A 57,671-nucleotide genomic window follows, 5' to 3' on the forward strand; every position below is an offset into this window, starting at 1 on the left:
CCTGGTTCAACGAACTGGAGCGCCTGACGACGACCCCGCGTAACGCCGCGCGCATCATGCGCGTCTTCAACGACATCGACGTGGTCGATCTGCTGCCCCAAGTGCAGTGCCCCACGCTCGTGCTGCATGCGAGCGGCGATGCACGCGTGCCGTTCGAGGAAAGCCGGCTGCTCGCCAGCCTGATCCCAGGCGCGCGCTTCGTGCCGCTCGAGAGCGAAAATCACCTGTTGCTCGAATCGGAGCCGGCGTGGCTGCACTTTCGCGACGAGTTGCGCGCATTCCTGCCGACTACGGAGCCCGCCGATCCGGCGTTCGCCACATTGACGCCACGCGAGCGCGACATCGTCGGCCTGATCGCGGGCGGCCGCGACAACGCACAGATCGCCGCGCGTCTCGGTCTGAGCGAAAAGACCGTGCGCAATCACATCACCAGCATTTTCTCGAAGCTCGAAGTCGAGAACCGCTCGCAGGCCATCGTACTGGCCCGCAAGGCCGGCTTCGACGCACCGACCGGCTGACGTCCGCGCGACGCGTGCCCGGCGCGTGTAATCGGGACACCTGTCCCACACAAACGCTACGAACCATGCCTGTCCCGGTGACGACCCGGGACTGGCGCCTCATGTCTGCGACGCGGTCGCCCCGGAGAATTCATTCTCGAACGGCGACGCAGCAAACCTTCCCGTGCCGCTCGATATCGGCGCCGCCCGGGCGCATGACAACCCAAACGCCTCCGCTCCCGGGAGGCAATCCGGAGACTCAACATGAATGCCGTCGTCAACGAAAACCCGTCTGTCCGTTACGCAAAATGTATCGAATTGTCGCGCCGTATCCGGTGGGATATCGACCGTGATGTGATTCGCGGCCGCCATCTCGATCCCGCGCACAAGTTCCTGCCGGACGGACTCACGCAAGTCGACCGTCTGCCCTTCCTGAACCCGGCGCAACGACTGCTGATGTCCCAGGTACAGGGACGCACGTACGCGAACATGTTCCGGCTGGTGGAGCGTTTCGTCGGCGCCAAGATGCTCGACGTGGGACGCGATCATGCCCTCGGCGATCAGACCGCGTTGGAAGCGGTGGTGCGCTTCACGGATGAAGAACTGAAGCATCAGGAACTATTCCGCCGTATCGAACTGCTGGCTGCGGATGCCATGCCCGCGGGTTATCGCTTCATGCCCGAGGCCGATCATGTTGCGTCGTTCGTGCTCGGAAAATCGACGTGGTCCGTGCTGGCGCTGACCTGTTGCATCGAGATCGTCACGCAGGTTCATTACCGGCAGAGTATCGAGCCCGACGCGGGCCTGTCGCCGCTCTTCAAGGATGTATTCCTGTTCCACTGGAAAGAGGAGTCGCAGCACGCAATCATCGACGAACTCGAATGGCTGCGGGACGACGCGCAACTAAGCGATGCTGCTCGCAATGCGGCAATCGGCGACCTGATCGAACTGGTAGGCGCAGTGGATGGGCTGCTGCAAATGCAGGCCGCGGCGGACGCCGAATACTTCGTCGCGCATGCGGGTCGCGACCTGAGCATGGCCGAACAGGCTGCGGTGGCTGCGGGTCTGCTCGATGCATACCGCTGGCAGTACATTGTGTCGGGCGTCACGCAGCCGCGCTTCTCGAAGCTGCTGGAGAGCCTGATTGTGCCTGCGCAGATGGAGCGCATCGGCCATGCGGTGGCACCGGTCATGCAGCGCGGCCAATGACGAAACGGCCATGTCTGCCTGATCTCACACGGATAGCCGGGACGTGATGTCCCGGTCTGCTCGAACTATCGCGAGGAAACCGATGGACGAAACACAGCCGTCGAACACGTTGATAACGCGCTGGAAGGACAGCGCGTCAGTGCAGTCAGGAAGCTATCCCTGATCGCCGCCACCAACCGGCAGCACAGTCCCCGTGATGTACGACGCGTCATCGGACGCGAGGAACAGGATCGCGCCGACCTGTTCGTCGATCGTGCCGTACCGATGCATCAGGCTCGATGCCATCGTCTGATCGACGATCCCCTGATACCACTGCGCTTCCTGCTCGCTTTGCGGCGCAGCGTTGCGGGGAACGCGGCGCGGCGGCGCTTCGGTGCCGCCGGTCGCAACCGCGTTCACGCGAATGCCGTCCTGCGCATGTTCGAACGCGAGACTTGCCGTCAGCGCATTCACTCCGCCCTTCGACGCGGCATACGGCACACGATAGATGCTACGTGTCGCAATCGACGACACGTTGACGATCGCGCCGCTTTTGCGGCTCAGCATCTCAGGCAAAACAGCGCGGCAACACCAGAGCGTCGGGAACAGCGAGCGCCGCACTTCGGCTTCGATCTGCTCCTGCGCATACTCCTGGAACGGTTTCGCCCAGATCGTGCCGCCGACGTTGTTGATGAGCACGTCGATCCGGCCGAACGCGTCGATTGCGAACTGCGTCATCGCACACGCGCCCGCATACGTTTCCAGATCTGCGATAAACGCACGCGCGTCGCCGCCGCTCAGCGCGATCTCTTCGGCTACCTCGTGCACGATCGGCGAACGGTCGACCAGCACCAGCAATGCGCCTTCGCGTGCCGCGCGCATCGCGACGCCACGCCCGATGCCCTGACCCGCGCCCGTGACGACGATCGCCTTGCCTTTGAATCGGTCAGTGTCAGTCATGCCACGTTACTCGCCGAGAATTTCTCATAGTAGAAATGCGCCGGTTCAATGCGAGTCTCGCGCAGCCAGCCTTGCACTGCTTCGACCATCGCCACCGGACCGCACAGGTAGACATCGACATTGCCGTCGTTCAGCCACTCCGCTTCAACGTGCCCGGTCACATAGCCTTTGCGCGGATGACCGCTAGCGGCATCGACCACGCAGGTCCGGTAGCTGAAGTCAGGCAGCACGCGCTGCGCTTCTTCGAGTTGCTCGATGGCGACCAGATCGATGTCGCTCGTCACGCCATACACGAGGCGCACGGGCTGGGTATTGCCGCTCGCCTTGAGCACGTCGAGCATCGAGAGAAACGGCGCGATGCCGGTTCCGCCCGCGAGGAACAACACAGGACGCTGCGGGTCGCGCAAATAGAAACTGCCATAAGGACCGGTAAAGCCAATGCGCTGACCCGGCTGCGCCTGCTCGCTCAGAAAGCCGCTCATCTTGCCGCTCGGCACGTTACGCACGACAAACGATGCGCGCGAAGCGCCCGGCGCCGAGCTGAACGAATACGAGCGCGTTTCGCCGCTGCCGGGAATCTCGACGTTCACATACTGCCCCGCGAGGAAGCCGGGCTTGTCCGAGCCTTCGATATCGATGGAAAAGTGAATGGTGGAGTCCGACAAACGTTCGATCGACGCCAGCGTACCCTCGTATCGCGACACCCCTGTCCGGCATGCGGCCGACGACGCCGGCACGCGAATCACACAATCCGAGCGCGGCCGCGTCTGGCATGCGAGAACATAGCCCTGTTTGGCTTCGTCCGCGGTCAGCGCGTCTTCGATATAACTCGACTCCGACAAATCGTAGTCACCCGACTCGCACAGTCCGCGACATGTGCCGCAAGCGCCGTCACGGCAATCGAGAGGAATGTTGATCTTCTGGCGATACGCCGCATCCGACAGCGTTTCGTTTTCGCGGCACGTAATAAAACGCGTCACGCCATCTTCGAACTGAAGTGCAATATTGTGTTCCATGACCTGCTCCTCAACCGCTGCGGCTAGATATGGTAGATATCGATGACCTGATTGATGTAGTCGTTCTTCAACACGACGTACTTGCTCAGGATCTGCGGACGCTCGCCGTTAAAGTCGATTACGTACCGCGACATGCCGAAGTAGCTGTAATTCGTCTTGTAGCGATGACTCAGCGTGTGCCAGTTGAAACGCACCGTGTACACGCCGTCCGCCGCGCTCTCCACTTCCACATTGCTGAGTTGTGACTCGTGCGGGTATCGGGCATCGTCGCGCTCGAACGCTCGGTCTTGATGCGGAATACGCGGTCTTCGAGTCCCTGGCGGTTCGGATAATAGATCAGAGATATCTCGCGTTGCGGATCGGTAATGAGCTTGTCCTCGTCATCCCACGACGGCATCCAGAACGGCGCGTCGGGGTGATAGCAGGTGAGCCATTCGTCCCATTGCTCATCGTCGAGCAGCCGGCATTCGCGATACAGGAACGCCTCGACATCGGTCAATGAAATCGTGCTCATGCGTGGCTCCCTTGCGCGGTGAGCGCCTTCTTCATCGTGTCGATCCAGTAACGGTGCTGCACGGGGTTGAGACCGATGCGGCGGGCGGCGTCGTCCGCGCCGTCGATCCAGTGCGTGGAACCGCGGCACATGTCGTTCCATTCGAGCGCCCGGCCGGCATAGCCCTGCTGACACGCGCGGAATTCTTCGAGGTCGTCCGGCGTCGCCATGCCGCTCACGTTGAAGAAGTCCTCGTACTGGCGGATGCGGCGTGCGCGCGCTTCATCGGATTCGCCTTTAGGCGCGATGCAGTAGATCGTCACTTCCGTCTTGTTGACCGACAGCGGACGCAGCACACGGATCTGCGAGCCGAACTGATCCATCAGATACACGTTGGGATAGAGGCACAGGTTGCGCGAGTTCTGGATCATCCAGTCCGCGCGCTCGGCGCCGCAACGCTCGGCGAACTCGTCGCGGCGGCTGAAGTTGGGACGGTCTTCGGGGTTCGCCCAGCGCGACCACAGCAGCATATGGCCGTGCTCGAATGCATAGAAGCCGCCGCCTTGACGTCCCCAACCACCCGCATCCATCGCGCGGATGTTGTCCTCACGGGCGTTTTCCTGCTGGCGATGACTGGTAGTCGCCGCGTAGTTCCAGTGCACCGCCGACACGTGATAACCGTCCGCGCCGTTCTCCGCCGTGAGCTTCCAGTTGCCTTCGTACGTATAGGTGGAAGAACCTCGCAACACTTCGAGGCCGTCTTCCGACTGATCGACGATCATGTCGATGATCCGGGCGGCTTCGCCGAGAAACTCTTCCAGCGACGGCACATCCGCATTCAGGCTGCCAAACAGGAAGCCGCGATAGCTGCCGAAGCGCGCGATCTTCTTCAGATCGTGCGAACCTTCCTTGTTGAAGCAGTCCGGATATCCCGCTCCTTCAGGGTCCTTCACCTTCAGCAGCTTGCCGCTGTTGTTGAAGGTCCAGCCGTGAAACGGGCACGTGTAGGTCGCTTTGTTGCCGCGCTTGTGCCGGCACAATACCGCGCCGCGATGGGTGCACGCGTTGACGAACGCGTTCAGTTCACCCTGCCGGTTGCGGGCGATCACGACCGGTTGCCGTCCCATGGTCGTGGTGTAGTAGTCGTTGTTATTCGGAATCTGGCTCTCGTGCGCGAGGTAGATCCAGTTGCCTTCGAAGATATGCTGCATTTCGAGTTCGAACAGGCGCTCGTCGGTAAACGCGCTGCGATGCAAGCGATAATCGCCGCGCTCGCGATCCTCGACGAGGAAATCGTCGATGTGCTTGAGTTGCGGCGTGTGATCCGGATAGATCGGAATCATGGTTGTCTCCTGATTCGGGCAGTCGTGCACGTGCGATGCACGCGCGCGTAGAACCGGCCCGCGGGCGGCGGGGCCAATATCTGTTGATGACGCTGGATGGTTGTGGACGCGGCGCGCGTCCCGAGCCGCGTTATGCCGCGGCGCGCAGGCGGTCGACGTCGACGTCGGGTGCGGCCGCGCTTTCGGCGTTCAGCCGGAAGTCGAAATCGATCGACGCAAACGGCTGATCGACGCCATGCTGTTTCAACTGCCCGGCCGATGTGATTCGCTCGACCTTAGGCACGAGTCCCTCGCGGCTGGCGAATGCGAAGTCGTCCCACAAGTACTCGTCGCCATCAATGTTGATTTGCGTCGTAAGCTTGCGATGAGCGGGCGCCGAGATGAAGAAGTGGATATGCGCCGGCCGTTGACCGTGACGACCGAGCTTGTCGAGCAGACGCTGCGTCGTGCCTTCCGGCGGACAGCCGTAGCCGACCGGCACGATGCTGCGGAACTGGTAGCGGCCGCTGCTATCGGTGATGATCGTGCGCCGCAGATTGAACGCCGACTGCGTCTTGTCGAAGAACGAATAGTTGCCGAGCACGTTCGCATGCCAGACTTCGACCTGCGCGCCAGGCAGCGGCCTGCCGTCGACATCGAACACGGTGCCCTGCATGAACAGCAGTTCGCCCTTGCCTTCGTCGCTGCCGTCGTCGAGCCGCGCGAACCCTTCGCTCTCCGGCGCGCCCGCCACGTACAACGGCCCTTCGATCGTGCGCGGCGTCGCGCCCGTCAGACCGGCTTTCGCGTCGGCCTCGTCCATTCGGATGTCGAGAAAGCGTTCGAGGCCGATGCCTGCTGCGAGCAGACCCAGTTCCTGGGTGGCGCCTGCCTCGGACAGGTATTCGATCCCTTTCCACACTTCGGACGGGCTCAGGTCGAGATCTTCGATTGCCTTGAACAGGTCGGTGGCGAGCCGCAGCACAACCTGCTGCACGCGGGGATCGGCTTCGCGTTTTGCGGTGTCGACGACGAACCCTTTCACGAGGGCTTCAATTTCTGCATGCTTCATTGTCTGCTCCTGAACTCTTCTTGATCTGGATCTCGTGCGCCCGTGCGGTCCGCGCAGTCTCCATGGGGAACGACGACGATTTGTTTTGCCGGGGCAGTCAATGCCTCGGAGGTATAATTTTTGTTGCCGTCTGCCGTAACTGAAGAATAGTTGGGGCCCGTTTGCGCCGTCCAACACTGATTTGGTATCGCGAGAATACTCAAAAGGTATTGCCATGGAGCTGCGCCACTTGCGCTATTTCGTCGCGGTGGCGGAGGAATGCAATTTCAGCAAGGCGGCAAAGCGGCTGCACATCGCCCAGCCGCCCCTCAGCCGCCAGATTCAGCAGCTTGAAGAGACGTTGGGGGTGCAGCTGTTCGAGCGCAATTCGCGGCCGTTGAAGTTGACCGAGACCGGTCGCTTTTTCTACTCGCACGCGGTTCAGTTGCTGGCGCAGACGGCCGAAGTCGAAGCGATGACGCGCCGGGTCGGCAAGATAGACCGCAGCCTGTCAGTCGGGTTCGTCGGCTCCACGCTGTACGGCATGCTGCCGAAAATCATCCGGCGCTTTCGCGATGAGAACAGCACGGTCGAACTGAGTCTGGTCGAGCTGTCGACCATGGATCAGATCAAGGCATTGAAGGAAGGCCGCATCGATGTCGGCTTCGGAAGGATTCGACTTGAAGACCCCAGCATCCGGCGCGTGGTGCTGCGCGAGGAGCGGATGATCGTTGCGCTGCCGCTCGGCCATCCGCTCATTGATGCGAAGCCCTGCTTTCTCTGCACGATCTGACGAGCGAAACGCTCATCATCTTCCCGAAGGCGCCGCGGCCAAGCTACGCGGACCAGGTGCTCGCGGCATTTCACGACCGTGCGCTCAAGCCGCATCGTCTGTATGAAACGCGCGAGCTGCAAATCGCGCTTGGGCTCGTCGCCGCGGGCGAAGGCATTTCCATCGTGCCGGCCAGCGTGTACGGACTTCAGCGCAGCGATATCGCGTACAAGGATCTCGACGATCAGAATCTCGTGCCGCCGATCATCATGAGCATGCGTATGCTCGACGAATCCGCGGACATCAAGCGGATGCTCGACCTGATCTATGCGCTCTACGAAGAAGAGCAGATGGAATTCCGTCCGCCGTCCCACGAGTAGCAAGTTGCAAACGGGTGTCGAACCACCACGTCGCCGTTGTTCATGGCTCGGTCGAGCGTGGCGCCTGCGTGCACTCAATGCGGTCAGCATAAGGCGCGCGCGTCGACGGCGCGTGACTTGTAACGGACGGTAAGAGCGTCTTTCAGAACTATCCGAGCAACGCGGCCGTGTGAACCCGCCAGCGCATGATGACGCGGGCCGCTGCGCGCCGAACCGCCGGACGTAGACCACCGAAGACTCGCCCGCGCAACACAACTCGTTACAAATCGACACTGCACGCGGTGGATTGGCGACCGACACTCCACCACGCGCCCGACCATGCCGTGGCGCTATCAATCAGAAGCTCGATCCGCAGAGCCTTTCAGAAGCTCGATCCGCAGAGCCTTTCGTCGTTCCTACGCTAACTTCCTGGCGGTAACACATGCAGCAGACCTTCTCACCTGTCCGGCGCTTCAAAAAGAACACCTACGGCCGTGACTTCGTCGTAGGCGACCTGCACGGCTGTTTCGCTCAACTGCGCAAAGAACTGGCGCTGCGCCAATACGACCCGGCGCGCGACCGACTCTTCGCCGTCGGCGATCTGGTGGACCGGGGCTTCGAATCGCCGGCCGTACTCGACGTAGTGCGGCAATTTCAGATTCACTCGGTACGCGGAAATCACGAGGACGTGATCGTGCGTTGGCATCGGCATGGCGGCAAGGCGTCGGCGGTTCGTTGCAACGGCGGCGAATGGCTGCTCGATATGACGGACGACGCGCAGGCAGTCGACGACATCGTGAACTACATGGCGGCGCTGCCCTTTGCGATCGAAATCGAAACAGACGATGGCCTCGTCGGCATTGTGCACGCCAACGTGCCGTTGCCATCCTGGTCGCAGATGGTCCGCGCGCTCGAACAGGAGAACCGTGACGGACCGATACGCCGCAAAGTGATCTGGGACCGCTCGCGCTGGAAAACGCGTCGAGCGACGGGATTGGCTTCTCTACGACGCTTCGCCGCGCAACTGTTCCCGCGCGTCGCGTCGGCGTGGCGTGAACCCGGCGGCCACGTCGACGGCGTGGCGGCTGTCGTCGTGGGACACACGCCCACCCGCGAACCCAGGGCTCGCGCCAACGTCATCAACGTCGATACCGGGCTGGTCTACGGCGGCAACCTGACGTTGCTGCGTCTCGACGAGATTCCCATGCTGCTCAACCGCAGCGCGCGAAAAGAGCCGGCGTTGGGCCGCTCGAAGCGATATCCCGCGGGCTCCGGGGTGTGAGCAAGCGCCGCTCGCAGTTCGGGCATGTCACGTGCTAACGAATCTCCTGCAAAGCGACAACTATTCGACCGTCAATCCGACAGTCAACCAGGAGCCCGATGATGAAAGCCAAAGCACTGATTTGCGCGAGCGCTCTCGCTGCCATCTGCGCGTCGCCAGGCGCGTTCGCCCAGGTCGCCGGACTGCAGCCGCTCGGCGGTACGGTCGAGCAGACCAATGCGCTGCTGAAGGGTTGGAGCGTGCGCCGCGCACTCGTCGACCAGCCGGTCTACAACGACCTCAACGACAAGGTCGGCAGCATCTATGACGTGATTATTTCGCCGGACCGCAAGGCGACGTATGCGGTGGTGTCGGTCGGCGGCTTCCTCGGCATGGGCAAGCACTATGTGTGCGATCCCGGTCGACCACTTCGAGATTCGTGACGGCAATCTGTTCCTCGCGGGCGCAACGAAGGAAGCGTTGAAGTCGGCGCCTGAATTCGAGTACAACAAACTCGAAAAGGCGACCAAGCCGCATAAGGTGAAGGCGGAGTAGACCCTCTCCGGCGACGGCTGCCTGTTTGCTGGAGCCGCCGCCGCTCGCAGCGGCACCATCAACGGCGGCATTCAACGATTCGTAGCCGTGACCAGTTGCAGCGGCGTTTCAATCACCTTCGACAACTCTCTCTGCTTTCTGTGTTCGGTCACCGCCTTCAACGCCACGTCGATTCCGAATACCGCTTGCCTGTCGGCGAACTGATTGATCGTCGCGAGCACGCGGCCGTCGGCGAGCAACGGCTTGATGGCTTCGATCGCGTTATATCCGGTGACATACACCTCGCCGCTGCGGCCCGCGTCGCGAATCGCATCGACTGCGCCCATCGCCATGTTGTCGTTGCCGCATAGCAGCGCGCGTATCTGCGGATGTTCGCTGAGCATCTTCGATGCAACGTCGCGCCCTTTGCCGTAATCCCAGTTGCCGGGCTCGATCGCGACGACCTTCACGCTGGCGGCGTCCATCGCATCTTCGCTGCCGGCCGTGCGTTGCCTTGCATTGCGATCCACCGGAATGCCTTCGATGACCCCCACCTCATCGCCCGGCTTGAGCTTCGCCGCAAGATAATTGCCGACCAGGGTCGCGCCCTTGCGATTGTCCGGTCCGACGAACGGCACGGAAATGCCGGCCGCTGCCTGGGCTGCATCGTCTAGCGGATTATCAATGGCGATCGTGATGATGCCGGCCTTGATCGCGCGCGCCACCACGGCAGTCAGCGCCTTCGAGTCGGTCGGCGCGATGACGATCGCATTCATCTGCCCCTCGATCATCTGCTCGACCATCTGGATTTGCGCGGCCGTGTCGGTCTCCCTGGCCGTTCCCCGAATCGTCAAGCCGAACTGCGACGCGTAGTGCTGCTGATAATTGCGCGCGGCGTTGACCATCGCCACCGTGAACGGATCGGCGAGCGACTTCAGCACCAGAGCGATCTTCAGCTTGCCGCTTTGCGCGTCGACGCGCGACGCACCGGCCAGGCCGGCCGCGGCCAGCGCGCCGGCAAACAGCATGCGGCGTCGCGGGTTCTGCGTCATCGGTTACCTCCTTTCCGGCCGGGCTCGTGAGAGGCCGCTCCACGATCGAATGAATGCGGATCGAGCCGCCGACCCCGCCAAGGTCCACGCGTCCCGTTCACCCATCGTCCTTCAGCGCGAGCAAACGGGCCGCGATTTCATCGAACAGCGGCCGGCTGTCGATATCTTCGTTCAGGCAATGGTCCTTCAACGCGATCAGGGTCGCCGCGATGGGCGCGCGTGCGTCGAGCACATCGCATCGCTCGATCAACTCTTCGAGCAGACAACCATACGCCCTGACTTCGAGGCGCTGCAGCGCGACGCCGGTATCGGGATCGTCGGCGGCATAGAACGATGCTGCGCCGAAATCACCCAACAGAGCATGTCCCTCGCCGCCATGCAGGATATTGTGCGCATACAGATCGCCATGCATGACGCCTCGCTGATGCAGATGGCTTGCCGCCGCTGCAATGCCGTGCGCGATACCCAATACTGAGCTTAGCTCGAAGCGCGTGCCGGCGTCGTAGATGTCGCGCGTGCACGATTCGAGGCTCGGCGGACCGGCGAGGTTCCTGAATTGCGGATCGATCAGTTCCATCACGAGACCGTGCGCGCCCGCCGGATGATCCTGCACTTTTCCCGTCACCGGGATCAGGTTCGCATGGTCGCCGCCCCGAATGCAAGCGGCCATTTCGCAGTCGGGCAAGCCGTCGCTGGTGACGGCGCCCTTGAACAGCTTGACGGCGACCGCGCGCGCCGCGCGCTCATGGCGCCCTATGAGTTGCGCACGATAGATGACGCCGGAAGCGCCTTCGCCCAATGCCTGTTCGAGCGTCAACTCATCCCAGCGAATGCCGTCAATCGGCGTATCGGTCAACGCGGCCGTCTCCAGCGCCTCGCTGAACGGGTTGCCGGCATACGCGAGCCATGAGAGCCGCGGCAGACGCAGCAGCCACGCCGGCAGTCCACTGAGGCGGTTCGCCGCGAGACGCAGCAGTTCGAGCCGCGAGCAGGCGGCCAGTTCGTCGGGCAGCGCACGCAGCCGGTTGCCCGCCAGCATCAGCTTCTGCAGTTGCGAGCAGCCGCCGATCTGCGCGGGCAGCGTCTCGATCTCGTTGTCGGTGAGGATCAGCCAACGCAGTTGCGGTGCGAGCGCGTGGCCGGACACCTTACGGATACGGTTCGCCTTGAAGCCGACCATACTCAATTGCGAACACTCGCCCAGCACGTCCGGCAACTCGGTGAACGGGTTGTTGGAAGCGAAGAGGGTCCGCAGTTTGCCCAGTCGCGGCAAATCGTCGGGGAGTGCCGTAAGCGCATTGGCCGAGAGGTCGAGTACTTCCAGCGTGTCGGCGAGATCGAAAATCTCGCGCGGAAATTCGCGCAGGCCGCAGGCCAGTTTGAGATGGCGCGAGCCCGTCAGTTGTCCGGCCCGCAGTTGTTCTATTGTCGTGGTCACAGTGGTGGAGAAGATGTCCGGCTAGCGGCGCGCGTCGTATCGAAGTCATCGATTCTACTGAGTCGCGGGCGAGATGCGAGCGCGCGGTTGTGCACGAAAGGAGCGATTTGGCTGCGGCGCTGTCCAATCACGCGCAACGCCGCCAACATCCTATGAATGGAATCGAAAAGGGCGGTACAGTGACAGCCCGGCTGCTATCCAGCCAGGATGCTTGAACACGAATGAAATAGCAAGAACTGGAGCGTCTTCAGAGAGAACGGGTCTTACGCTGTCGAATATGGGCGCGCTTTCAGCGCGCATTCGCAGACCGGCCTCGCCCGCCTCTGTGCCTCCAACCAGTCAGGAGCAAGCAAAGTGAGCTACGCATACAAGTTGATGGATTCACCTGTCGGTCAGTTGAAGCTCGTCGCCAACGGCGAGCGCCTCGCTGCGATCCTGTGGGAAAACGACAAGCCGAACCGGGTACGGCTCGGGGAGTCGATCGAAGAGAACGAGCGTCCCGTGCTGGTCGAAACCGAGCGGCAATTGAAGGAGTATTTCGCCGGCACACGGCAGGCATTCGATCTCGCGCTCGATTTTCAGGGCACGGAGTTCCAGAAGAAAGTCTGGCACGCGTTGTTGACGATTCCGTTCGGGCAGACACGCAGCTACGCGGAAATCGCGCGGCAGATCGGCAATGTCAACGCAGTGCGAGCGGTCGGCGCGGCGAACGGCAGGAATCCGATTTCCATCGTCGCGCCTTGCCATCGCGTGATCGGCGCGTCGGGCGAGCTGACCGGTTTTGCGGGTGGCCTCGCCAACAAGATGCTGCTGTTGTCGCTCGAAGCTGGACAGACTTCGCTGCAAGCGGCGGCCGGTACCCAGACGCAAACGCAAACTCAAACTCAAGCGCGGCCCGTCGCGACCAAAGCCGATGCAAAGCCCGTTCGCCATGCGCCGAGCCGTGGGACGCAGGCTTCGCTGTTCGGCAACTAGGCACGAACGCGCCGGCAATGGACCACGAACCGGCCGGGATGGACTCCGATAGCAGCGCATAAAGCACCTATCCTTAAGAGGCCCTTTGGGCATCAACCAGGAGGATGACATGCGCATGCTTCTCAACATACGAATCCCGCACGAACCGTTCAACACGATGGTGCGCGACGGCAGCATCGGCGAGGTGGTGGCGAAGATACTGGAAGAGACGAAACCGGAGACCGTCTACTTCACCGAGCAGAGCGGACAGCGTGGCGCAGTGCTCGCGGTGAACGTCGACGACGCATCGGCTATTCCGTCGCTCGCGGAGCCATGGTTTCTGAAGTTCAACGCGGACTGCGAACTGCGCATTGCGATGTCGCCGGAAGACCTGATGAAAGCCGGGCTGGACAAGCTTGGCTCGAAATGGAAATAGCGCACAGGCAGCGAGGCACGTGACGCGCGTTGGCGATTCAGCGAACGCGCCGTCACCGCCAACGCCAACGCCAACGCAATGCATCATGACCGTGCCGCGCATTGCTCCTGAAGAATCGCAGCCGCAGCCATGGCCGCGACCTGGCAGCCGAGGACGATATGCTCTTCGGCCGTATCTTCGATGAAGTCGTGACTCACGCCGCCGATGCTCGGCACGAACATCATGCATGCCGGCATGCAACGCGCGATGACCTGCGCGTCGTGCGCGGCCCCGCTCTGCATACGCAGCCATTGCCCCGGCGCAACTGCCTCGGCGGCTCTGGCGAGATGTTCCGCGAGCGCCGCGTGCATACTCACCGGTTTCATCGGCGAGTCGAAGGTCGTCAGTTCCACGCTCACACGATTGCGCACATTGAAGTCACGCACCAGTTCCGCGAGCTTGCTCTCCATCGCATGCAAGCGTTCGGCATTCGCGTCGCGGAATTGCAGGTACATGTCGGCCGCGCCGGGCACGACGCTCAGCGAACCCGGATCGAGATCGATGCGGCCCACGGTCCACACGGTGTCGGCATCCGCGAGCTGCGCGAACGCGTCGTTCATCGTGGCGATAAAGGCGACCAGCGCCGCGCCGGCATCGCGCCGGATCGCCATGGGCGTGGTGCCGGCGTGATTGCGCTGCCCCGTGAAGCGCAAGCGCAACTCGCGCAGCCCGACGATCGTCGTGACGACGCCGATCGTTTTGCCAGCCGCCTCCAGCCGGCCGCCCTGCTCGATATGCGGCTCCAGATAGGCCACGTGCCGCCCGGCTTCGAAGCGCACGCGCCGCCGTCCAGCCAGACCTGCGGCTTCGAGCGTGTCTTCGAGGCGCTGGCCCTCGCGATTCGTGGCGCCACGAATCGATTCGTCGATCGGATCGCCCACGAAGCTGCGGCTGCCAAGCAAGCCGGAAAAGGTGCCCTCTTCGTCGATCCACGATGCCACGTCCACCGCCAGATGCTTCGTCGCGTCGTCTTCCGCCAGCGCGCGAGCGATTTCCAGTCCGTAGATCACGCCCATCGCTCCGTCCAGCCAGCCGCCGGTCGGCTGCGTGTCGGTATGCGAGCCGATCACGAGCGCCGGACCGCTGTTGCGCGAACGTCCGAACACGGTCCCCACTCCGTCGACGCCCGCGTCGAGCCCCGCCTCCTTCATCCTCGCGACGAGCCATTCGCGCGAGGCCAGATCCACCGGCGAGAGGGCAAGCCGGACCACGCCCGGCCCGGTAGCACCGAAACTGCGCAGCCGTTTGAGGTCGGTCAGCAAACGGTCCGGATTGATCGTCACCACGTTTCCATCTCCTTTGGCTGAATGCTCGCGCTGTATGGCCGCTGTGCAATATGGCGGTAAGCATGCCATAAGCTTGGCCCGCTAACATGGGTCACCGCGAATTCAGCGGCGCGCATTGCCTCACCTCACCGACCCACGTCCGAAAAGAAAACCACGGCATGAACACACTCGAAGCGGTCAATCAGGCGCTCTTTCTAATGCTCAACGCAACGCCGTCGACCCCGGCATCGCAAATCGACCTCGCGCGTTTTATCGCCGATTACGTGATCTATCTCGTGCCGCTCTCGTTGGTCGCGATGTGGCTGTCCGGCGACGAACGCCGACGCGAAACCGCGCTCCGTGCGTGCTGCGTGGCCTGGTTCGCACTCGGCATCAATCAGCTCATCGCTCTGGTGTGGCCGCATCCACGGCCGTTCGTGCTCGGCATCGGTCATACGTTTCTCGACCACGCGCCGGACTCGTCGTTCCCCAGCGACCACGGGACGATCTTCGCGTGCATCGCGTTGACCTTGCTGCTTGGCGGCGTGCGCCGCTATGGTGTCGTTATTCTGCTGTCCGGTCTCGCCGTGGCTTGGGCGCGCATTTTCGTCGGCGTGCATTTTCCGCTCGACATGGTGGGCGCTGTCGTCGTGGCAGGCGTGGCCTTCCTGCTGATCGCACCGCTATGGCAGTGGCTCGGCGCGAGCCTGACGCGTGCGCTGATCGCGGTGTACCGCAAGCTGCTGGCCTGGCCGATCCAACGTGGCTGGCTATCGCTATAGCGCCGCGTTGCGCGTCACGCCGCCGCTAACGGCAGCCTGTGCCTGGCGCGCCAGCGCGCGGAAGTCGCTGGGCGACATGTCATACGCGCGGCGAAACGCGCGGGTGAAATCCGATGCGCTATTGAACCCCAACCCATACGCGACCTCGACAATCGCCTTGTGCGGGTAGCGGTGCAGTTCATCGGCCGCTTCGCGCAGCCGGCGGTTGCGGATATAGGCGGCCAGCCCGCCCTCGGGTTCGAACAGTCGATACAGCGTGGGCCGCGAAAGTTGCGACACGGCGAGCACGCTTTCGATCGTGACATCCATCTGCCCGAGATTCGCGTCGATGAAGCGCCGCGCCGTCGCGAACATCGCGGTGCGAGCGGCCGCGCGCGCATTGCCGGTCAACCCCGTCTCCTTGCCGAAGGCCGCCGCGATCAGCATTGCGCAGGTATGCATGGCTTCGTAGGCGTCGGGCGCGCTCATCGTCGGCAATCGCTTGCACAGGTCGGCGAGATGCGCCGGAATCATCCGCGCGAGTGGCGAGTGATACTCGATCACGCGGCCATGAACCGATTCCGCTTCCGGCAGCACGGATTCCACCAGTTCACGCGGCAGAAAAAACGCCAGCACGCGACAGGCGCTGCGCGCCATTTGCATCGGCTGGTTCATGTCGAGCGCGAGGATGCCCGGCTCGGACTGCAGCGCCTTGCGTTTGGGGTGCAGACCCGCACCGGTTTCGATCGTGCCTTCGACGGCCACATGAAACACGAACTGGCGAACCGAGTCCGTGGAAATGCGCGCAACCGATCGCGATTGCGAAACGGGATCGGTCTGGCAGTCCATGAAGGTCAGATCGCCGACGCGGTAGCTGTCGATCCTGCCGTTGAAGCCGTCGGCCAGTTGCCAGCGTGAGATCGGCACGTCGAGGAAATGACCCAGACGGTCCCGCCAGGCGATCGCCTGCGCGCGCGGTGCTTCGTGATATGTATCGAAGTGGCTATGGACGCATGCCGTGGCCGCGGCATGCTTCGCTACGGAGTCGGTCGTCAAGGTATTCCCCGCCAGTTTCGTCAACTGCTAATCATAGCCGCAGGCGGGGACAACATCACGACCTGAGCGATGCGGCGGCGCCACAGTCGTACGCGAAGCCGCATGTGTGGGCGGCCTGGTTGACTCAGCGCGGTTCGGATCTGACTTGCGCGCCCAGTTCGTCGGGCCTAGAGAGAAAAAGCTTTAGCACCGACGACGTATTCGATTGGCTATGGCCGATGACCAGATCGACAGTCGGCGCATCGCGAGCTTCGCGAAGACCGACGCGGGACGCGCTCTCACATTGAGCATGCAGGCGTTCAAGCGCTTGGCGCAGCCCGGCGACATCGGCGGCGCCGTGGCCTTTCTCGCGTCGGACGCCGCGCGCTGGATCACCGGGGAGACGCTGCATGTGGACGGCGGCTCGAAGCTCTGAGCTTGACGCCTGTCTTTGCGGTTGGATTTCGCCGCAAAGGCTTTACGGTGTGCCGCGCCAACGTGCGGACACATCGCAAGCCTTTGCGGACGCGATTCAATGCATCGCCGCCTGGCCATGAGAGCCATGACCGGCGAACTCGCGCCGCTCTTACGTCGAGCCGCTCACTTCCACAACGTGCGGCCGAAGAACGTCAGCGTGCGGTCCCAGGCGAGCTGCGACCAGACGGGGTCGAACTGGGTCTTCGCGATGCGGCCCGGCCCGACCGCGGTTTCATTCGCGAACGCGTGATGCGCGAGATAGCGATGGAACTCGACATCGACGCTGGCTTCGGTCAGCTTCTTCTCCAACGCATCGACCGTTTCAGCGGGGAAGAACTCGTCCTGCAACGCCCAATGCCCGAGCACCGGCACCGTGATTTTCGATGCATCGATATACTCCAGCGGCGGGAAGCCGTACCAAGCCACCCCGGCCGCCAGGTCGGGAATGTTGCACAGCGAAAGCCAGGTGAGCGCGCCGCCCATGCAATAGCCGGTCACGGCAACTTTCGCCGCGTGCTGCTTCAGATAGTCGGCGGCGCCTCGCACGTCCTGGGTGGCGGCGTCGCCGAAATCGAGCCCGCTCATCAGGTGGTGCGCTTCTTCCTCCTCCAGTGTCGATTTGCCGCGGTAGAGATCGGGCACGAGCGCCAGATAGCCCGCCTGCGCGAGCCGGTCCGCGACGCCGCGAATCTGCTCGTTCAAGCCCCACCATTCCTGAATCACGACGATGGCGGGCGCGCCTTCCAGCTTCTGCGGTTTGGCCAGGTAGCCCTGAACCTGCTGGCCGTCGGGGCGGCTAAAGGTGATCATCGATCCTGCTGGCTGTTTCATGGGTAGCTCCTTGGGTGGACGGAGCCGCTAGCATAGCGTCAGTGCAGTTTTCGCGCGCAGGCCCCTTGCGCGTCGATCGCCGGCGGCCGGGCTGTGCGGGCAGATGGTTCGCTTCCTGATTGCATTGCAAGTTATCGCTGTATCATTTTTGAAAGGGCGGCAATCGACGTCGCAAGACGCGCCGTGCGCTGCGATGCGATCAGCCCAACAGTCGCGTCCATTAAAACCGCTCAACCACCCCAAGCTGCACGCCCGCGACCGGCGCGCCCGGATAAGCGACCGGCAGCCCGACCACATTGACGCCGCGCAGCGTGAAGCGGGCGTCGTCGTGATTCCGAAGATAGGCCGCGCTGAAATAGAACAGCAGCGTGCGCGAGAAGTCGTATTCGAAAGCCGCGCTGAACTGGTCGGCACTCGCGCCGTCAGTGGAATAGTCGCGCACGTGCGCATAGCCCACCGATGCCCGCGCATGCGGCGACAAGCTGTATTGCGCCGACAGCGACCCACCCGCGCCGTGATAGAACGGCGTCCCGCCGTCGCCGTTGAAAAAAGCGAGCCACACGCGCACATTCTCGAACCCGTAGCTCGCGCCGCCGAGATTCGCCCGCAACGCGCCGGCACCGTGCGTCTGCTGCCGCCCGTATGACACCTTGAAGCCATCGATCTGATATGCGGCAGTCAGGTAATAACCGTCGATCCCGTTGCCATCGTTTTCCGACGGATCGCGCGTCGCCATCATGACGGTCGCGCTAAAGCCGCCCACCAGCGGTGACAGATACGTGAGAGCGTTATTCGTGTACGGCGTGATCTTCGACAGGTTGTTGAGCCCGGATGCGATCGTGCCGGCGCCGAACGCATCGAGGTCGCCTTTGAACGGGATATAGATGGGCGAGTACTGACGGCCGAATCGCACTTCGCCCCACGTGCCGCGTGCGCCGATCCACGCTTGTCGGTTGAACAGCACACCCGGGGTTTGCAAAGTGCCGTCGACCGAACTGAAGCCGTTTTCCAGCGTGAACACGATCGCCAGGTCCGCGCCGATCGGCTCCGAGCCGTGCAGTCCGAATCGCGAGCCGCGATAAGCGCCCGAGTCCAGGCGTGGCGTCCAGCCAGAGCCTGGATCGGTGACTTCGAGACTGGTGTCGAGCACGCCGTACAGCGAAACGAAGCCGGCGCCGGCATTGGATGCCGCGATGCCATGCATGCAAAACAGCAGCGCCGCGCCGCCGACGCCCGCGCGCAGAACCACGCGCACGCGCCGGTTTGCGGCGGCCCGTGTCAGCACAACGCGTCTTGATCGGGTGGTCGTAAGCGGAAGCGGCGGTGTGCGGTACAGATGAGATCCTCCACAGACACATCAATCGTGCATACCGGGGATGAAAATTACCACGTTCGTCACGCCGGGGCGGCACACCACAATTAACCGACGCACGTCGGGCTTCGCGGTGCGATGCCGCTCACAGAGCTTGCGCGCCGCCGCGAATCGCGCCGTGAGCGCTCGTCAGCGCCCGTCTTCAAACAGGCCGATAATCGCAAGTCCGGCAGGAAGAGTACCCCACGGTCATGTCGCGATCCAGGCCTTGCGCCGCACGGCGCCCGCATGACCGCGCCGTGTCCACGCACCTTCACTTTACGAATTCACTCTCATGGAAAAACGAGCACTCATCATTGGCGCAAGCGGCATCGTCGGCAGCAACCTTGCGGACCGCCTGCTATCGAGCGGCTGGCATGTGGCAGGAGTTTCGCGCGGCCGCACGCCGGTCTCATCGGCGCTCGAAGCAATTACCGCCGACCTCGGTTCACCCGACTCCATCAACGACGCGCTAACCGGCAAACCTTTCAGTCATGTGTTTTTCACCGCGTGGTCGCGCCAGGCCACCGAGAAAGAAAACATTCGCGTGAACGGCGCGATGGTCCGTCATGTGATGGACGCCGTGGGTCCTGCAGGCACGCTCGTGCATGCCGCGCTCGTGACGGGCCTGAAGCATTATCTCGGCCCCTTCGAAGCCTATGCGACCGGCGCGGTGCCGATCACGCCGTTCCGCGAGGAACAGGGGCGGCAACCCGTCGACAACTTTTACTACGAGCAGGAAGACCGCCTGTTCGAAGCCGCGCAGCGCTATGGGTTCAGCTGGAGCGTGCATCGTCCGCACACGATCATCGGCTACGCCCTCGGCAACGCGATGAACATGGGCGTGACGCTTGCGGTCTATGCATCGCTGTGCAAGCAGACCGGCCAGCCGTTCATCTTCCCTGGGTCGGCGGCGCAGTGGAACAGCCTCACCGACATGACCGACGCCAGGCTGCTCGCGCGACACCTCGAATGGGCGGCCATGTCCGCGAACGCGCGCAACGAAGACTTCAACGTGGTCAATGGGGACGTGTTCCGCTGGAAGTGGATGTGGTCGCGCCTCGCCGACTACTTCGGCATCGAAGCAGCGCCGTTCGACGGCGAGGTGCGTCCGCTGGAAGGCCGCATGCAGGACGCCGCCAAACCGTGGTCCGAGATCGCGGCGCGCTTCGGTCTGAAGGAGCCGGACATCGGCAGGCTCGCTTCGTGGTGGCACACGGACGCCGATCTCGGCCGTCCGATGGAGGTGCTGACGGATATGACGAAGAGCCGCAACGCAGGCTTCCTCGATTATCAAAGCACGCCCGACGCGTTCTTCGCGCTGTTCGACCGTCTGAAGGCGGAGCGGGTCATTCCGGAGTGACCCGACGCTGACGTGCGGGCGGCCTGCTCGATGCGTCACAACCGACGGCCGCCTAACGCGCCCGATTGAACAGCGGCGACGCGTGACTCGCCGCGGCGAGTTCCGCGGCCGCCGCGAGCAGCGTCGGGCCGAGACCCTCCATGCGTTTTTCGTCGAGCCGCACGAGCGGCCCGGCAATGCTGATCACGCCCATCGCGGCATAGCCGCGCCGCTGCACGGGCGCGGCCATCGCGGTCATGCCGGGCGCGAACACCTCGTTGATCGTCGCGTAACCGCATTCACGCGCGGCATGCACGAACTTCAGCAATCCGGTGATGGTGGTCGGCGCGTTCGGCCCATATTGTTTCGGCTGCCCGAAGCCCTGCCGCGAGACGAGTTCGAGCGCGCGCTCGTCGGTCATGGTCATCATCCATGCATGACCCGTCGCGCTGCACGACAGGATCGTGTCCATGCCCATGTCCGGGTCGTAGCGCAGCCCCTTCAGCGCGCCTTGCGACTTCGCGACCCACGTGAGCCGGTCGCCGTCCACGATCGCGAGCCGCACCAGTTCGCCCGACTTCTCGGCGAGCCTGTCGAGAATGGTCTGCGCGATGTCGACGATGCCCGAAGTCGCAAGAAAACCGAGTCCGAGACCGACGAGTTTGGTGGTGAGCACGTAGTCGCCGTGTTCGCGCAACTGCCGCACATAGCCGCACTGCTTCAGATCGACGAGCAGCCGATGACACGCGCTACGCGGAATATCGAGCTCGTCGGCGATCATCGCGAGCGGCGTGCCTTCCATCTGCGTGGCGAGATATTCGAGCACCGCGAGGGTGCGCTCCGTGACGCCGGGCATGTCGGTCTCCGTGTTTTGCGTATGCCGCCGCAACCGGGCGGCAGCCGTTTGCCCGCGCAGTTTTGCACATTATGAGATCGAATTCCACCCTGGAATGGCATCCCACCTACGGATGCTAAGCTGTTTTCAAGGCCGCGATGTCGCACGACGACAGCACAACGCGCCGAGTTATCTGATCAAACAGAAGAGCGGGAGCGGGCCACCCGGCGAAGCGTTGACGATCGCTCGCGGCCCGACCTCCCGCACGGCAGACGGACAAGGAGACAACATGATTCAGGATGCACAGGCCAACACGAACACCGCGCACGCCGCGATGCGCACGCGAGCGGTCACCGCCGCCGCGATCGGCACGGCACTCGAGTGGTTCGATTTCACGCTGTACGGCGCGCTCGCCGCCACGATTTTGCCAAGGCTGTTTTTCCCGGCGATGGACCCGACCTCCGCCTTGCTCGCGTCACTGGCGACCTTCGGCGTGGGACTCGCCGCGCGGCCGCTCGGCGCGATCATCTGCGGGCATCTGGGCGACAAGCTCGGGCGCCGTAATCTGATGCTGGGTACCGTCACCGTGATGGGCCTCGCGTCGATGGCGATGGGGCTGTTGCCGACCTACGCGAGCATCGGCGTGTGGGCGCCGGTGTTGCTGGTGCTGCTGCGCATTCTGCAAGGCTTCGCGCTCGGTGGCGAATCGACCGGCGCGCAACTGATGGCGATCGAACACGCGAGCCCCGACCGGCGCGGCAAGTACTCGGGACTGCTCGGCCTGTGCTCACCGCTGAGTCAGATCATGGCCAACGGCGTGCTGCTTCTGCTGTCGTCCACGATGTCGGCGCCGGCATTCGATTCGTATGGCTGGCGCATCCCTTTCGTGCTGAGCTTCATCCTCGTGATCGTGGGGCTTTACATCCGGCTGCGAGTCAGCGAAACCCCCGCGTTCGTGGCGCTGCGTAAAACGGAAGTCGTGCATGTGGGCAGCCCGCTGCGCGATGCGTTCCGCCTGCACTGGCGCACCGTGCTGCGCTGGATGCTGTTCTTCTGCGGACCGGCCGCGATCTTCTATCTGATCGTCGTGTTCTCGCTCAGCTACATCACGAAGACACTCGCCATTCCGAAACAAACCGGCTTTCTGCTGCTGATGGGCGCCAACGTCTGCGCGATCGTCGGCGCGCTCGCCGGCGGCATGTTGAGCGACAGGATCGGCCGCAAGAAAGCGCTCGCGATCGGCTCGACGGCGACCTTGCTGATGCTGTTCGTCTACTTCCAGATTCTCGATACCAAAAGCTTTGTGCCCATGCTGGCCGCGATGGGCTTCTTCCTCGGCTTCACGCAGTTTCAAAGCGGCATCCAGCCGGTCGCATTCGCGGAAGCATTTCCGACCAACGTCCGCTACTCCGGCTCGGCGCTTGCCTATACGGGTGCGAACCTGGTGGCGGGCGGTCCGATGCCGGTGCTGGCCGTGTGGCTCTTCTCGGTGTGCAACGGGTCGCCGTGGGGAGTCGTCGCCGTGTGCGTGATCTTCAACGTGATCTCGCTCGTGATGATCCTGACGGCACGCGAAACGCGCGGCATCGACATGAATCGCACCGACTCGGCCGCGGCCGTGACCGGCGAAGCGGACTTCGCGGCGGCCGGCGTGAGCAACGGCCGCCACACCTAAGCGCTGCGGCGTTCCGGCGACAGATTGAATTTTGCAAACAGGCGACTGAACAATGACTGATCTAGTTTATGTATTGAATGGCTCGAATCTGAACATGCTCGGCAAGCGCGAGCCGCATCTGTACGGCACGACCACGCTGGCGCAGATTCAGCAGCAGGTGGAAGCGCTCGCGGCGAAGCTCGAACTCAGATGCGAATTTCGCCAGACCAACAGCGAGGCGACCATGGTCGACTGGCTGCAGGAAGCGTTCGAACGGGACGCCGCGGTGATCATCAATCCGGCGGGCTTTTCGTTCGCATCGGTGCCGGTGTTCGACGCGGTCAAGCTGATCGAGCGTCCGCTGATCGAGCTGCACATCACCAACATTCACAAGCGCGACGAAACGTACCGCCACTCGCTGATCTCGCGCGCGGCGACCGGCGTGATCTGCGGACTCGGCGCGAACGGCTACCTCGTCGCGTTGCAGGCGATGGCGATGGCGCTCGGCAAGAGCGCGCATTTCGGCTGACGCTTCTCCTGGCCACGGTGGCAGAGATCGTATGTCGCATCGCCCGCAGCATGCCGTACCCCTTGGCACGGCATTTTTTTGTCCGTTTTTCGCCTACAAACGGGGAGAAGATAGTTTTAGCCTAGGGCAAACCCGTATAATCGCCGCAAGAGGTCAGACAACTTGCGGACGTAGCCGTCGAGACCCTGGCCCGCGATCCGCCGCGCGGCGTCCACCCTGAACAGCCCTTTGCCAGCTCCGTGAACCCGACTGCCACTGCACTGCCCTTCCGAAACGCCCTCTTCGCGATGCTCGGCATCGGCCTCGTCAACATGCTGGTCGCGCTCGACCAGACAGTCGTCAGCACCGCGCTGCCGTCGATCGTCGCCGAACTGCACGGCTTCGAATACTTCGCGTGGATCGCCAGCGCGTACCTGCTGGCGTCGGTGGTGACCGTCCCGGTGTTCGGGCGGCTCGGCGACTACTTCGGCCGCAAGCGTTTCGTGATCGCCGCGGTGATCACGTTCACGGTGGCCTCGGTGCTGTGCGGCGTCGCCAACGACATGCTGTTCCTCGTGATCGCGCGCGGCTTGCAAGGCGTCGGCGGCGGGATGATGGTCGGCACCGCGTTCGCATCGATACCGGATCTGTTTCCCGATGCTCGCACCCGCGTGCGCTGGCAAGTGGTGCTGGCCGCCGCGTACGGCATCGGTACCGCGGCCGGGCCGTCGCTGGGCGGCTGGATGAGCGAACACTGGGGCTGGCGCTCGACCTTCCTGATCAACTTGCCGGTCGGCGCCGCCGCGCTCTATTTCATCTGGGCGCATCTGCCGAGCTTCCGGCGAGCGCAGGAAGGCGAGGTCAAGATCGACTGGCTCGGCGCGGCGCTGGTCGCGGCGGTGCTCGCCGGTTTGCAGACCTTCATCGAAGCGGTGCCGAAAAACGGGCTGACCACCGGCAACCTCGTTTTGGCGGTCTGCGTGGTCGCCGGCGCGATCGCATTGTTCGTGTGCGAGAAGCGCGCCACGCATCCGATCATTCCGCTCGACCTGTTCAAGGACGCGCAACTCGTCACTCTGTTCACGCTCGGCATGCTGTCCGGCTTCGTGATGTTTTCGCTGATCTTCTTCGCGCCGCTGTTGCTGCAAGGTGGCTTCGGACTGTCGCCGCAACAGGCCGGTCTGATCGCGACGCCGATCGCCGCGTGCATCGCGCTCGGCAGCCTGCTGAACACGCGCATCGTGATTCACATGAGGAAGCCCACGCAGATTCTGTCGATCGGCTTCACGCTGCTGATGTTCGCGTCGATCGCGCTGGCGTTCGCGAATCCGGGCACGGCGCAGCTGCGAATCGAATTGCCGATGGCGGCGGTCGGTATCGGGCTCGGTTTCATCCTCAACAATCTGAATGTGTTCGCGCAGGAGATTGCCGGGCGTGAGCGCTTCGGCATCACAACCGCACTGCTGCAGTCCACGCGAATGGTGGGCGGAATGCTCGGCACGAGCATTGTCACGACCGTGGTGTCGCATCACTACCGCAACGTCGTCACGCGCACCATGAGCGTGCTCGGTGAACCGGCCGCGTCGCAATGGCGGCCGCGCTTCGTCGATCTGCGCATTCTCATTGATGAGGCGTCGCGGCTGAAGCTGATCGCGGATATGAAATCGTCAGGGCTCGATACGCTCGCGTTGATCGACACGGCGCGCGATGCGCTGGTGCAATCGATTCATATCGGTGTGTGGCTGACGGCGGTTGCTTCGCTGGCGGCGGCGCTGCTGGTGCCGCGGATCTCGCACGTGGTGTTCCGGCGGAGCTGATGCCGGGTTGGGATCGCCTCTGCGCGCAATCCCGGTTGGCGTGGTGAGTGCTGAACCTGCGTGACGGCGTTCGCACAACGCAGAGCGCGCGGCCCCGCTCGTGGCGCGCCGCGCGATCATCTGGCCAGAACGACGCCCGCAACATGCGGGCGCGCATGCGCGACTCACCCAGGCTCTAACGCACCAGACACGGCCGCTTGTTATCGAACTTCCAGTGCGGAATCAGGTATTGCATCGCGACGCCGTCGTCGCGCGCGCCCAGGCCATGCTGCCGATACAGCGCGTGCGCGTTCTCGATCTCGTCCATGTCCAGTTCGACACCGAGCCCCGGCGCCTGCGGTACCTTCACCTTGCCGCCGACGATCTGCAACGGCTCGCGCGTCAAGCGCTGACCGTCCTGCCAGATCCAGTGCGTGTCGATCGCCGTGATCTTGCCGGGCGCGGCGGCCGCCACGTGCGTGAACATCGCCAGCGAAATGTCGAAGTGGTTGTTCGAATGCGAGCCCCACGTCAACCCCCAGTCGTTGCACATCTGCGCGACGCGGACCGAGCCCTGCATGGTCCAGAAATGCGGATCGGCCAGCGGAATATCCACCGACTGCAACTGGACCGCGTGACCCATCTGACGCCAGTCGGTGGCGATCATGTTGGTCGCCGTCGGCAGGCCGGTCGCGCGGCGGAATTCGGCCATCACCTCGCGGCCCGAATAACCGTTCTCCGCGCCGCACGGATCTTCCGCGTAAGCGAGCACGTCGTGCTGGTCGCGGCACAGGCGCACCGCTTCGGCGAGCGACCACGCGCCGTTCGGGTCGAGCGTCACGCGCGCGTGGGGGAAGCGTTCGGCCAGCGCCGTGACCGCTTCGATTTCGGCGTCGCCGGACAGCACGCCGCCCTTGAGCTTGAAGTCGTTGAAGCCGTAGCGCGCCTGTGCGGCCTCGGCCAGCCGCACGACGGCTTCAGGCGTCATTGCTTCTTCAGTGCGCACGCGCTCCCAGTCGTCGCGTCCATCGGCGCCGCTCGCGTACGGCAGGTCGGTCTTGTTGCGATCGCCGATGTAGAACAGGTAGCCGAGCATTTCCACTTCGTCGCGTTGCTGGCCCTCGCCGAGCAAGGCCGCGACCGGCACGCCCAGGTGCTGGCCGAGCAGATCGAGCAGCGCGGCTTCGAGCGCGGTCACCGCGTGGATCGTGGTGCGCAGATCGAACGTCTGCAAGCCGCGCCCGCCCGCGTCGCGGTCTGCGAACTGCGTGCGCGCCTTGTTCAGGATGGCTTGCAAATTACCGATCGACTGACCGACGACGAACGGACGCGCGTCGTCGATCGTCTTGCGGATATTCTCGCCGCCCGGCACTTCGCCGACGCCGGTGTGGCCCGCGCTGTCGCGCAGAATGACGATGTTGCGCGTGAAGAACGGACCATGTGCGCCGCTCAGATTCATCAACATGCTGTCGCGGCCGGCGACCGGCACGACGCGCAGTTCGGTGACGACCGGCGTGGCGTTCGATTCAGAGGGTTTCGTGGACATGAGAATAAGCTCTGTTGAGTGAGTAAGCCGGCAGGTGGACATCATCGCGACCGCTGCGTGGGTTCGACACCGATACCGGATGGAAATCAGAAAACGCGTGGCGCTCGATTGACCGTAGTGAGCGTCAGTGTAGTCAATGTGCTTTGCTGTGCAACGGGTCCGGCAGCACGTCGCGATCGCCGCGCCGACTGCGCGTGAGGAAACCCGCCGCCGCCGCGATCAGCGAGGCAACGCCCAGGCCATACAGGCCGCCGGTAATCGAACCGGTGTGCTGCTGCAGATAACCGAAGGCGGCCGGCGCGAAGAATCCGCCGAGGTTGCCCAGCGAGTTGATCAGCGCGATCACGCCGGCGGCCACACGGGCATCGAGGTAGCCCTGCGGAATCGGCCAGAACAGCGACGAAGCCGCCTTGAAGCCGATCGCGGAAAAGCAGATCGCCACGAATGACGTGACCGGATTGCCCGAGGTCGACGCGAACAGCCCGCACGCCGCGATGACGAGCGCCACCGCGAGCCATGCCTGCTGGAAGCGCCATTTCGCCGACAGCAGCGCGAAGCAGTACATCGCGACCATCGCGATCAACCACGGAATGGCGTTGAGCATGCCGACTTCGAAGTCGGACAGGCCGCCCATCTTGCGGATGATCGTCGGCAGCCAGAACGTGGCCGCGTAAATGGTCAACTGGATCGCGAAGTACAGCAGGCAGAACAGCACGATCTGCGGGTCCTTCAGCAGCTTCAGCGTCGGCAGATGCGCGCCGCCGTGCGCTTCGCGCTCGGCCTGCTCCGCGGCGATCGACCGCGCGAGCACGGTCTGCTCTTCAGCGGTGAGCCACGACGCGTCGCGAATGTGCGACTTCAGCAGCATCCAGCTGACGCCGCACAGCACGATCGAAAAACCGCCTTCGATCAGGAACATCCACTGCCAGCCTTGCAACCCGAAGCCGCGAATGGACAGCAGCGTGCCGGTGATCGGACCGGACAGCACGGACGCGAGCGCCGAGCCGGAGAGAAAAACCGCGACGGCCTTGCCGCGTTCTTTCTGCGGCAGCCATTGCGTGAAGTAGTAGACCACGCCGGGGAAGAAGCCGGCTTCGGCCACGCCCAGCAGGAAGCGCAGCGCGTAGAACGAGGTGTCGTTCCAGACGAACGCCATGGCCGCCGCGACCAGCCCCCACGTGCCCATGATGCGGGTGAGCCATGCGCGCGCGCCGTACTTCTGCATCAGCACGTTCGACGGCACTTCGAACAGCGCGTAGCCGATGAAGAACAGACCGCTGCCGAACCCATAAGCCGCGGCGCCGATGCCCAGGTCCGCATGCATGTGCGAGTTGACGAAGCCGATGTTCACGCGGTCGATGTAGTTCGCGATAAACATGATCAGGAAAAGCGGCAGTACGTGCCGCTTGACCTTCGATACCGCGGAACCCAGCGGGTTGATTGCGGGGGTGAGAGCAGATGTCAAGGTTGTCTCCGGTGTCGGTCACGCGGGCGGTCTGGTCGAACACAACGCGGGGCGGCGGGGCTGCGTACTCCATCGACGCAATCGTGTTATATGTTGTCTGATAACACTTTATCGCGGCTCCAGCATCAATTCCAATCAGGAGTTTACCCTGCAAAGCCTCTTATAACTATGGGAATTATCGAATTCACAGCTGATCGACAAGGCTAAATAGGTGTTGAACTAGGACGTCAGATGACTTGCTTTTTTCCTACACTGCGCACCGGAACAACCGCCCCGGCATCCGCCAGCGCCCCTGCCTACGACACGAAGCGTGGCGGTCGTTCCCTCGCGAAGCCGAGCAAACCGCAAGCGCCGTCGACAACCCTGTAAACGAGTAAAGTCCTGTGCGATACTTTGCGGAAAATCCCAGGTCACGGCATCGCCCCGCCGCCGTCGCCCGCGCGCTCAAGCGTCCGCATCCAGCCGATTAGTCAACTAGCCACAAAAATGTCCAGCCTAACTGAGAAGGTGGTGGCCACCCTTTCCGATGAAATTCGCCGTGGCGCCCTGCGCCCCGGCGACCGCATTCCCACCGAAGTCGCGATGATGAAGCAGCTGTCGGTGAGCCGCTCCGTGGTTCGCGAGGCGATTTCGCGCCTGCAGGCGGCCAACGTGGTCGAGACGCGCCACGGCATCGGCACATTCGTGCTGGCGCCCGCCGCCGAAAAGCCGGTGCAACTGGCCGCCGCCGACCTGTCCAGCATGCTGGACGTGATGGCGATCATCGAATTCCGTATCGACGTCGAAGCGGCTGCGGCCGCGCTCGCCGCAGCGCGGCGCACCGAGCAAAACCTCAAGCAGATTCGCGCCGCGCTGGAGCGCTTCGAGTCGGAACTCGAACGCGGCAGCACCGATACGCTGGCGCACGACATCGAGTTTCATCTGCAGATCGCGCGCGCCAGCGGCAACCGCTACTTCTTCGACGTGCTCAGCCAGCTCGGCCGCGCGGTGAGCCCACGCACGAGGCTCGGGTCCGCAGAGATCGCGGAACTCGACCATATCGAGCACCTGCGCAACGTGCTCGGCGAGCACCAGATGATTTATCGCGCGATAGAACGGCAGGACCCCGATGATGCGCGCGCCGCCATGCGGATGCATCTGAGCAACAGCCGCGAAAGGCTGCGGCGCGCGCATGAGTTGAGTCGAGCGGACGGCTGATTCTGGCGCTCGCGGTGGTCAGCTTGCTTGAGCTGCCCGTTGCCCGTTGCTCGCTGGTCGTGTCGATCATGTGCGGCAAGCCGTTCTTGCACTGATCCGCGCGAAGCCGCGCTGCTCCGCTTGCGAGCCGGGACTGTTCCCGACGATTCAGCAGCGGCCCCGACCAGGAGCTTCCGATGACGCAGCCCAATCACCCTGGCCGTTCCGCAATCGCCACGCCGGGATCGACGGCGCTCGCCGCCGAAACCGGCGCGTCCACCGGTGCGATGGACCGCTTCGGTTCGCTCAGCATATTTGTGCGCGCCGCCGAAACGCGCAGCTTCACCGAAGCGGGACGCCAGTTGGGGATCTCGTCGTCGGCGGTCGGCAAGGCGATCTCACGGCTCGAAGGACGGCTCGGCGTGCGCCTCTTTCATCGCAGCACGCGCAGCATCGCCTTGACACCCGAGGGCGCAACGTTTCTGACGCGATGCCAGCGCATCATCTGCGAGATCGAGGCCGCCGAAACCGAACTGGCGCTCGCCAATGCCGAGCCGCGCGGACGCCTGCGGGTCAGCATGCCGATGGTCAGCACGCTGATGATGCCCGTGATCGGCGCATTCATGAGGACGTACCCGGACATCACGCTCGACATCGATTTCTCCGACCGGATGGTGGACGTGATCGAAGAAGGCTTCGACGTGGTGACGCGTACCGGCGATGCCGTCGACTCGACACTCGTCACGCGCGCGATGGGCAAGTTCCGGCAGACGATCGTCGGCTCTCCAGCGTATTTCGCGCGACGCGGCATGCCTACGGAGCCCGAGCAACTGCGCGAGCACGCGTGTCTCCAACATCGTTTTCCGACTACCGGAAAATTACGCCGCTGGCCATTGACTCGCGACGGCGAGACGCTGGATATCGAGTTGCCGACCGTGGCCATCGCCACTGCCGTCGAACCGTTGACGTTGCTTGCCGAACAGGGTCTGGGGCTGGCCTGCGCACCCGACTTCACGGTGCGCGCACAGCTGGAGCAAGGCTCGCTGGTTGCCGTGCTGCAACCGTATCTGGATAGTCCCAGCGTGTTTCGGGCGCTGTGGCCGTCCGGGCGGCAAATCTCGCCGAAAGCGCGGGTCTTTGTCGATTATCTGAGCCAGCATCTGTTTCCGGATTCCGCCGCGGCGGTGCGCGAGGGCGCTGCAGCACGCGATTGAAGTGAAGGGCTTCGCGTCTCGCCCCTCGCTTTGCCCTCCGCACTAAAAAGCTGGCGCGCCCGACATCGAGCCGAACACGCTGGCCATTCCGACTCATCGCTTCAATCATCCCGACGCTTACGCATCCACCGTTTCTTCCTCATAAAACGGATAGTCGGTGTAACCGTCTTCCGTGCCGCCGAAGAACGTCGGCCGGTCATACGCGTTAAGCGGCAAGTTGCGCTGCAGGCGTTCCGGCAGATCCGGGTTCGCGATGAAGTCGCGGCCGAAGGCGACGAGGTCCGCATCGCCATCGGCCAGAATCGCTTGCGCCGACTCGCCCTTGAAACCGCCTGCCGCGATGATCGTCCCAGGATACTGTTTGCGGATCGTCCGCGCCGCGACTGGGTTCGGATCGCGGCTTTCATCTTCGATGTTGCCCGCGATACGCGGCTCGATCAGATGCAGATAAGCGAGATCGAGTTTCGCGAGTTGCGCCGCGACATAGGTGAACAGGCCGACCGGGTCGCTATCCGACATATCGCCCCACGATCCGCTCGGCCCGAGGCGCACGGCGACCCGATTACTGCCCCACACCGAAATCACCGCACGGGTCGCTTCCATCAACAGGCGGGCGCGATTTTCGAACGAGCCGCCATACGCATCCGTGCGCTTGTTGCTGCCGTCCTGAAGAAACTGATCGAACAGATAGCCGTTCGCGCCATGCAACTCGACGCCGTCGAAGCCCGCCTTCATACCTCGTTCGGCCGCCGTCCGGAAGCTCTCGACCAGTACGGCGATCTCGTCAATCGCGAGCGCGCGGTTCGGCGTGTTCGGAATCCAGCCGGCCCGCGTATAAGCGACGCCACCATGCGGCACTTCGGACGGTCCCACCGGTTGACGTCCATCGGGCTGCAACTCGGCATTCGACTGACGCCCCGCGTGATAGAGCTGCAGGAAGATCCTGCCGCCCTTCGCATGCACTGCGTCGGTGACTTCGCGCCAGCCGGCGATCTGACTGTCGTCGTAGAGGCCGGGAGCGCCGAGATAGCCGTTGCCGTCGGCGGCGGCAATGGTCGCTTCGCCGATCAGCAATGCGCCGGCCGAGGTGCGCTGCGCGTAGTACTCGGCCATCAGACGGCCGGGCCGCGCGTCTTCTTCGGCGCGCATCCGCGTCAACGGTGCGAGCACGACGCGGTGCGCGAATTCATAAGGCCCGACTTTGACCGGGGTAAACAGCTTGCTCATGATGTTCTCTCGAAAGTGATCCGTGAATGATTGCCACCAAACGCTCAATGCGTTGTCCTGCGCTGGATGACAATCTATAGGCGCACCCCGGGTAAAAAAACGGGCCGCGCTTCCGAATACTTCGGACCGGGCAGTCCGCAATGCGCTGGAAGCTTGCGCGTGCGGGGCTGCACGGCGGCCCGTCGATTGTTTGGATTGCACGGCAACTGTGTTTCACCGATGAGGCCCGACGAACGACATCATGCGTAACGGGTTCGCAGAGGCCATGCGCGCCGCGCAAGGACGCCAGAGGCGATTGACCCCTATACGGGTTCGGTGATTCAATCAGCGGGGCGCGCGGGGATCGCCGCCGCCGTCATTTCGATTTTCAGATCCAGGTCACCCACGACACCCGGCATCTGAATCTGCAACGCCACCGCTTGAAAACGAAGGATCAAGGCAAGCAGCACGCCACCTGAGGAGCGACAAGCATGAGCGCATCGAAACCCGCAGCTCAACCCGGCGCAGGTCCCGCCCCAACTCAACGCGGCGTGCCGATCGGTCTGATCGCGAGCGTCGTCGCGATGATCGTCGTTCTGCTGCTGCCGCTGCCCGCCACGCTGCCGCCAGCCGGGCACCGCATGCTCGCCATTCTCGCGTTCGCCGTGGTCGTCTGGTTGACCGAAGCCGTCTCGTACGAGGCCAGCGCGATCATCATCACTTCGCTGATTGCGTTTCTGATCGGCACCGCGCCGACCATCAAGGACCCGAGCGTGCTGTACGGCACGTCGGCCGGCATCAGCATGGGACTCGCCGGCTTTTCGAACTCGGCGCTCGCGCTCGTGACCGGCGCCCTCTTCATCTCCGCCGCGATGACGATCACCGGCCTCGACAAGCGCATCGCGCTCGTCACGCTGTCGTTGATCGGCACCACCACGCGGCGCATCCTGATCGGTTCGATCGCGGTGACGATCGTTCTGTCGCTGGTGGTGCCGAGCGCCACCGCGCGCAGCGCCTGCGTCGTGCCGATCATGATCGGCGTGATCTCGGCGTTCGACGTCGGCAAGCGCTCGAATATCGCGGCCGGCATCATGATCGTGGTCGCCCAGGGCACCAGCATCTGGAACGTCGGCATCCTGACGGCCGCCGCGCAGAATCTGCTGACGGTCGGCTTCATGGACAAGATGCTCGGCGCGCGAGTGACGTGGCTCGACTGGCTGATCGCCGGCGCGCCGTGGGCGATCATCATGTCGGCCGCGCTGCTCGTCATCGTGCTGAAGATGCTGCCGCCCGAGACCGACAGCATCGCCGGCGGCAAGGAAGCGGTCGCGAACTCGCTGCGCGAACTCGGTCCGATGACCGGTCCGCAAAAGCGCCTGCTCGGCGTCGCGATCGGGCTACTGTTCTTCTGGGCGACCGAAGGCAAGCTGCATCCGTTCGACACCACCTCCGTCACTTACGTGGGCCTCGTGATCCTGATGCTGCCGCGCGTCGGCGTGATGGACTGGAAAACGGTGCAGAGCCGCATTCCGTGGGGCACGGTGATCGTCTTCGGGGTCGGCATCAGTCTCGGCACGGCCCTGCTCACGACGACCGCCGGCCAGTGGCTCGGCGACCTGGTCGCGCATCACACCGGCCTCGATCAGGCGAGCGCGTTCACCGCGTTCGCGATTCTGTCGGCTTTCCTGATCGTCATTCATCTGGGGTTCGCGAGCGCCACCGCGTTGACTTCCGCGATGCTGCCGATTCTGATCGCCGTGCTGCAGTCCATGCAGGGCGAGTTCAGCCGGCTCGGCATGACGATGCTGCTGGGCTACGTGGTCAGCTTCGGCTTCGTGCTGCCGATCAACGCGCCGCAAAACATGGTGTGCCTCGCCACGGACACGTTCACCGCGCGCCAGTTCGCGCGCGTCGGCATCGTGCTGACGATTTTCGGGTATCTGCTGCTTCTGCTGTTCGCGGCGACGTGGTGGCGATGGCTGGGGTGGGTGTGAAACGGCGGGCGCGTTGAATGACGACGCGTCCGTGCGGCCGCCTCTTCAACTCAGCGAATAACCCGCCGCTGTAGCATGCGCAAAAACTCGTGGACCGATCGATTTTCGCCGCCACAGTGGCAACTTCATAAATCCACACGCAACGGGGATAGCGATGGCACCCTCGATGGTCCGACACGACGACCACCTCGAACATTTCGAAGCCCATGGCGCGGCCCCGCTTCCCTCGTCGAACGAAAGCGGCCACGTAGAGCACGACGGCGCGCGAATCTGGTACGCGGCATACGGCGCCGGGGCGCCCGTGATCCTGCTGCATGGCGGCCTGGGGCATAGCGGCAACTGGGGTTATCAGATTCCGGCGCTGGTGGAGGCCGGTCATCGCGTGGTGGTCATCGACAGCCGGGGCCACGGCCGCAGCACGCGTGACGCGCGGCCCTACCGGTATGAGCTGATGGCATCCGATGTACTGGCCGTGATGGACACCTTGCATCTGGACAAGGCGGCGATGGTCGGCTGGAGCGACGGCGCCTGCGTCGCGTTGATACTCGCCAGCATCGCGCCCGAGCGCGTCGCGGGCGTGTTCTTCTTCGCCTGCAATATGAACCCCAGCGGCACGAAGCCGTTTGTGCCGACGCCGGTGATCGACCGGTGCTTCGGCCGGCATGCCAAGGACTACGCGCAATTGTCGGCGACGCCGGACGACTTCGACGCGTTTGTCGGCGCCGTCAGCGAAATGATGAGAACGCAGCCCAACTACACGGCGCAGCAGTTGGCTCAGATCCGCGTGCCGGTTGCGATCGTGCAAAGCGAGCACGACGAGTTCATCAAGCCTGAACACGCCGACCACCTCGCCCGCAACATTCCCGGCGCGGAGCTGATCGTGCTGCCTGGCGTGAGCCATTTCGCCCCGCTGCAAAGGCCGGCGCAATTCAATCGCGTGGTGCTCGCGTTCCTCCGCCGGCTGCTTTCCTGAAGCGGAATAACACACCCGCGAGCCGCTTTGCCCCCGGCCGACGCGCAATGTATCTCGCCGCCCCAAATTTCACGATACGAAACGAGGCGTTGCTTCGTAAAAATTTGTGGTGCGTGGCACAAATGCGGCATTTCGCAATGCCGCCCCCCGTTGCACATCGCAAAATTAATCGCTCAAGTCTTTATTTTTAAACGATATTTTTTGTCATGCCGAAGTGTTTCCTTGCCACTTGCGGCGCCATTCACTGACGTAGACTCTTTTACAAGAGCAGCGGCTTCAGGCGGTCGAGCTGGATGGGTCAGAAAAGATGCAGTCTGCCCAGTAGTCAAATCGACGCACGAAGCCACTCAGGCACCGCGGTTTTTAATTGGCAATTGGGAGATAAAAAATGAAAGGCTTTCGCTTTAGTTCGACCCAGGGAGCGTTCTATATTCTGCCGGGCCAGGATGGCTGGGAGGCAACCTACGGCAACGATACGCTCGGTGAATTTTCCACCCCGCAACAGGCGGCCGACGACCTCGCGCGCGGCTTGACCTGCCCGCATCTGTCCGAAAGCGACGACACGTCCACGCTCGAAATTCCAGAGAAACTGGCCGATTGGGAAATCGTTCACGTGTGATGGCGGGCATGACCGCTGGCCACGTGGAAGTAGAAACGACGATGGCGCTCTTGAGCGCCATCGTCGTGCTTACTGCTTATTTAGTGCGTACTTTGCTGCATACGCGGGTACTTCAAGCAACTCCGACTTAAGCAACCGAGTCCACGATCTTGTTCAGCGTCGCGCTCGGGCGCATTGCCTGGCTCGTCAGTTCGACATTCGGACGATAGTAGCCGCCAATGTTCACCGGCTTGCCCTGCGCCGCACCCAGTTCTTCGACGATCTTCGCTTCGTTGTCGGCCATCGCCTTCGCGACGCCGGCGAACTGCGCCTGCAGCGCTGCGTCTTCGGTTTGCGCGGCCAATGCTTCCGCCCAGTACATCGCGAGGTAGAAGTGGCTGCCGCGGTTGTCGATACCACCAACCTTGCGCGCCGGCGATTTGTCGTTGTCGAGGAACTTGCCGGTGGCCTGGTCCAGCGTCTTGGCCAGAACCTGCGCCTTCGGGTTGTGGTACGCATTGCTCAGATGTTCGAGCGACGCGGCCAGCGCCAGGAATTCACCCAGCGAGTCCCAACGCAGGAAACCTTCTTCGACCAGTTGCTGAACGTGCTTCGGTGCCGAACCGCCGGCGCCCGTTTCGAACATGCCGCCACCTGCCATCAGCGGGACGATCGACAGCATCTTCGCGCTAGTGCCCAGTTCCATGATCGGGAACAGGTCGGTCAGGTAGTCGCGCAGCACGTTGCCGGTGACCGAGATGGTGTCCTTGCCGGCGCGGATACGCTCGACCGAGAACTTCGTCGCTTCGACCGGCGTCATGATGCGAATGTCCAGACCGCTGGTGTCGTGGTCCCTCAGGTACTGCTCGACCTTCTTGATGATCTGCGCGTCGTGTGCACGAGCCGCATCCAGCCAGAAAACGGCCGGCGTGTTGCTGGCGCGGGCGCGGTTGACCGCCAGCTTGACCCAGTCCTGCACCGGCGCGTCCTTGGTCTGGCACATGCGCCAGATATCGCCCGCTTCCACCGGCTGTTCGATCAGCACCGTGCCGGCTGCGTCGGTCACGCGGACCACGCCGTTTGCCGGGATCTGGAACGTCTTGTCGTGTGAGCCGTATTCTTCGGCGGCTTGCGCCATCAGGCCGACGTTAGGCACCGTGCCCATCGTGACCGGGTCGAACGCACCGTGCTTCTTGCAGTCTTCGATCACCGCCTGATAGACATCCGCGTAGCAGCGGTCCGGAATCACGGCCTTGGCGTCGTGCAGCGCGCCGTCCGCGCCCCACATCTTGCCCGACTCGCGAATCATCGCCGGCATCGACGCGTCGACGATCACGTCGCTCGGCACGTGCAGGCTGGTGATGCCCTTGTCCGAATTGACCATTGCCAGTTGCGGGCGCTGCTCGTATTGCGCCTTGATGTCGGCTTCGATCGCCGCGACCGTTTCGGCCGGCAGGTCCTTCAGGCGCGCGTACAGGTCGCCGATGCCGTTGTTCGGGTTGAAGCCGACCTTCGCCAGCGCTTCGGCGTGCTTGCTCAGCACGTCTTTGTAGAACACCGACACCACGTGACCGAAGATGATCGGATCCGACACCTTCATCATCGTGGCCTTCAGGTGCACCGAGAACAGCACGCCCTTGCTCTTCGCATCGGCGATTTCCGCGTCGATGAAGCTGCGCAGCGCGTTCTTGCTCAGCACCGACGCGTCGACGATCTCGCCTGCCTGCACGGCCGTCTTTTCCTTCAGGACCGTCTTCGTGCCGTCGGCGGCCGTCAGTTCGATCTTCAGGTTGCCGGCTGCCGCGATCAGCGCCGACTTCTCGCTACCGTAGAAATCGCCGCCGCTCATGTGCGAGACGTGCGACTTCGAGTCCGCGCTCCACGCGCCCATCTTGTGCGGGTGCTTGCGTGCGTAGTTTTTCACGGACAGCGGCGCGCGGCGGTCCGAATTGCCTTCGCGCAGCACCGGATTGACCGCACTGCCCTTGATCTTGTCGTAGCGGGCCTTGACGTCTTTTTCTGCGTCGGTGGTCGCGACGTCCGGGTAGGCCGGCAGCTTGTAGCCCTGGTCGCGCAATTCCGTGATCGCGGCCTTCAACTGCGGCACGGAAGCGCTGATGTTCGGCAGCTTGACGATGTTCGCTTCCGGACGCGTGGTGAGTCCACCGAGTTCCGCCAGGTCGTCGGAGCCCTTCTGTTCCGCGCTCAGGTAGTCCGGGAATGCAGCAATGATCCGGCCGGCGAGCGAGATATCGCGCGTTTCAACGATCACGTCGGACGAGCGCGTGAACGCCTTGACGATCGGCAGCAGCGAGTAAGTCGCTAGAGCAGGCGCTTCGTCGGTCAGGGTGTAGATGATCTTCGGCGGTGTGGACATGTTCGATGCTTTGCTAAATGAAGTGATAGACAGAGCGTTGGTAGCGCTGAGCCAGCGAAATTGCGACGAAGCAGCAAAAACGCAGCGCAACCTACGGCACTACTTTTTACGGCCCGACCGTGAGTATATGCGTGTTTTGCTCGATTCGCTGCTAAACAAACAGGTCCGGGAACCGCACTCAAGAGGGTCGAGCCCCGCCAGATAAGGCTTTCACGCTAATCATAGCTGTCTTAAGACAGATGTCTTATAGATGACTTACCGCATCGGAATATTTGTAAATGCGAATCATATGCATTACTATTCGTGCGCAGTCGAAGTTTGGACCATCTGTTTAACAACCACTCGCTCGAACCGATGCCGCTATGCCCAGCCTTGGCGCGCAGCGGCGCCACCCTGCCTAACTCAAACAAACATGCAGAAATCCTTTGTCGCCGGCCGTCCGGCGTTTGCTCCCGCTCCACGCCGCATTCCTTCGCTGCTGAGCGCGGGGCTTTTCGTCAGTGTGGGTTTGTCGCTTTCCACATTGTCATCGCCGGGGTGGGCGCAGGCCACGGCCAGCGACGCCGCCGCCACGCTGCCGGCCGTGAGCGTGTCGGCGTCGAAAGACACGACCGTGGCGCAGGCCGATGCCATCAGCGCCGGCGCGCTGGGTTCGCGCAAGCAGGTGGATACGCCGTTTTCGACGCATGTGGTGACGAGCGAGGAAGCGCAGGATCTGTTCGCGACGACCGCCAACGATCTGTTCAAATACGATCCGGCCGTGACGGTCAGCAGCGAAAACTCAGTCAGCGAGAACTCGATGTTCAACGTGCGCGGCATGCCGATCGACACGCTGAACAGCATCAAGGTAGACGGCCAAACCTTCCCGTTGTGGGACACCGACCTGTCGCTCGAACCGTTCGAGCAGGTTGAATTGCTCAAGGGCCTGTCCGGTTTCATGTACGGCTTCGGCTCGCCCGGCGGCATCGTCAATTATGTGTTGAAGCGCCCCACTGACGATCCGTACCGCAGCTTCACGCTCGGCTACAAGTCGGCCAGCGTGTTCAGCCAGGCGGTCGACCTGGGTGGCCGCTTCGGCAACGACAACCGTTTCGGCTATCGCCTGAATCTCGCCAACGAATACGGCAACACCGCCGAGGAAAACGGGCACGTGAGCCGCCAGGTCGCGTCACTCGCGTTCGACTTCCGCATTACGCCGGATCTCGTGCTGAGCGCCGACGCGTTCTACCAGAAGCGCAAAACCGAAGGCACGCTATTCGGCCTGATGTTCGCGGGCGGCATTCCCGACGCGAGCAAGGTCAGCGGCGAGCTGACGCAACCGCAGAACTACTATCAGACCGAGATGGCCTCGTTCGGCGCGGGTCTCGATTACCGTCTGAACGAAAACTGGCACGCGAGCCTGAAGTACCGTTTCGCCAAGGAGAACCGCACCAACTCGGACAGCTTCCTGTATGTGTTCGACGACGCGGGCAACTACTCGAACACGCTCTATGCGGCGATGACGCGTTACTTCTACCAGAACCTCGACGCGATGGTGCAGGGCAAATTCAACACCGGCAGCATCAAGCACGATGTGGTGCTCGGCGTGGGCTACCAGACGCAGACCAGCGAGTACAGCAACAGCGTAGGTTGGAACGACGGCTACTTCCTCGGCTACGGCAATCTGTACAACACCACGCTGTTGACCAACGACGAAGTCAGTATCGGCTCGAACCTCTACCGCGAGCAGCGCACCACGCAGGCCGCCGCGTATGCGAGCGACACGGTGCAGTTCACGTCGCGCTTGTCGGCGCTCGTCGGCGTGCGTTACACGCAATTCCGCGAGCATGTGTACGCCCCGAGCGGCGCGGTGACGTCGCAATACAGCGCGGACCCGGTCACGCCGACCTTCGCGCTGATGTTCAAGACCGATCCATATTCCACCTTGTACGCAAGCTACGTCGAGTCACTGGAACAGGGCGGCTCGGCATCGAACACCAACCTCAACTATCCGGCGACCTACGGCCCGCTTCGCAGCAAGCAGTACGAACTGGGCTTCAAGTCCGACCACGCCAGGTGGGGCGCCAACCTTGCGCTGTTCCGCGTCGACCAAGGCTACTACTACACGAACTCCGCGAACATCTTCGTGCAGGACGGCACGAAGCGCTTCACCGGCGTCGATGCGAGCGGCTGGCTCGCGCTGACCAGCGAATGGCGGGTGATGGGCGGCGTGATGTGGCTCGACACGAAGGCCGTCGACATCGACGATCCGAGCGTCGAAGGCAAGCGCATTTACGGCGCGCCGCGCTTTACCGTGACGGGCCGTATCGAATACAACCCGGCGTATCTGCGTCCGTTGACGCTGGCGTTCGGCGGCAAGTACGTGAGCGACCAGGCAGTCAACGCGAGCAACACGCAGTTCGTGCCGGCCTATGCCACGTTCGACCTGAGCGGCCGGTACGAAACAAAGATCGCGGGCAAGGACGTCACGTACCGCGCGGGGATCAACAACCTGTTCAACCGCCGCTACTGGACCACCGCGTGGGGCTATTACGTGTCGCCGTCGCCGACGCGCACCGCGGTGGCCAGCGCTACTTTGCAATTCTAAGTATCACGAGTATCACGTGAACGAGGGGCGCCCCGATCGGGCGCCTCGATCATCGCGGGTATCTCCGCCACCAGCGCATCGATCGCGCAGCGCGTTTTCAACGCGAGATAACGGCTCTTCGGCCACATCACGTGGATCTCCTGCGAAGGCCGGAAACAATTGTCCATCACCGTCACCAGCTCGCCGCTTTGCGCATAACGCGCCAGCAGCCAGCTCGGCAACCACGCGAGGCCGAAGCCGGCGAGCGCGGCATCGAGAATGCCCTGCATGTCGTCGAAACCGAGCTGCGGCTCGACGTGCGCGCGCCGGATCTGCCCGTCGGCGTCGACCACGTCCCAAGGCTGCGCGGTCCCGGCGCGCAAGTAGGCGATCACCGTGTGTCCGCGCAATTCATCGACGTTGCGCGGCGTGCCATGCCGCTTCAGATACGCGGGCGCCGCGCCGATACTCGCGTGCTGCACGCCGAGCTTGCGCGCGGCGAGACTCGTACTGTCGGCGAGCGGCCCCACCCGCACGACGAGATCGAAACCCTCTTCCACCACGTCCACGAAGCGGTCGCTGATCGAAATGTCGATCTTCAATTGCGGATGCTTGCGCGCTAGCCCGAGCAGCACCGGCGCCACGCAATGATGACCGAACGCTTGCGGCACGCTGACCCGCAAACGCCCTTTGGGCTCGCGCCGTCCTGAGTCCAGATCGGCTTCCGCGGCTTCCAGTTCGGCAAGCGCGCGCACGCAGCGGTCGTAATAGGCTTGCCCGTCTTCGGTGAGACTCTGGCTGCGCGTCGTGCGATTGATGAGCCGCACGCCGAGCCGCTTTTCTAGCCGCACGATCACTTTACCGACCGCCGAGCGCGTGAGGTTCATGCGTTCGGCCGCCAGTGCGAAGCTGCCGGTTTCGACGACGCGCACGAACGTCGTCACACCATCCAGGATGTCGCTCATATTTCGGCCAATTGGTTCCAAAACGGACACATTCTCGGGATTTTCATGTGTCAATCGGGACGTACATTCCCTCTATATTACCCATTCCAGGAAGGCAAGCCGATCGACAACCGAGGTGAACATCCATGTCCAGTCATCCCGATGCGCCGTCGCGGCGCGAGCAACGTGAACGGCCCGAAGTAACGACCGCCGCGGGAAAACGCGCTGGAACCCCGCGCGAATCGCGCCCCGCGCGAACCATCAAGAATGAAGCCGCTGCTCAGCCGACGCGCGCTGTCGCAAACCGCAAAAACACTCTGGCGCTGGGCGCTGTATGCCTCGCGTCGCTGATGTTCGGGCTGGAAATCTCCAGCGTGCCGGTGATCCTGCCCACGCTCGAACGCGTGCTGCACGGCGACTTCAACGGCATGCAGTGGATCATGAACGCGTACACGCTCGCGGTGACCACCGTGCTGATGGCGACCGGCACGCTGGCGGACCGCTTTGGCCGCCGCCGGATCTTTGTGATCGGCATTGCGCTGTTCGGCATCACGTCGCTGATCTGCGGACTCGCGCAGAGCGTGCCAATGTTGATCGCCGCGAGGCTCTTGCAAGGCGCGAGCGGTGGCGCGATGCTCATCTGTCAGGTGGCCGTGCTCTCGCATCAGTTCAGCGACGGCCCCGAGCGCGCCCGCGCATTCAGCGCATGGGGCATCATTTTCGGCATCGGTCTGGGATTTGGGCCGATTATCGGCGGGACGATCGTCGCGGTATCGAGTTGGCAATGGGTGTTTTGGGTGCACGCGCTGCTCGCCGTCGCCACGTTGACACTCGTGTTCGGCGGTGTGCTGGAATCGCGCGATCCGCATGCGCATACGCTCGACGTCGCCGGCATCGTCACGCTTTCGCTGGCTGTGTTCGGCCTCGTGTACTTCATTACGCAGGTCTCGGCGCTCGGCTTCGCGAATCCTCGCTCGCTCTCAATCATCACGGCGACGGCGCTCGCATTCTTCGCCTTTCTCTACGCGGAGAAGCGCAGCGCCCGCCCGATGTTCGATTTTTCAGTGTTCAGGATTCCGCGGTTTTCAGGCGCGCTGATGGGTTCGGCGGGAATGAACTTCAGCTTCTGGCCGTTCATGATTTATCTGCCGGTCTATTTCCAGATCGGCCTCGGCTACGACAGCGTCAGCGCGGGCCTCGCGCTGCTCGCCTACACGTTGCCGACGCTGTTGTTTCCGCCGCTCGGCGAACGCCTCGCGTTGCGCTACGGTTCGGGAATCGCGATACCCGCGGGCTTGTTCACGATCGGTCTAGGCTTCATGCTGATGAGATTCGGCAGCGGCGCCGCGCATCCCGGCGTCTTGACCATGCTGCCCGGTTGTTTGATCGCGGGCGCGGGCCTCGGCCTCACGAACACGCCCGTCACCAATACGACGACCGCTGCGGTTCCCACGCAGCGCGCGGGCATGGCGTCCGGCATCGACATGAGCGCTCGCATGATTACGCTCGCGATCAACATTGCGTTGATGGGGGCGATCCTCGTCGGCGGGATTCTGTTCGATTTGAAGAAGAGCCTGCCGACGACGCTCGATACGACGGCGCTCGGCCGGCTGGCGCAGAAAATCGCATCAGGGGATGTCGAGGCGATAAGCGTTGCAATGCCGTCGCTAGCACGGATCGATCCCACTGGAAGCATCGTGCATGCAGCGTTGATGCGGGGATTCGGCTGGGTGATGCTGTATGGAGGAGTCGGCGTATGGTTGCTCGCCGCGCTCAGCTTCGCGATCTCGGGCAGCGCGTCGAGACGGTTGAATAAAACGCCAATGCCGCCTGCCGCGCAACGGGCCGCTCGTTGCGACTCATGCTAACGCGCAGGCGCCCGGCAAGCCGCATCGAAGGCCCGCTGGGCGCCGCATCAAAACCGCTTACTTATTTTAGTTCGCCAGAAACTCAACCACCATCCGGTTGAACTTCTCAGCGTGCTCCCACTGCGCCCAGTGGCCGCAGCGGCTGAAGATATGCATGTCCGCGTTCTGCATCCCGGCAACCATGCGCAGGCCCACGTCCATCGGCACGAAGCGGTCGTCGCGTCCCCAGATCACCAGCGTTTTCGCGGAGACTTCGCCAAGGCGCGGACCGACGTCGTTGAACTGCTTCGGGTTAGCCGCGAGGCTCGCGACGAAATTCTCCAGGTGATCGCGGCGCGCGAGAATATTGTCGAGCCGTGCCTTCATCAGATCTTCGGTCAGCGCCTTCGCGTCGAACACGAAGATGTTCATCATGCGCTGCAGGTTCTCGATCGTCGGTTCCTTGTAGACCCCTTGCAGCAGCTTGATGCCTTCCGTCGGCATCGGCACGAACTGGCTGGGGCCGCCGGTGCCGCCGCCCATCAGCACGAGCTTACCGACACGCTTGGGTTCGGCCAGCGCGAACGCCACCGCGCTATGCCCGCCCATCGAGTTGCCGATGAGATGCGCCCGCTCGATCGAGAGCGCGTCGAGCAGACTCTTCAACGAACGCGCGTTGAGTTCGGAGCGCGAGCCCTTGCACACGATCGGATCGCTCTTGCCCCAGCCGAAGCAGTCCATCAGGATGACCCGATAGCCCGCCGCGACGAGCGGCTCGATATTGCGATTGAAATTCGCCCAGCCGGTCGCGCCGGGGCCCGAGCCGTGCAGCATCACCACCGTTTCTGCGCCCTGCCCCGCGTCGTTGTAGTGGAGCTGCATGTCGCGCCCATCTTCCGTGATGCGGACGAATCGGCTGGTCGACGTTTCGGTGAATGCCTGTGCTTGTACTTGTGAGCTCATGTTGAATCCCTTTCCTTCACGAATTGAGTGAGCGCGGACCGCCGTTGTCGACAAGCCCGCATGGTTTGGCGGTTGGCGGATCTACTGCACGGCCGCCGCGGTATAACGGGACTCTGACTTGCTGACCACGAGCCACGCCGCAATGGCCGCGATCGCGATCAATGGAATGCTCGCGCTCAGCAGCACGGACGCGCCTTGACCAATGGCGAGCAACTGTCCCGCGATCAAAGGCCCGAGAATCGAGCCCACGCGCCCCACTGCAACGGCGGCGCCCACGCCCGTGCCGCGCACTTCCGTCGGGTAGAGGCTGCTGGCGAGCGCGTACAACACCGACTGCCCGCCGACCAGAAACAGCCCCGCCAGCAAGCCGCCCCACGCCATCGACGCGCCACCGCTCGCGCCCACCAGCGCAGCCAGTGCGACGACGATACCCAGATACATGCCGCCGACCGTGCGACGCCGGCCGATCCGGTCCATCAGGCTGGCAATCGCAATGGCGCCAATGCCGCCGCCGATGTTGAACATCATTTGCACCACGCCCGACTGCACGCGCGTCAGCCCTCGGCTCAACACCAGAGAAGGCAGCCAGTTGATGAGGAAGTACAGCACGATCAGCGTCCCCAGGTAGCTGATCCACAACGCGATGGTGGTCGGGCCGCGCCCCTCTTGCCACAACGCGCGCCCCACGCTGGTGGACGGCTTGCGCGAAGCATTGCCGGACGAGCGCGTCGCCACGAACTGCGCCGACTCGCGCAGGAACAACGCGAGCAACGGCAGCACCAGAAGCGGACCGACACCGCCGACATAAAAGATATGCCGCCAGCCTTCATCGCCCGGACTGACGATGCCGATGACCGCCGCCAGCGCCGCACCGAACGGCATGCCGCAATACATCGCGCCCACCGCCGTGTTGCGCTGATGAGGCTTCGCAGCCTCCGAGCACAACGCGATCAGGTTCGGCATCGCCGCGCCGAGGCCGAGCCCCGTGAGGAAGCGCGCTGCCAGCAGGCTGTTGAGGTCCCACACTTGCGTGGTCGCAATCGAAAAGATGCCGAACAGCGCGACCGACAGCATCAGCACACGCTTGCGTCCCAGCTTGTCGGCGAGACGTCCGCCGATCGCCGCGCCGGGCAACAGCCCTAGCGCGCCGATGCTGAATGCCCAGCCCATCTGCGCCACCGCCAGATGAAATTCGCGCGCCATGCGCGGCGCGGCGATGCCGGTCGATTGCAGGTCCAGCCCTTCCAGTAACGCGACGATGAGGCACAGCCCGATGGTCAAGGCGCCACTTTCCGACGTATTCGTTGATTGCCGCATAAAAGTCTCCAATATTGAATCAGCATCGCTCTTGCGGCGATATGGCTGAGGGGTATCGACACTGCACGGAGCGCACGCGGCGCAGCCGTGCATCGTCGGTCAGGTCATCAAGCGCCGACTTCCTTCGCGGACGCGCGCGTCAAGTCCAGCGCGACGTCGACGATCATGTCTTCCTGGCCGCCGACCATGCGGCGCTTGCCCAACTCGACCAGGATGTCGACGGTCTTGAGGCCGTACTTCTTCGCGGCCACTTCCGCGTGGCGCAGGAAGCTCGAATACACGCCGGCATAGCCGAGCGCCAGCGTCTCGCGATCGACGCGCACCGGACGGTCCTGCAATGGACGCACGATGTCGTCGGCGGCGTCCATCAGCGTGTACAGATCCGTGCCGTGATTCCAGCCCGCGCGTTCCGCTGCGGCGATGAACACTTCGAGCGGCGCATTGCCCGCACCCGCGCCCATGCCGGCGAGACTCGCATCGACGCGGTCGCAGCCCTCTTCCACCGCGACCATCGAATTCGCCACGCCCAGCGACAGATTGTGGTGCGCGTGCATGCCCGTCTGCGTCTCGGGCTTGAGCACAGCCTTCAATGCGCGAAAACGTGCGCGCACGTCGTTCATCGTTAGCGCGCCGCCCGAGTCGACCACGTAGATGCAGGTGGCGCCGTAGCTTTCCATCTTCAACGCTTGAACCGCGAGGTTTTCCGGCGTGGTCATGTGACTCATCATCAGGAAGCCGACCGTGTCCATGCCGAGTTCGCGCGCATATTCGATGTGCTGCTTCGAAATGTCCGCCTCGGTGCAATGGGTCGCGACGCGAACGATGCGCGCGCCCGCCTGGTACGCCGCCTTCAGATCGTGGATCGTGCCGATGCCGGGCAGCAGCAATGTCGCGATCTGCGCGTGCTTGACCACGTCGGCCACCGCCTCGATCCATTCGAGGTCGCTATGCGCGCCGAAGCCGTAATTGAAGCTCGAACCTTGCAGCCCGTCACCGTGCGCCACTTCGATGCTGTCGACCTTTGCCCTGTCCAGTGCGCGTGCGATGTCCTGCACGTTCTGGATCGAGTACTGATGACGGATTGCGTGGCTGCCGTCGCGCAGCGTCACGTCGGAGATATACAGCTTCTTGTCCATGCGAAAGTCTCCTTATGCCTGCACGAGCGATTGCGCCATGCGCTCGGCGGTGGCGAGCGCGGCCGAAGTCATGATGTCGAGATTGCCCGCGTAGGCAGGCAGATAATGCGCGGCGCCTTCCACCTCGATGAACACCGAGGTTTTCAAACCGTTGAACTTGCCGAGGCCCGGAATGTTCAGCGGCGCGGCGGCGCTGATTTCATCGAACTGCACCTTCTGCTTGAGACGGTAGCCCGGCACGTACGCATGCACGGCGGCGGCCATCGCTTCGATCGACGCTTCAATCTTCGCGCGATCGGCGGCTTCGGAAAGCACGTAGACGGTGTCGCGCATCATTACCGGCGGCTCGGCCGGATTGAGCACGATGATCGCCTTGCCCTTCGCCGCGCCGCCCACCACTTCAATCGCCTTCGAGGTGGTCTCGGTGAACTCGTCGATGTTCGCGCGCGTGCCCGGACCCGCCGACTTGCTGCTGATCGCCGCGACGATTTCCGCGTAGTGCACCTTCGCCACGCGCGACACGGCCGCGACCATCGGAATCGTCGCCTGGCCGCCGCACGTGACCATGTTCACGTTGAGCGCGTCGATCTGGTCGTCGAGGTTGACGACCGGCACGCAGTACGGGCCGATCGCCGCGGGCGTCAGGTCGATCAGGCGGATGCCAGGCTTGAGCGCGCGCAGGAACGCGTCGTTCTTCACGTGCGCGCCCGCCGAGGTGGCGTCGAATACGAAGTCGATCTCGTCGAACACCGGCAGACGCGTCAGACCTTCGACGCCTTCGTGCGTGATCGCCACACCGAGGCGCGCGGCGCGCGCGAGGCCGTCCGAGGCCGCGTCGATGCCGACCATCGCCGCCACTTCCAGATGTTTGCCGTGACGCAGGATCTTCATCATCAGATCGGTGCCGATGTTGCCGGAGCCGATGATCGCGGCCTTGAGTTTTTCGCTTGCCATTTCAGTCCTCAATCGAGTGCATGCTTATGCGGAAAAAGTCGCGCGGACGCTGCCGAGACCGTCGATCTGCGCGCTGAAGGTGCCGGGTTGCGTCACCGTGACCATCGGACCGAGTGCGCCGGTCATCAGGACATCACCGGCACGCAAGGGCGTGCCGAGTTGAACCATGCGGTCCGCGAGCCATACGGCGGCGTTCAGCGGATTGCCGAGACACGCGCAGCCGTTGCCGCGCGACAGCACTTCGGTGTCGTCCGAAAGCGTCATCGCGCAGGCGGCGAGATCCACATCGCGCAGCAACACCGGACGGCTGCCGAGTACGAAGCGCGCGCTCGACGCGTTGTCCGCCACCGTATCGACGAAGCGGATATTCCAGCCTTCGATGCGGCTGTCCACCACTTCGATCGCCGCCACCGCGTAAGCTGTCGCGCGAATCAGATCGGCGTAGGTGTGGCGCTCGTGCGTGAGATCGTGTTCGAGCACCAGCGCGATCTCGGCTTCGACCTTCGGCTGGATCAGTTCACCGAGCGGGATCGGCTGGCTGTCGTTGTAGGCCATCGACGCGAACAGCGCGCCGAAGTCCGGTTGATCGACGCCGAGCTGGCGCTGCACCGCTGGCGACGTCAGCCCGATCTTGCGGCCGACGATGCGCTCACCGGCCGCAACGCGCGCCGCGACGTTGACCTGTTGCACCGCGTAGGCGAGCTGGGTGGCATCGGCCGCGTTGTTCAATTCGGAGAAGCGCGCGTCGTCGCGCAACGGCGCGATGGTCCGACGCGTGCGTTCGGATTCGCGCAGTTGCAGGGCCAGCGCTTCGGCATGGTTGAGCGTGTTCATAGCGATTTCCTCGTTTGGTTAGGCGTTGGCGGCGACAGTACGCGCGTGCATTGCGCCGAAGCCCGCAATCCACTCGGGGATCGCCCGGTAGTAGTCGAGCGTCGCTTGATATGGCCCGCATGCGTTCAACGCGCCGAACGCCGCGACCCAGGTGCGAATCTCGTGAGCGGATTTGCCGGCGGCGCGTGTGATCGCGTTATTGGTCAGGCCGTCGAGCGCCGTCAGTTCGCCGTCTTCGAGCAGCTTCAGGAACGCGCGGTCCCACTCGGGATTGAGCGCGTGCAAATGACTGTCACCCGCTGCGAATGCGCGCGCCGCCGCGACCGTGCGCGCCTGGCGCGCCGCCCGCGATTCGGCGGAAGGATTGCGGCCGGCAATCAGCCGCTCGGCGACCTCTTCGCTCGCGCCGGCCAGTTCCGGCACGGGCGGCTCGTGCGAGATGCCGCCCGAACCGATCACCAGCACACGTTTGTTCAGAAGCGCGAGCGCCCGGCCCAGCGCGTCGCCGAGCAGGCGCGCACGGCGGCACGAGGCCATCGGCGGCGCGACCGAGTTGATGAACACGGGAACGACCGGATATCGGTCGAGGCTGCCCGTGAGCAGTTCCAGCGCCTGCGCGCAGCCGTGATCGACCTGCATGCGGTACGACACCGCCACGTCGACGTCGCTCGCCAGCACGGCTTCGGCGAGTGCGAGCGCGGTGTCGGCGGGCACGTCGAGCGGGCCGGCCAGGCTCTTGAAGTCGCCGATCGCGCTGGCCGACGCGCCGATGCAGAACGGCGGCATCACGTCGTAGAAGAAGCCGTTGTAGTGGTCCGGCGCAAATATGACCACCAGTTCGGGATCGAACTCGGCGACGCGCGCGCGCGCCGCTGCGTGAAGCCGCTCGACTTCCGCGACGACTTCCGGTGCCGGGTCGTAATAGCCGGCGAGCGGCGTGTGCGACAGGCATTCGAGTAGCATCGGCATGTCAGGCTCCTGTTGCAACGGCGGCAACGGCCGCGGCGGCGGCGACGCTGTCGCGCGCCGCGATCGGTTCGTTGATATTCGCCGCGACGCTCTGCCGTAGCGCCGTGTTGAGATTCAGCTTGGCGGCAAGCTCGACGATATGCGACGAGACCTGCTGAGGCGTGCACATGCCCGCGACGAAACGATCGGGGCGCACCATCACGACGGATTCCGGCACCCGCGAGAACCAGTCCTTCATGCGGCCATTCACGTCGCCGATGGCGATCACGTCGACCGGCACGTCTTCGTGGAAAGAGAGCTGTGTGTCCGGTTTCGCGATCACGAAACAGCCGCCCAGCCGCTGCCAGATTTCGCGTGCCGCCGGCGACAGGCCGAAGGTCGGATCGGAGCCCCAACCAAGGATCGCAAAGCGGTTGCCGAGCACATCGTCCAGACGCATCACTTCGCCGTTCACCGTGCGCACGCGCGGCTGAATGAACATGCGGCCCACCGGCGAATGGCAGTGCGGATCGCGGCCATACACGAGACGGCCGAGGCGCGATTCGCGCTTCTCGCTCATCAACCCGAGCAGGCGTCCCGGCGCCGAATGACCCGAGCGTTCCAGCACACGCGCGAGCCAGCCATGCTTGCGCTCGCTGCGCGCGAGCAGCACCACGCCGGTTTCGTAGCGCGGCATCGGCTTGAAACGCATTTCGACGAAGTAGCGCTTGACCGCCGGAAACAGATTGAACGTGCGCACGAACGCGTCACGGAACTTGATGCCGAACCGGCTCGTCGGCGCGAAGATGTCGCCGGCCACTTCTGAGAGGTGAATCATCGAGCGGGCATGCGCGCGGCGCTCGGCGGTGTACGTATCGAGCAGCGGGTCGCCGGCGAGACCCTTGACCACCATCGCCAGCTTCCAGCCGAGGTTGCTCGCGTCGCGAATGCCGCTGTTGTAACCCTGGCCCTGCCACACCGGCATGATGTGCGCGGCGTCGCCGGCCAGCAGTACACGGTCCACGCGGAAGCGGCTGGCAAGCCGCGCATTGTGCGTATAGACGCGCTTGCGGATGTAGTCGACCTTCTCCGGATCGGCGACGACCTTGCGGATCAGCGCCGCCATGTTCTCCGGCTTCGACAACTCTTCTTCGGTCTCGCCCGGCATCACCATGAATTCGAAGCGGCGGATGCCGTGCGGCAGCGCAGCCGACACATACGGCCGCTTCGGATCGCAATGCATGTACACGTGCGGTGAGCCGATCGGATCGTTGCGCACATCGACGACGATCCATTGATTCGGCTTCGTGCGTCCTTCGAACGGCACGTCGAGCACGCGTCGCACAAAGCTGTTGCCGCCGTCGGCGCCGACCATGTACGACGCGCGAATCGTGCGGCAGCCGCCTTTGTGGTCCTGCGTTTCGATCGTGACGCCGGTCTGGTCCTGCGTGAATGCGCTGACGCTGTTGCCGAACAACACCTGGACATGCGGGAAGCGGCGCAGACCTTCGTACAGTACGCGGTCGGCAAGCGGTTGAATGAACGCGTTGCGGCGCGACCAGCCGAATTCGTCGGTGCGCGGTTCGATCGACGCGAAGCAATGGCCGGTGTGCGTGACGAAACGCATCCAGTGATCGGGGGTGGTGTGGGGCAACAGCGCGTCGGCGAGGCCGACTGACTGGAACACGCGCAACGCTTCGTCGTCGAGACCGATGGCGCGCGGATAGTCGATAATCTGGTCGAGCTTCTCCACCAGCACGACGCGTACGCCCTGCAAGCCGAGATAGTTGGCGATCATCAAACCAACCGGGCCGGCGCCGATAATCGCCACGTCGGCGGATACGGTCCCGCCGTGACCTTGAGCGGCCACCGGATCAAGAGAGGGGGGCATGCTGTCTCCTTTCTCGCGCGCGGCGCAAGCCGCCGTCGCGTCAGATAACGAACTGGGTCGAAATGATCAGGGAGCGCGGCAAGCGGGAACCGCTCACGGCCGCGGCGAAGAACTCGCCCACGGACCATGGCTTGCGTCTCCATGAATCGTTTTGATTTGTTCGCAGTCTAGGACCACCACCCTGCTCGCTCAACAAATTGTGAAAATTGTGCATAGAATGCACATAGTTGATTTAAAAGGGATTTTCTGGTGACCAAATACGCCAGTGTCAGAGGTCTGTCGCGTGGACTGCAGGTGTTGCAGGCGCTCAATTCGATGGACAGTGGCCGCGCCACGAGCCAGCAGCTCAGCGAACTGACGGGGCTGCATCGCACCACCGTCAGACGGCTGCTCGAAACGCTGATGGAGGAAGGCTTCGTGCGACGCAGCGCGTCGGACGACAGTTTTCGTCTGACGCTCAAGGTGCGTGCATTGAGCGAAGGTTTTACGGACGACGAACGAATCGCGACGATCGCGCCTCCGATCATGGGACGGCTGCTGCAACGCGTTGCATGGCCTTCTGATCTGACCACGCCGGACGGCGACGCGATGATCATCCGCGAGACGACGCATCGCTTCAGCACGTTGTCGTTTCATCGTTCGATGGTCGGCCGCCGCCTGCCGATTCTGCTCACCGCCGCGGGCCGCGCTTACTTCGCGATGTGTTCCGATGGCGAACGCGAGGACATTCTCGACCTGCTGCGCTCGGGCGCGGGCGGCGAAGAACAGAAGGCGCTCGCGTCGAACGACGCGCTCATCCGCAGTATCGTGCGACGAGTCCGGGCGGACGGGTTCGGCTCAAATCACGGCGACTGGGCCGCGCAAAGCAAGATCGGCGCGGTGGCCGTCGCGATCGTGTATGAGCAGCGCGTGCTGGGTAGTTTGAACGTGGTGTTTCTGTCGCGCGCGGTCACGCTTGCGGAAGCCAGGCGGCGATTTGTGCCGGAGCTCCAGACTGCGGCGCGGGAAATGGTCGAGGGGCTGGAGGCGTTGGTGTCTTCGGGTAGCGCGGGGAAAAAAGCGAAGGGACGCGCGAGCGGTGGTGGGGAGTGAATCGGGTTGAGGGTGTGAGTCGGGTCGCCTGGTGGGTTATCGGTTTAGTTGCTTTGTAGCACGACGATGCAACGGCGTTTCGCTCGCACACCGCCTCGCTTGCGCTGACGTTTGATATGCGCTGCTTCCCGTCGACGCACTCGGCCTTACATCACAGCGTGACGCTCTTCAAAAGCTCGCGGAAACGTCACGCTGATATGCACGCCCTTGCCGCCCGCGCCCGGCTTGAGCGAGATCTCGCCGTGATGCGAGTCGGCAATTTCACGCACGATCGCAAGACCCAGGCCGGTCCCTTCGGTATCCGCCGACGCCCGGAAGAACGGTTCGAACACCCGGCTGCGCGACTCGGCTGGAATGCCTGGGCCGTCGTCGAGCACGCTCACGGTGACGCTATCGGCGCCGGCATGCACGGCGACCGTGACGTGGCCGCCGCTGCCGGTGTAGCGAATCGCGTTCTCCGCGAGGTTGGCGATCAGCGCCTGAAGCAGGCCGCGATGCCCGGCCACCGGTGCGGCGCCGTTCAATTCGGCACCAAGATCGATGTCGCGAGCCTGCGCGAGCAGCGCGAGGTCTTCCACGACTTCCATCGCGAGCGGCACGAGGTCGACGATTTCGACCGCGACTTGCGTGTTGTCGACGGCCTCGGCCTGCGCCAGCAACAACAGCTTGTTGGTAAGCCCAACCATCGAACGATTGCTCCGATGCATCGCCGCCAGGGCTTCGTCGAGCGCGGGATTGATGCCGTCCTGTTGACGCGCGAACTGCAACTGCGTGCCGAGCAGCGTGAGCGGCGTGCGCAACTGATGCGCGGCATCGGCGATGAAACGTCGTTGCGCGGCCACCTGCAAGCCGAGCCGCGCGATGCACTGATTGATCGCTTCGACGATGGGCCGCAACTCGGTGTGCAGACGTTCGACGCGAATCGGCTCGAGCTGCATCGGATCGCGGTCGGCGACGTCGTCTTTCACTTTCATCAGCGGCCGCAACTCGAACGTGAGTCCGATGCACACCAGCGCCACCGCCAGCACGATCATCGCGATCTGCCTCACGAGTTGCGGCTGCCACAATTGCCGGGCCATCGCGTCGCGTGAACGCATGGTTTTGCCGACCGTAATCCGCACGCGGCGCGTCGCGCCATTGTCGTACATCAGCCGCACGATTCCGACCGCGCGTACGCGCTGACCGTGCAGCTCGGTGTCGTAGTGGTCGGGCCTGTCGGCAGCTTGCGGCGCACGCGCCGGGAAATCCGGCGTGCCCGCGAGCAGCCGCCCATCGTCGACGCGCACGCTGTAGAACACCTGATCACGATAGGGCGACACGAATATTTCGAGCGCGGCGGGCGGCACATCGACGCGCAAAAAGCCGTCCACCCATTCCACCTCGCCCGCGATCATCCGCGCCGACGAGATCAGCTGATTGTCCTGCACCAGATCCGCCGTGCGCCGCACGTTGTCGTATTCGGCCTTGCCGGTGACAAACACGTATAACGCGAGCGGCACCAGCAGCCACCACAACAGGCGCATCCGCAGGCTATTGGTCATCGTCTTTCTTGCGCAGCAGATAGCCCAGCCCGCGCAGCGTGACGATCGCCGCCGAGCTGCCGTCGAGCTTCTTGCGCAAACGTGAAATGTAGATCTCGACCGCGTCCTCGCTCGGCTCGTCCGCGAGCGTGAAGATCGCGTCGACCAGCGCGGGCTTCGTTACCGTCTTGCCGAGCCGCAGAATCAGCGCTTCGAGCACCGAACGCTCGCGCGGCGTGACGTTCAGCGGCGCGCCTTTCAGCGTGAACTGGCGCGTGTCGATGTCGAACGCGAGATCGCCACACACCACTTCGCTAGCCTTCGACGGCGACTGGCGGCGAATCGCCACCTTGATCCGCGCAACCAGCTCGCGCACTTCGAATGGCTTGACGAGATAATCGTCCGCGCCGGCGCCGAGTAGCTCCACCTTTTCGTCGATCGAGCCGCTCGCGGTCAGAATCAGCACCGGCGTCGCGTCGCCGCGCTGGCGCAACCGGCGCAGCACGTTCTTGCCCGACAGCTTCGGCAGGTTCAGGTCGAGCAGGATCACGTCGTAGTGATTGGTGCGCAGCAGTTGATCGGCCGCGTCGCCGTCCTGCACCGCGTCGAGTGCGAACGCCTCCTGCTCCAGCATCTTCGCGAGCCAGTGGGACAGCGTGGGGTTGTCTTCGATGAGCAGCAGCTTCATGGCGAGCACGGCAAAAGTCAGGCCGTCGATTGTGCCGTAAAACAGGGGGGTTGCGCGCTTCCCGTGTGGTTTGACGCATACGCTCGCGCTGGTGCAGTGGGGGTTTCCACGGAGTCTCGGGTTAACACCCATGATTTGCCCGCGCCGCAGAAAGCTGGCAGAAGGTTTCCAATTTTTATAATCGCCGTCATTCATCCAGAAAGCGCCGCGCGCCATCCCCGCGGCGACCAAACCTAAGGAGACTGCTTCATGCGTACCTTGCGCCAGATTGCCGCCGTGTCAGGTGTTGCGTTCACCCTTGCCGCCGCCTCGGCCGCCGCTCACGCCGAAAAGCTCACGATCATGGTTGGCGGCGCCACCAAGATCATCTATCTGCCGGCCAGGCTCACCGAACAGCTCGGCTACTTCAAGGACGAAGGCCTCGATGTCGAGATCCTCTCCCAGCCGGCCGGCGTCGACGCGGAAAACGAACTGCTCGCGGGCGCGGTGCAAGGCGTGGTGGGCTTCTACGATCACACGATCGACCTGCAAAGCAAAGGCAAGGAAGTTCAGGCGCTGGTGATCTTCGGCCAGGTGCCGGGTGAAGTGGAAATGGTGTCGACCAAGGCGGCCGACTCCTTCAAGAGCATGGCCGACTCGAAGGGCAAAACGCTCGGCGTGACCGGGCTCGGCTCGTCGACGAGCTTCCTCACGCAATACCTCGCGCAGCGCGCGAGCGTGCCCTCCACGCAATACACGCTGCTGCCGGTGGGCGCGGACAACAGCTTCATCGCGGCGATCAAGCAAAACCGCATCGACGCCGGCATGACGACCGAGCCGACCGTCTCGCAACTGCTGAAGACCGGCGACGCCAAGGTGCTGGTCGACATGCGCACGCTGGAAGGCACGCGCGCCGCGCTCGGCGGCACCTATCCGGCTTCGAGCTTCTACGTGCAGCGCGCGTGGGCCGAGTCGCACAAGGACGACGCCGCGAAGCTCTCGCACGCGTTCGCCCGCACGCTGAACTTCATCTCGACGCATAGCGCCGAAGAGATCGCCGCGAAGATGCCGAAGGACTACTACGGCAACAACAAGGACCTGTACGTCGGCGCGCTGAAAGCGTCGCTGCCGATGTTCACGAAGGACGGCAAGATGCCCGCCGACGGCCCGGATACGGTGCTGAAGGTGCTGTCGGCATTCAATCCTTCGGTGAAGGGCAAGCACATCGACCTCGCCAGGACGTACAGCAACGACTATCTGTCGGCGCCGGTGAAGACCGCGGCGAAGTAACGCTCCTTCAACATCAAGAGAAACATCAAGAGAACCGGGAGGCACCAGCCGATGAATCAACCTATGTCACGCGAGACGCCAGCAATCGAGATGCGCAACGTGTCGTGCCGTTTCATTTCTCCGGACGGCAAGGCGACGATCGCGTTGCGCGACTTCAGCATGTCGGTGGCGCGCGGCGAATTCGTCGCGGTGGTCGGCCCGACCGGTTGCGGCAAGTCCACCACGCTCAGCATGATCACGGGACTGCTGAAGCCCACCACCGGCGAAGTGCGCGTGATGGGCGCGCCGGTGGACGGCATCGACCCGCGCATCGGCTTCGTGTTCCAGGCGGACGCCGTGTTTCCGTGGCGCTCGGTGCTCGACAACGTGGCCGCCGGTCCGCTGTATCGCGGCCGTTCGAAGTCGGCCGCGTATGACGAAGCCAACGAATGGCTGCGCCGCGTGGGTCTCGACAAGTTCGGCAAGCACTATCCGCATCAGTTGTCCGGCGGCATGCGCAAGCGCGTCGCGCTCGCGCAGACCTTCATCAACAAGCCGGAGATCCTGTTGATGGACGAGCCCTTCTCGGCGCTCGACATGCAAACGCGCACGTTGATGCAGGACGAACTGCTGCAATTGTGGGCGGGTGTCGGCTCGGTGGTGTTCGTCACGCACGATCTCGAAGAAGCGATTGCGCTTGCCGACCGCGTGTTCGTGCTGACCGCGCGCCCGGCGACGCTGAAGAAGGTGTACGAAATCGACCTGCCGCGTCCGCGCGTCACGTCGGAGGTTCGCTACGACCCGCGTTTCATCGAAATCTCGCGCGACATCTGGCACGACCTGCGCGAAGAAGTGCAGATCGGTTAATCAAGGAACGGCAAACATGTCTACTACCTCTCAACAGATGATGCCGTCAGGCATCGATGCCGCGTCGCTCGCCCAGGTGGAACGCGTCGCGCAAAAACGCATCCGGCAGCGTCATGCGCTGGTGATCACGCTGCGCGTACTCGTGCTGGTGGTCGTGCTCGGCGGATGGGAACTGTCCGCGCGCCTGAAGTGGATCGACCCGTTCTTCTTCTCGATGCCGAGCGCGATCTTCGATCAGATCGTCGACTGGTTCGTGAACGGCACGTCGCAGGGTCCGCTGCTTACGCAGGTGTGGGTCACCCTCGAAGAAACCGGACTCGGCTTCATTATCGGTTCGGTGGCGGGCATCTTCTGCGGCATCGTGCTCGGCCGCAACAAGCTGCTGTCCGATGTGTTCAGCCTCTACATCAAGATCGCCAACTCGATTCCGCGCGTGGTGCTGGGCTCGGTATTCGTGATTGCGCTCGGTCTCGGCATGGCGTCGAAGGTGGCGCTGGCGGTGGTGATGGTGTTCTTCGTCGTGTTCGCCAATGCTTTCCAGGGCGTGCGTGAAGCGGATCGCTACATGATTGCGAATGCGCAGATTCTCGGCGCGTCGCGCCGCCAGGTGACGACGTCGGTGGTGATTCCGTCTGCGCTGAGCTGGATTCTCGCCAGCTTGCACGTGAGCTTCGGCTTTGCGCTGGTCGGTGCGGTGGTCGGCGAGTTTCTCGGCTCCAAGCAAGGTATCGGTCTGTTGATCTCCACCGCGCAGGGCGCGTTCAATGCGAGCGGCGTATTTGCGGCGATGATCGTGCTGGCCGTAGTCGCGTTGGCCGCCGATTATCTGTTGACCGCAATCGAGCACCGTCTGTTGAAGTGGCGGCCTCAAGCGGTTTAAACGGGCCGTGTCTGGCCGTGTAGTTTGGCCATGCATGTCTCAGCCTCGTAGTTCAAAGCCGTTCAGTCCGGGACTGAACGGCATTTTTTTTTGGCTGCTTGGTTGCTTGAATAACTCAGCGCCTGTTTCGTTCTCACATCAGGAAGCGAATGCGGCGTCTAATCGACTCCACTCTTCCTGATCGCGCGTTTTGCTGTTCT

General features: G+C 63.4%; 47 protein-coding genes and 4 pseudogenes. 24 read left to right on the forward strand and 27 right to left on the reverse strand.

What is annotated here, in order from left to right:
• Positions 1–518, forward strand: a 518-nt coding sequence (locus P0D89_RS10170) for a helix-turn-helix transcriptional regulator (protein WP_408376507.1), incomplete at its 5' end; no start/stop codon positions are given.
• A gap of 243 nt (positions 519–761) precedes the next feature.
• A complete protein-coding gene (locus P0D89_RS10175; protein ID WP_408356453.1) occupies positions 762–1,706 on the forward strand; it encodes a hypothetical protein in 945 nt (314 codons plus the stop codon).
• Between the two features lie 153 nt (positions 1,707–1,859).
• Here P0D89_RS10175 and P0D89_RS10180 read toward each other — a convergent pair whose 3' ends face one another.
• The 5 genes and pseudogenes from P0D89_RS10180 to catA form a co-directional block, all read right to left on the reverse strand.
• On the reverse strand, positions 1,860–2,645 hold the full coding sequence (locus tag P0D89_RS10180) for a 1,6-dihydroxycyclohexa-2,4-diene-1-carboxylate dehydrogenase (protein ID WP_408356451.1): 786 nt from the start codon (positions 2,643–2,645) through the stop codon (positions 1,860–1,862).
• A complete protein-coding gene (benC, locus tag P0D89_RS10185) occupies positions 2,642–3,661 on the reverse strand; it encodes a benzoate 1,2-dioxygenase electron transfer component BenC (RefSeq protein ID WP_408356449.1) in 1,020 nt (339 codons plus the stop codon). Before benC ends, P0D89_RS10180 begins: the two co-directional genes overlap by 4 nt.
• A gap of 23 nt (positions 3,662–3,684) precedes the next feature.
• Positions 3,685–4,175 (reverse strand): annotated as a pseudogene (benB, locus tag P0D89_RS10190) (benzoate 1,2-dioxygenase small subunit).
• On the reverse strand, positions 4,172–5,497 hold the full coding sequence (gene benA, locus P0D89_RS10195; protein ID WP_408356447.1) for a benzoate 1,2-dioxygenase large subunit: 1,326 nt from the start codon (positions 5,495–5,497) through the stop codon (positions 4,172–4,174). The pseudogene benB and the gene benA overlap by 4 nt, the downstream one beginning before the upstream one ends.
• A 130-nt stretch (positions 5,498–5,627) precedes the next feature.
• The gene (catA, locus tag P0D89_RS10200; protein WP_408356445.1) at positions 5,628–6,548 is read right to left on the reverse strand and encodes a catechol 1,2-dioxygenase; all 921 of its coding nucleotides are present in this window, start codon (positions 6,546–6,548) and stop codon (positions 5,628–5,630) included.
• Between the two features lie 214 nt (positions 6,549–6,762).
• Here catA and P0D89_RS10205 point away from each other — a divergent pair.
• The 3 genes and pseudogenes from P0D89_RS10205 to P0D89_RS10215 all read left to right on the forward strand — a co-directional run bounded on the left by P0D89_RS10205 (position 6,763) and on the right by P0D89_RS10215 (position 9,474).
• Positions 6,763–7,679 (forward strand): annotated as a pseudogene (locus tag P0D89_RS10205) (LysR family transcriptional regulator).
• 421 nt (positions 7,680–8,100) lie between these two features.
• On the forward strand, positions 8,101–8,940 hold the full coding sequence (locus tag P0D89_RS10210) for a metallophosphoesterase (protein ID WP_408356443.1): 840 nt from the start codon (positions 8,101–8,103) through the stop codon (positions 8,938–8,940).
• Between the two features lie 101 nt (positions 8,941–9,041).
• Positions 9,042–9,474, forward strand: a pseudogene (locus tag P0D89_RS10215) (PRC-barrel domain-containing protein).
• A gap of 71 nt (positions 9,475–9,545) precedes the next feature.
• On the opposite strand, the gene P0D89_RS10220 reads toward P0D89_RS10215, so the two are convergent.
• Complete coding sequence (locus P0D89_RS10220) at positions 9,546–10,505, reverse strand: substrate-binding domain-containing protein (protein WP_408356441.1); 960 nt, start codon at positions 10,503–10,505, stop codon at positions 9,546–9,548.
• Positions 10,506–10,602: 97 nt separating this feature from the next.
• Positions 10,603–11,943, reverse strand: a complete 1,341-nt coding sequence (locus P0D89_RS10225; RefSeq protein WP_408376508.1) for a leucine-rich repeat-containing protein kinase family protein — start codon at positions 11,941–11,943, stop codon at positions 10,603–10,605.
• A 354-nt stretch (positions 11,944–12,297) separates the two neighbouring features.
• Here P0D89_RS10225 and P0D89_RS10230 point away from each other — a divergent pair, with 354 nt between their 5' ends.
• Together P0D89_RS10230 and P0D89_RS10235 are read left to right on the forward strand one after the other, a co-directional pair.
• Positions 12,298–12,918 (forward strand): methylated-DNA--[protein]-cysteine S-methyltransferase, encoded by a 621-nt coding sequence (locus P0D89_RS10230; protein WP_408356437.1) that lies wholly within the window; start codon positions 12,298–12,300, stop codon positions 12,916–12,918.
• 109 nt (positions 12,919–13,027) lie between these two features.
• Positions 13,028–13,333 (forward strand): panthothenate synthetase, encoded by a 306-nt coding sequence (locus P0D89_RS10235; protein WP_408356435.1) that lies wholly within the window; start codon positions 13,028–13,030, stop codon positions 13,331–13,333.
• Between the two features lie 83 nt (positions 13,334–13,416).
• Here P0D89_RS10235 and P0D89_RS10240 read toward each other — a convergent pair whose 3' ends face one another.
• Positions 13,417–14,658, reverse strand: coding sequence for a Zn-dependent hydrolase (locus tag P0D89_RS10240; RefSeq protein WP_408356433.1), 1,242 nt, complete (start codon positions 14,656–14,658; stop codon positions 13,417–13,419).
• Between the two features lie 158 nt (positions 14,659–14,816).
• Between P0D89_RS10240 and P0D89_RS10245 the strand changes: the two genes are divergently transcribed.
• Positions 14,817–15,419: a phosphatase PAP2 family protein gene (locus tag P0D89_RS10245; RefSeq protein WP_408356431.1), complete on the forward strand. Its 603-nt coding sequence runs from the start codon at positions 14,817–14,819 to the stop codon at positions 15,417–15,419.
• Here the strand turns inward: P0D89_RS10245 and P0D89_RS10250 are convergent.
• Positions 15,414–16,454 (reverse strand): helix-turn-helix domain-containing protein, encoded by a 1,041-nt coding sequence (locus tag P0D89_RS10250; RefSeq protein ID WP_408356429.1) that lies wholly within the window; start codon positions 16,452–16,454, stop codon positions 15,414–15,416. The genes P0D89_RS10245 and P0D89_RS10250 overlap by 6 nt on opposite strands.
• Positions 16,455–16,704: 250 nt before the next feature.
• Here P0D89_RS10250 and P0D89_RS10255 point away from each other — a divergent pair.
• Positions 16,705–16,869, forward strand: a pseudogene (locus P0D89_RS10255) (SDR family oxidoreductase); the annotation flags it as partial.
• Positions 16,870–17,033: 164 nt separating this feature from the next.
• Here the strand turns inward: P0D89_RS10255 and P0D89_RS10260 are convergent.
• Together P0D89_RS10260 and P0D89_RS10265 are read right to left on the reverse strand one after the other, a co-directional pair.
• The gene (locus P0D89_RS10260) at positions 17,034–17,741 is read right to left on the reverse strand and encodes a dienelactone hydrolase family protein (protein WP_408356427.1); all 708 of its coding nucleotides are present in this window, start codon (positions 17,739–17,741) and stop codon (positions 17,034–17,036) included.
• A gap of 220 nt (positions 17,742–17,961) precedes the next feature.
• Positions 17,962–18,945, reverse strand: a complete 984-nt coding sequence (locus P0D89_RS10265; RefSeq protein ID WP_408356493.1) for a porin — start codon at positions 18,943–18,945, stop codon at positions 17,962–17,964.
• Positions 18,946–19,387: 442 nt separating this feature from the next.
• Here P0D89_RS10265 and P0D89_RS10270 point away from each other — a divergent pair, with 442 nt between their 5' ends.
• Entirely contained in the window at positions 19,388–20,455 is a 1,068-nt protein-coding gene (locus tag P0D89_RS10270; RefSeq protein ID WP_408356425.1) for an SDR family oxidoreductase, read from the forward strand.
• A gap of 52 nt (positions 20,456–20,507) precedes the next feature.
• On the opposite strand, the gene P0D89_RS10275 is transcribed toward P0D89_RS10270, so the two are convergent.
• Positions 20,508–21,290 carry an IclR family transcriptional regulator gene (locus P0D89_RS10275; RefSeq protein WP_408356423.1) on the reverse strand — a complete coding sequence of 261 codons (783 nt, stop codon included), beginning with the start codon at positions 21,288–21,290 and terminating at the stop codon, positions 20,508–20,510.
• Positions 21,291–21,558: 268 nt separating this feature from the next.
• On the opposite strand from P0D89_RS10275, the gene P0D89_RS10280 reads away from it, so the two are divergent.
• From P0D89_RS10280 to P0D89_RS10290, 3 genes are all read left to right on the forward strand, one after another.
• Positions 21,559–22,944, forward strand: a complete 1,386-nt coding sequence (locus tag P0D89_RS10280) for an MFS transporter (RefSeq protein ID WP_408356421.1) — start codon at positions 21,559–21,561, stop codon at positions 22,942–22,944.
• A gap of 52 nt (positions 22,945–22,996) precedes the next feature.
• Entirely contained in the window at positions 22,997–23,452 is a 456-nt protein-coding gene (locus P0D89_RS10285; protein WP_408356419.1) for a type II 3-dehydroquinate dehydratase, read from the forward strand.
• 287 nt (positions 23,453–23,739) lie between these two features.
• Entirely contained in the window at positions 23,740–25,248 is a 1,509-nt protein-coding gene (locus P0D89_RS10290; RefSeq protein ID WP_408356491.1) for an MFS transporter, read from the forward strand.
• Between the two features lie 175 nt (positions 25,249–25,423).
• On the opposite strand, the gene gudD is transcribed toward P0D89_RS10290, so the two are convergent.
• Together gudD and P0D89_RS10300 are read right to left on the reverse strand one after the other, a co-directional pair.
• Positions 25,424–26,773 (reverse strand): glucarate dehydratase, encoded by a 1,350-nt coding sequence (gene gudD / locus P0D89_RS10295; protein WP_408356417.1) that lies wholly within the window; start codon positions 26,771–26,773, stop codon positions 25,424–25,426.
• 133 nt (positions 26,774–26,906) lie between these two features.
• The gene (locus tag P0D89_RS10300; RefSeq protein WP_408356415.1) at positions 26,907–28,238 is read right to left on the reverse strand and encodes an MFS transporter; all 1,332 of its coding nucleotides are present in this window, start codon (positions 28,236–28,238) and stop codon (positions 26,907–26,909) included.
• A gap of 486 nt (positions 28,239–28,724) precedes the next feature.
• Between P0D89_RS10300 and P0D89_RS10305 the strand changes: the two genes are divergently transcribed.
• Both P0D89_RS10305 and P0D89_RS10310 read left to right on the forward strand, forming a co-directional pair.
• Positions 28,725–29,435, forward strand: coding sequence for a FadR/GntR family transcriptional regulator (locus P0D89_RS10305; RefSeq protein WP_408356413.1), 711 nt, complete (start codon positions 28,725–28,727; stop codon positions 29,433–29,435).
• Between the two features lie 176 nt (positions 29,436–29,611).
• Positions 29,612–30,628, forward strand: a complete 1,017-nt coding sequence (locus tag P0D89_RS10310; protein ID WP_408356411.1) for a LysR family transcriptional regulator — start codon at positions 29,612–29,614, stop codon at positions 30,626–30,628.
• 117 nt (positions 30,629–30,745) lie between these two features.
• On the opposite strand, the gene P0D89_RS10315 is transcribed toward P0D89_RS10310, so the two are convergent.
• Positions 30,746–31,855: an alkene reductase gene (locus P0D89_RS10315; protein WP_408356409.1), complete on the reverse strand. Its 1,110-nt coding sequence runs from the start codon at positions 31,853–31,855 to the stop codon at positions 30,746–30,748.
• 320 nt (positions 31,856–32,175) lie between these two features.
• Positions 32,176–32,304, reverse strand: a complete 129-nt coding sequence (locus P0D89_RS10320) for a hypothetical protein (RefSeq protein WP_408356407.1) — start codon at positions 32,302–32,304, stop codon at positions 32,176–32,178.
• Between the two features lie 21 nt (positions 32,305–32,325).
• Here P0D89_RS10320 and P0D89_RS10325 point away from each other — a divergent pair, with 21 nt between their 5' ends.
• From P0D89_RS10325 to P0D89_RS10335, 3 genes are all read left to right on the forward strand, one after another.
• Positions 32,326–33,828, forward strand: a complete 1,503-nt coding sequence (locus tag P0D89_RS10325) for a DASS family sodium-coupled anion symporter (protein WP_408356405.1) — start codon at positions 32,326–32,328, stop codon at positions 33,826–33,828.
• Positions 33,829–33,994: 166 nt separating this feature from the next.
• The gene (locus tag P0D89_RS10330; RefSeq protein WP_408376509.1) at positions 33,995–34,801 is read left to right on the forward strand and encodes an alpha/beta fold hydrolase; all 807 of its coding nucleotides are present in this window, start codon (positions 33,995–33,997) and stop codon (positions 34,799–34,801) included.
• 388 nt (positions 34,802–35,189) lie between these two features.
• Positions 35,190–35,420, forward strand: coding sequence for a hypothetical protein (locus tag P0D89_RS10335; protein WP_042326353.1), 231 nt, complete (start codon positions 35,190–35,192; stop codon positions 35,418–35,420).
• Between the two features lie 127 nt (positions 35,421–35,547).
• On the opposite strand, the gene P0D89_RS10340 is transcribed toward P0D89_RS10335, so the two are convergent.
• Positions 35,548–37,776, reverse strand: a complete 2,229-nt coding sequence (locus tag P0D89_RS10340; RefSeq protein ID WP_408356401.1) for an NADP-dependent isocitrate dehydrogenase — start codon at positions 37,774–37,776, stop codon at positions 35,548–35,550.
• Positions 37,777–38,188: 412 nt separating this feature from the next.
• Here P0D89_RS10340 and P0D89_RS10345 point away from each other — a divergent pair, with 412 nt between their 5' ends.
• Positions 38,189–40,363 (forward strand): TonB-dependent siderophore receptor, encoded by a 2,175-nt coding sequence (locus P0D89_RS10345; RefSeq protein ID WP_408376510.1) that lies wholly within the window; start codon positions 38,189–38,191, stop codon positions 40,361–40,363.
• Here the strand turns inward: P0D89_RS10345 and P0D89_RS10350 are convergent.
• The gene (locus tag P0D89_RS10350) at positions 40,360–41,307 is read right to left on the reverse strand and encodes a LysR family transcriptional regulator (RefSeq protein ID WP_408356397.1); all 948 of its coding nucleotides are present in this window, start codon (positions 41,305–41,307) and stop codon (positions 40,360–40,362) included. The two genes, P0D89_RS10345 and P0D89_RS10350, sit on opposite strands and share 4 nt — an antisense overlap.
• Before the next feature lie 329 nt (positions 41,308–41,636).
• On the opposite strand from P0D89_RS10350, the gene P0D89_RS10355 reads away from it, so the two are divergent.
• Entirely contained in the window at positions 41,637–43,154 is a 1,518-nt protein-coding gene (locus P0D89_RS10355) for an MFS transporter (RefSeq protein WP_408356489.1), read from the forward strand.
• 66 nt (positions 43,155–43,220) lie between these two features.
• Here the strand turns inward: P0D89_RS10355 and P0D89_RS10360 are convergent, their stop codons facing one another.
• The 7 genes from P0D89_RS10360 to P0D89_RS10390 all read right to left on the reverse strand — a co-directional run bounded on the left by P0D89_RS10360 (position 43,221) and on the right by P0D89_RS10390 (position 51,176).
• Entirely contained in the window at positions 43,221–44,096 is an 876-nt protein-coding gene (locus P0D89_RS10360) for an alpha/beta fold hydrolase (protein ID WP_408356395.1), read from the reverse strand.
• A gap of 81 nt (positions 44,097–44,177) precedes the next feature.
• Positions 44,178–45,413 carry a 3-(3-hydroxy-phenyl)propionate transporter MhpT gene (mhpT, locus tag P0D89_RS10365; RefSeq protein WP_408356393.1) on the reverse strand — a complete coding sequence of 412 codons (1,236 nt, stop codon included), beginning with the start codon at positions 45,411–45,413 and terminating at the stop codon, positions 44,178–44,180.
• 107 nt (positions 45,414–45,520) lie between these two features.
• The gene (dmpG, locus tag P0D89_RS10370) at positions 45,521–46,549 is read right to left on the reverse strand and encodes a 4-hydroxy-2-oxovalerate aldolase (protein WP_408356391.1); all 1,029 of its coding nucleotides are present in this window, start codon (positions 46,547–46,549) and stop codon (positions 45,521–45,523) included.
• A 12-nt stretch (positions 46,550–46,561) separates the two neighbouring features.
• On the reverse strand, positions 46,562–47,503 hold the full coding sequence (locus P0D89_RS10375; RefSeq protein WP_408356389.1) for an acetaldehyde dehydrogenase (acetylating): 942 nt from the start codon (positions 47,501–47,503) through the stop codon (positions 46,562–46,564).
• A gap of 24 nt (positions 47,504–47,527) precedes the next feature.
• A complete protein-coding gene (locus P0D89_RS10380; RefSeq protein ID WP_408356387.1) occupies positions 47,528–48,337 on the reverse strand; it encodes a fumarylacetoacetate hydrolase family protein in 810 nt (269 codons plus the stop codon).
• 18 nt (positions 48,338–48,355) lie between these two features.
• Positions 48,356–49,306, reverse strand: a complete 951-nt coding sequence (locus tag P0D89_RS10385; RefSeq protein ID WP_408356385.1) for a 3-carboxyethylcatechol 2,3-dioxygenase — start codon at positions 49,304–49,306, stop codon at positions 48,356–48,358.
• A gap of 1 nt (position 49,307) precedes the next feature.
• Positions 49,308–51,176, reverse strand: coding sequence for a bifunctional 3-(3-hydroxy-phenyl)propionate/3-hydroxycinnamic acid hydroxylase (locus tag P0D89_RS10390; RefSeq protein WP_408356382.1), 1,869 nt, complete (start codon positions 51,174–51,176; stop codon positions 49,308–49,310).
• Between the two features lie 249 nt (positions 51,177–51,425).
• Between P0D89_RS10390 and P0D89_RS10395 the strand changes: the two genes are divergently transcribed.
• Positions 51,426–52,268 carry a DNA-binding transcriptional regulator gene (locus P0D89_RS10395; RefSeq protein ID WP_408356380.1) on the forward strand — a complete coding sequence of 281 codons (843 nt, stop codon included), beginning with the start codon at positions 51,426–51,428 and terminating at the stop codon, positions 52,266–52,268.
• Positions 52,269–52,414: 146 nt separating this feature from the next.
• Here the strand turns inward: P0D89_RS10395 and P0D89_RS10400 are convergent, their stop codons facing one another.
• Together P0D89_RS10400 and P0D89_RS10405 are read right to left on the reverse strand one after the other, a co-directional pair.
• Positions 52,415–53,809 (reverse strand): sensor histidine kinase, encoded by a 1,395-nt coding sequence (locus P0D89_RS10400; protein WP_408356378.1) that lies wholly within the window; start codon positions 53,807–53,809, stop codon positions 52,415–52,417.
• A complete protein-coding gene (locus tag P0D89_RS10405; RefSeq protein WP_149671183.1) occupies positions 53,799–54,476 on the reverse strand; it encodes a response regulator in 678 nt (225 codons plus the stop codon). The genes P0D89_RS10400 and P0D89_RS10405 overlap by 11 nt, the downstream gene beginning before the upstream one ends.
• Before the next feature lie 249 nt (positions 54,477–54,725).
• On the opposite strand from P0D89_RS10405, the gene P0D89_RS10410 reads away from it, so the two are divergent.
• Genes P0D89_RS10410 through P0D89_RS10420 form a run of 3 tightly spaced genes read left to right on the forward strand, consistent with a single transcriptional unit; the run spans position 54,726 to position 57,471 of the window.
• Positions 54,726–55,745 carry an ABC transporter substrate-binding protein gene (locus P0D89_RS10410; RefSeq protein WP_408356376.1) on the forward strand — a complete coding sequence of 340 codons (1,020 nt, stop codon included), beginning with the start codon at positions 54,726–54,728 and terminating at the stop codon, positions 55,743–55,745.
• A gap of 51 nt (positions 55,746–55,796) precedes the next feature.
• A complete protein-coding gene (locus tag P0D89_RS10415) occupies positions 55,797–56,591 on the forward strand; it encodes an ABC transporter ATP-binding protein (RefSeq protein WP_408356374.1) in 795 nt (264 codons plus the stop codon).
• A gap of 16 nt (positions 56,592–56,607) precedes the next feature.
• A complete protein-coding gene (locus P0D89_RS10420; RefSeq protein ID WP_408356372.1) occupies positions 56,608–57,471 on the forward strand; it encodes an ABC transporter permease in 864 nt (287 codons plus the stop codon).
• Positions 57,472–57,671 lie beyond the last annotated feature (200 nt).

Origin of the sequence: Paraburkholderia sp. RL18-085-BIA-A (genome assembly GCF_046027075.1) — a bacterium.
In the GTDB taxonomy this organism is placed as follows: domain Bacteria; phylum Pseudomonadota; class Gammaproteobacteria; order Burkholderiales; family Burkholderiaceae; genus Paraburkholderia.

Excerpts from the sequence above, each read along its gene's own strand:
- P0D89_RS10175 (WP_408356453.1), top strand. The coding sequence starts at position 762 with ATGAATGCCGTCGTCAACGAAAACCCGTCTGTCCGTTACGCAAAATGT.
- P0D89_RS10180 (WP_408356451.1), bottom strand. The coding sequence starts at position 2,645 with ATGACTGACACTGACCGATTCAAAGGCAAGGCGATCGTCGTCACGGGC.
- benC (WP_408356449.1), bottom strand. The coding sequence starts at position 3,661 with ATGGAACACAATATTGCACTTCAGTTCGAAGATGGCGTGACGCGTTTT.
- benA (WP_408356447.1), bottom strand. The coding sequence starts at position 5,497 with ATGATTCCGATCTATCCGGATCACACGCCGCAACTCAAGCACATCGAC.
- catA (WP_408356445.1), bottom strand. The coding sequence starts at position 6,548 with ATGAAGCATGCAGAAATTGAAGCCCTCGTGAAAGGGTTCGTCGTCGAC.
- P0D89_RS10210 (WP_408356443.1), top strand. The coding sequence starts at position 8,101 with ATGCAGCAGACCTTCTCACCTGTCCGGCGCTTCAAAAAGAACACCTAC.
- P0D89_RS10220 (WP_408356441.1), bottom strand. The coding sequence starts at position 10,505 with ATGACGCAGAACCCGCGACGCCGCATGCTGTTTGCCGGCGCGCTGGCC.
- P0D89_RS10235 (WP_408356435.1), top strand. The coding sequence starts at position 13,028 with ATGCGCATGCTTCTCAACATACGAATCCCGCACGAACCGTTCAACACG.
- P0D89_RS10245 (WP_408356431.1), top strand. The coding sequence starts at position 14,817 with ATGAACACACTCGAAGCGGTCAATCAGGCGCTCTTTCTAATGCTCAAC.
- P0D89_RS10260 (WP_408356427.1), bottom strand. The coding sequence starts at position 17,741 with ATGAAACAGCCAGCAGGATCGATGATCACCTTTAGCCGCCCCGACGGC.
- P0D89_RS10265 (WP_408356493.1), bottom strand. The coding sequence starts at position 18,945 with ATGCATGGCATCGCGGCATCCAATGCCGGCGCCGGCTTCGTTTCGCTG.
- P0D89_RS10270 (WP_408356425.1), top strand. The coding sequence starts at position 19,388 with ATGGAAAAACGAGCACTCATCATTGGCGCAAGCGGCATCGTCGGCAGC.
- P0D89_RS10275 (WP_408356423.1), bottom strand. The coding sequence starts at position 21,290 with ATGCCCGGCGTCACGGAGCGCACCCTCGCGGTGCTCGAATATCTCGCC.
- P0D89_RS10280 (WP_408356421.1), top strand. The coding sequence starts at position 21,559 with ATGATTCAGGATGCACAGGCCAACACGAACACCGCGCACGCCGCGATG.
- P0D89_RS10285 (WP_408356419.1), top strand. The coding sequence starts at position 22,997 with ATGACTGATCTAGTTTATGTATTGAATGGCTCGAATCTGAACATGCTC.
- P0D89_RS10290 (WP_408356491.1), top strand. The coding sequence starts at position 23,740 with ATGCTCGGCATCGGCCTCGTCAACATGCTGGTCGCGCTCGACCAGACA.
- gudD (WP_408356417.1), bottom strand. The coding sequence starts at position 26,773 with ATGTCCACGAAACCCTCTGAATCGAACGCCACGCCGGTCGTCACCGAA.
- P0D89_RS10305 (WP_408356413.1), top strand. The coding sequence starts at position 28,725 with ATGTCCAGCCTAACTGAGAAGGTGGTGGCCACCCTTTCCGATGAAATT.
- P0D89_RS10310 (WP_408356411.1), top strand. The coding sequence starts at position 29,612 with ATGACGCAGCCCAATCACCCTGGCCGTTCCGCAATCGCCACGCCGGGA.
- P0D89_RS10315 (WP_408356409.1), bottom strand. The coding sequence starts at position 31,855 with ATGAGCAAGCTGTTTACCCCGGTCAAAGTCGGGCCTTATGAATTCGCG.
- P0D89_RS10325 (WP_408356405.1), top strand. The coding sequence starts at position 32,326 with ATGAGCGCATCGAAACCCGCAGCTCAACCCGGCGCAGGTCCCGCCCCA.
- P0D89_RS10330 (WP_408376509.1), top strand. The coding sequence starts at position 33,995 with ATGGTCCGACACGACGACCACCTCGAACATTTCGAAGCCCATGGCGCG.
- P0D89_RS10335 (WP_042326353.1), top strand. The coding sequence starts at position 35,190 with ATGAAAGGCTTTCGCTTTAGTTCGACCCAGGGAGCGTTCTATATTCTG.
- P0D89_RS10340 (WP_408356401.1), bottom strand. The coding sequence starts at position 37,776 with ATGTCCACACCGCCGAAGATCATCTACACCCTGACCGACGAAGCGCCT.
- P0D89_RS10345 (WP_408376510.1), top strand. The coding sequence starts at position 38,189 with ATGCAGAAATCCTTTGTCGCCGGCCGTCCGGCGTTTGCTCCCGCTCCA.
- P0D89_RS10350 (WP_408356397.1), bottom strand. The coding sequence starts at position 41,307 with ATGAGCGACATCCTGGATGGTGTGACGACGTTCGTGCGCGTCGTCGAA.
- P0D89_RS10355 (WP_408356489.1), top strand. The coding sequence starts at position 41,637 with ATGTTCGGGCTGGAAATCTCCAGCGTGCCGGTGATCCTGCCCACGCTC.
- P0D89_RS10360 (WP_408356395.1), bottom strand. The coding sequence starts at position 44,096 with ATGAGCTCACAAGTACAAGCACAGGCATTCACCGAAACGTCGACCAGC.
- mhpT (WP_408356393.1), bottom strand. The coding sequence starts at position 45,413 with ATGCGGCAATCAACGAATACGTCGGAAAGTGGCGCCTTGACCATCGGG.
- dmpG (WP_408356391.1), bottom strand. The coding sequence starts at position 46,549 with ATGGACAAGAAGCTGTATATCTCCGACGTGACGCTGCGCGACGGCAGC.
- P0D89_RS10375 (WP_408356389.1), bottom strand. The coding sequence starts at position 47,503 with ATGGCAAGCGAAAAACTCAAGGCCGCGATCATCGGCTCCGGCAACATC.
- P0D89_RS10380 (WP_408356387.1), bottom strand. The coding sequence starts at position 48,337 with ATGAACACGCTCAACCATGCCGAAGCGCTGGCCCTGCAACTGCGCGAA.
- P0D89_RS10385 (WP_408356385.1), bottom strand. The coding sequence starts at position 49,306 with ATGCCGATGCTACTCGAATGCCTGTCGCACACGCCGCTCGCCGGCTAT.
- P0D89_RS10390 (WP_408356382.1), bottom strand. The coding sequence starts at position 51,176 with ATGCCCCCCTCTCTTGATCCGGTGGCCGCTCAAGGTCACGGCGGGACC.
- P0D89_RS10400 (WP_408356378.1), bottom strand. The coding sequence starts at position 53,809 with ATGACCAATAGCCTGCGGATGCGCCTGTTGTGGTGGCTGCTGGTGCCG.
- P0D89_RS10405 (WP_149671183.1), bottom strand. The coding sequence starts at position 54,476 with ATGAAGCTGCTGCTCATCGAAGACAACCCCACGCTGTCCCACTGGCTC.
- P0D89_RS10410 (WP_408356376.1), top strand. The coding sequence starts at position 54,726 with ATGCGTACCTTGCGCCAGATTGCCGCCGTGTCAGGTGTTGCGTTCACC.
- P0D89_RS10415 (WP_408356374.1), top strand. The coding sequence starts at position 55,797 with ATGAATCAACCTATGTCACGCGAGACGCCAGCAATCGAGATGCGCAAC.
- P0D89_RS10420 (WP_408356372.1), top strand. The coding sequence starts at position 56,608 with ATGTCTACTACCTCTCAACAGATGATGCCGTCAGGCATCGATGCCGCG.